This is a genomic window from Pantanalinema rosaneae CENA516, assembly GCF_050753385.1.
In the GTDB taxonomy this organism is placed as follows: domain Bacteria; phylum Cyanobacteriota; class Cyanobacteriia; order Leptolyngbyales; family Leptolyngbyaceae; genus Pantanalinema; species Pantanalinema rosaneae.
In genome coordinates, this window is sequence record NZ_JBLZFZ010000038.1 from 1 (window position 1) to 57,671 (window position 57,671).

Annotated in this window: 52 protein-coding genes and 1 tRNA gene (1 of these 53 running past the window's edge); 31 read left to right on the forward strand and 22 right to left on the reverse strand. The window is 48.7% G+C overall.

Annotation, left to right across the window (positions count from 1 at the left end; translation table 11 throughout):
- Positions 1-183: 183 nt before the first annotated feature.
- Positions 184-5,013: a translocation/assembly module TamB domain-containing protein gene (locus ACN4EK_RS20340; RefSeq protein ID WP_431660023.1), complete on the forward strand. Its 4,830-nt coding sequence runs from the start codon at positions 184-186 to the stop codon at positions 5,011-5,013.
- On the opposite strand, the gene ACN4EK_RS20345 is transcribed toward ACN4EK_RS20340, so the two are convergent.
- Positions 5,010-6,062 (reverse strand): Gfo/Idh/MocA family protein, encoded by a 1,053-nt coding sequence (locus tag ACN4EK_RS20345; RefSeq protein ID WP_431660024.1) that lies wholly within the window; start codon positions 6,060-6,062, stop codon positions 5,010-5,012. The genes ACN4EK_RS20340 and ACN4EK_RS20345 overlap by 4 nt on opposite strands.
- A gap of 735 nt (positions 6,063-6,797) precedes the next feature.
- Between ACN4EK_RS20345 and ACN4EK_RS20350 the strand changes: the two genes are divergently transcribed.
- The 8 genes from ACN4EK_RS20350 to ACN4EK_RS20385 all read left to right on the forward strand — a co-directional run bounded on the left by ACN4EK_RS20350 (position 6,798) and on the right by ACN4EK_RS20385 (position 12,777).
- Complete coding sequence (locus tag ACN4EK_RS20350) at positions 6,798-7,076, forward strand: Npun_R1517 family heterocyst differentiation transcriptional regulator (protein WP_431660025.1); 279 nt, start codon at positions 6,798-6,800, stop codon at positions 7,074-7,076.
- 135 nt (positions 7,077-7,211) lie between these two features.
- Positions 7,212-7,284: transfer RNA gene (locus ACN4EK_RS20355), tRNA-Glu, on the forward strand.
- Between the two features lie 263 nt (positions 7,285-7,547).
- Complete coding sequence (locus ACN4EK_RS20360) at positions 7,548-7,673, forward strand: DUF4351 domain-containing protein (protein WP_431660076.1); 126 nt, start codon at positions 7,548-7,550, stop codon at positions 7,671-7,673.
- A 384-nt stretch (positions 7,674-8,057) separates the two neighbouring features.
- Entirely contained in the window at positions 8,058-8,195 is a 138-nt protein-coding gene (locus tag ACN4EK_RS20365; protein WP_431660026.1) for a hypothetical protein, read from the forward strand.
- Positions 8,196-8,605: 410 nt separating this feature from the next.
- Complete coding sequence (locus ACN4EK_RS20370) at positions 8,606-10,333, forward strand: ABC transporter permease (protein ID WP_431660027.1); 1,728 nt, start codon at positions 8,606-8,608, stop codon at positions 10,331-10,333.
- 13 nt (positions 10,334-10,346) lie between these two features.
- The gene (locus tag ACN4EK_RS20375) at positions 10,347-11,708 is read left to right on the forward strand and encodes an ABC transporter ATP-binding protein (RefSeq protein WP_431660028.1); all 1,362 of its coding nucleotides are present in this window, start codon (positions 10,347-10,349) and stop codon (positions 11,706-11,708) included.
- Positions 11,709-11,801: 93 nt separating this feature from the next.
- Positions 11,802-12,284, forward strand: a complete 483-nt coding sequence (locus tag ACN4EK_RS20380; protein WP_431660029.1) for a GNAT family N-acetyltransferase — start codon at positions 11,802-11,804, stop codon at positions 12,282-12,284.
- Between the two features lie 106 nt (positions 12,285-12,390).
- The gene (locus tag ACN4EK_RS20385) at positions 12,391-12,777 is read left to right on the forward strand and encodes a YybH family protein (RefSeq protein WP_431660030.1); all 387 of its coding nucleotides are present in this window, start codon (positions 12,391-12,393) and stop codon (positions 12,775-12,777) included.
- Between the two features lie 70 nt (positions 12,778-12,847).
- Here the strand turns inward: ACN4EK_RS20385 and gorA are convergent, their stop codons facing one another.
- The 4 genes from gorA to ACN4EK_RS20405 form a co-directional block, all read right to left on the reverse strand.
- Entirely contained in the window at positions 12,848-14,188 is a 1,341-nt protein-coding gene (gorA, locus tag ACN4EK_RS20390) for a glutathione-disulfide reductase (protein WP_431660031.1), read from the reverse strand.
- 445 nt (positions 14,189-14,633) lie between these two features.
- On the reverse strand, positions 14,634-15,311 hold the full coding sequence (locus tag ACN4EK_RS20395; protein WP_431660032.1) for a rhodanese-like domain-containing protein: 678 nt from the start codon (positions 15,309-15,311) through the stop codon (positions 14,634-14,636).
- A 123-nt stretch (positions 15,312-15,434) separates the two neighbouring features.
- Entirely contained in the window at positions 15,435-15,860 is a 426-nt protein-coding gene (locus ACN4EK_RS20400) for a TIGR02588 family protein (RefSeq protein WP_431660033.1), read from the reverse strand.
- Entirely contained in the window at positions 15,857-16,735 is an 879-nt protein-coding gene (locus tag ACN4EK_RS20405) for a TIGR02587 family membrane protein (protein ID WP_431660034.1), read from the reverse strand. Before ACN4EK_RS20405 ends, ACN4EK_RS20400 begins: the two co-directional genes overlap by 4 nt.
- Positions 16,736-17,283: 548 nt before the next feature.
- Here ACN4EK_RS20405 and ACN4EK_RS20410 point away from each other — a divergent pair.
- Positions 17,284-19,518, forward strand: a complete 2,235-nt coding sequence (locus ACN4EK_RS20410) for a hybrid sensor histidine kinase/response regulator (protein ID WP_431660035.1) — start codon at positions 17,284-17,286, stop codon at positions 19,516-19,518.
- Here the strand turns inward: ACN4EK_RS20410 and ACN4EK_RS20415 are convergent.
- The gene (locus tag ACN4EK_RS20415) at positions 19,515-20,177 is read right to left on the reverse strand and encodes a phosphoribosyltransferase (RefSeq protein WP_431660036.1); all 663 of its coding nucleotides are present in this window, start codon (positions 20,175-20,177) and stop codon (positions 19,515-19,517) included. The genes ACN4EK_RS20410 and ACN4EK_RS20415 overlap by 4 nt on opposite strands.
- 180 nt (positions 20,178-20,357) lie before the next feature.
- Here ACN4EK_RS20415 and leuD point away from each other — a divergent pair, with 180 nt between their 5' ends.
- Positions 20,358-20,957, forward strand: a complete 600-nt coding sequence (gene leuD, locus ACN4EK_RS20420; RefSeq protein ID WP_431660037.1) for a 3-isopropylmalate dehydratase small subunit — start codon at positions 20,358-20,360, stop codon at positions 20,955-20,957.
- 256 nt (positions 20,958-21,213) lie between these two features.
- Here the strand turns inward: leuD and ACN4EK_RS20425 are convergent, their stop codons facing one another.
- The 3 genes from ACN4EK_RS20425 to ACN4EK_RS20435 form a co-directional block, all read right to left on the reverse strand.
- The gene (locus ACN4EK_RS20425) at positions 21,214-22,359 is read right to left on the reverse strand and encodes a sulfate ABC transporter substrate-binding protein (RefSeq protein WP_431660038.1); all 1,146 of its coding nucleotides are present in this window, start codon (positions 22,357-22,359) and stop codon (positions 21,214-21,216) included.
- A 137-nt stretch (positions 22,360-22,496) separates the two neighbouring features.
- Positions 22,497-23,597: a sulfate ABC transporter substrate-binding protein gene (locus ACN4EK_RS20430; RefSeq protein ID WP_431660039.1), complete on the reverse strand. Its 1,101-nt coding sequence runs from the start codon at positions 23,595-23,597 to the stop codon at positions 22,497-22,499.
- Positions 23,598-23,706: 109 nt separating this feature from the next.
- Positions 23,707-25,305, reverse strand: a complete 1,599-nt coding sequence (locus tag ACN4EK_RS20435; RefSeq protein WP_431660040.1) for an isocitrate lyase/phosphoenolpyruvate mutase family protein — start codon at positions 25,303-25,305, stop codon at positions 23,707-23,709.
- Positions 25,306-25,478: 173 nt separating this feature from the next.
- On the opposite strand from ACN4EK_RS20435, the gene ACN4EK_RS20440 reads away from it, so the two are divergent.
- Positions 25,479-25,799, forward strand: coding sequence for a hypothetical protein (locus tag ACN4EK_RS20440; protein ID WP_431660041.1), 321 nt, complete (start codon positions 25,479-25,481; stop codon positions 25,797-25,799).
- Positions 25,800-25,864: 65 nt separating this feature from the next.
- Here the strand turns inward: ACN4EK_RS20440 and ACN4EK_RS20445 are convergent, their stop codons facing one another.
- The 3 genes from ACN4EK_RS20445 to ACN4EK_RS20455 all read right to left on the reverse strand — a co-directional run bounded on the left by ACN4EK_RS20445 (position 25,865) and on the right by ACN4EK_RS20455 (position 29,117).
- Positions 25,865-26,485: a hypothetical protein gene (locus ACN4EK_RS20445; protein ID WP_431660042.1), complete on the reverse strand. Its 621-nt coding sequence runs from the start codon at positions 26,483-26,485 to the stop codon at positions 25,865-25,867.
- A 428-nt stretch (positions 26,486-26,913) separates the two neighbouring features.
- Positions 26,914-27,417 (reverse strand): sterol desaturase, encoded by a 504-nt coding sequence (locus ACN4EK_RS20450; protein ID WP_431660043.1) that lies wholly within the window; start codon positions 27,415-27,417, stop codon positions 26,914-26,916.
- Between the two features lie 638 nt (positions 27,418-28,055).
- Positions 28,056-29,117 (reverse strand): acyl-CoA dehydrogenase family protein, encoded by a 1,062-nt coding sequence (locus tag ACN4EK_RS20455; protein WP_431660044.1) that lies wholly within the window; start codon positions 29,115-29,117, stop codon positions 28,056-28,058.
- 2 nt (positions 29,118-29,119) lie between these two features.
- On the opposite strand from ACN4EK_RS20455, the gene ACN4EK_RS20460 reads away from it, so the two are divergent.
- A complete protein-coding gene (locus ACN4EK_RS20460; protein ID WP_431660045.1) occupies positions 29,120-29,275 on the forward strand; it encodes a hypothetical protein in 156 nt (51 codons plus the stop codon).
- Between the two features lie 196 nt (positions 29,276-29,471).
- On the opposite strand, the gene ACN4EK_RS20465 is transcribed toward ACN4EK_RS20460, so the two are convergent.
- Together ACN4EK_RS20465 and ACN4EK_RS20470 are read right to left on the reverse strand one after the other, a co-directional pair.
- Positions 29,472-30,221 (reverse strand): TerC family protein, encoded by a 750-nt coding sequence (locus ACN4EK_RS20465; protein WP_431660046.1) that lies wholly within the window; start codon positions 30,219-30,221, stop codon positions 29,472-29,474.
- A gap of 71 nt (positions 30,222-30,292) precedes the next feature.
- Entirely contained in the window at positions 30,293-30,907 is a 615-nt protein-coding gene (locus tag ACN4EK_RS20470; RefSeq protein WP_431660047.1) for a hypothetical protein, read from the reverse strand.
- A 371-nt stretch (positions 30,908-31,278) separates the two neighbouring features.
- Between ACN4EK_RS20470 and ACN4EK_RS20475 the strand changes: the two genes are divergently transcribed.
- From ACN4EK_RS20475 to ACN4EK_RS20485, 3 genes are all read left to right on the forward strand, one after another.
- Positions 31,279-31,962: a DUF1003 domain-containing protein gene (locus tag ACN4EK_RS20475; RefSeq protein ID WP_431660048.1), complete on the forward strand. Its 684-nt coding sequence runs from the start codon at positions 31,279-31,281 to the stop codon at positions 31,960-31,962.
- A gap of 64 nt (positions 31,963-32,026) precedes the next feature.
- A complete protein-coding gene (locus ACN4EK_RS20480; protein WP_431660049.1) occupies positions 32,027-32,770 on the forward strand; it encodes a cadmium resistance transporter in 744 nt (247 codons plus the stop codon).
- 77 nt (positions 32,771-32,847) lie between these two features.
- Positions 32,848-33,762: a prohibitin family protein gene (locus ACN4EK_RS20485; RefSeq protein ID WP_431660050.1), complete on the forward strand. Its 915-nt coding sequence runs from the start codon at positions 32,848-32,850 to the stop codon at positions 33,760-33,762.
- Here the strand turns inward: ACN4EK_RS20485 and ACN4EK_RS20490 are convergent.
- Positions 33,740-34,705 carry a LysR family transcriptional regulator gene (locus ACN4EK_RS20490; protein ID WP_431660051.1) on the reverse strand — a complete coding sequence of 322 codons (966 nt, stop codon included), beginning with the start codon at positions 34,703-34,705 and terminating at the stop codon, positions 33,740-33,742. The genes ACN4EK_RS20485 and ACN4EK_RS20490 overlap by 23 nt on opposite strands.
- A gap of 313 nt (positions 34,706-35,018) precedes the next feature.
- Between ACN4EK_RS20490 and ACN4EK_RS20495 the strand changes: the two genes are divergently transcribed.
- The 4 genes from ACN4EK_RS20495 to ACN4EK_RS20510 all read left to right on the forward strand — a co-directional run bounded on the left by ACN4EK_RS20495 (position 35,019) and on the right by ACN4EK_RS20510 (position 37,619).
- Positions 35,019-35,738, forward strand: a complete 720-nt coding sequence (locus ACN4EK_RS20495; protein WP_431660052.1) for a cadmium resistance transporter — start codon at positions 35,019-35,021, stop codon at positions 35,736-35,738.
- Between the two features lie 14 nt (positions 35,739-35,752).
- A complete protein-coding gene (locus ACN4EK_RS20500; RefSeq protein ID WP_431660053.1) occupies positions 35,753-36,412 on the forward strand; it encodes a cadmium resistance transporter in 660 nt (219 codons plus the stop codon).
- Positions 36,413-36,446: 34 nt separating this feature from the next.
- Positions 36,447-37,076: a hypothetical protein gene (locus ACN4EK_RS20505; RefSeq protein ID WP_431660054.1), complete on the forward strand. Its 630-nt coding sequence runs from the start codon at positions 36,447-36,449 to the stop codon at positions 37,074-37,076.
- 102 nt (positions 37,077-37,178) lie between these two features.
- On the forward strand, positions 37,179-37,619 hold the full coding sequence (locus ACN4EK_RS20510; RefSeq protein WP_431660055.1) for a YidH family protein: 441 nt from the start codon (positions 37,179-37,181) through the stop codon (positions 37,617-37,619).
- Positions 37,620-37,687: 68 nt separating this feature from the next.
- Here ACN4EK_RS20510 and ACN4EK_RS20515 read toward each other — a convergent pair whose 3' ends face one another.
- The 4 genes from ACN4EK_RS20515 to ACN4EK_RS20530 all read right to left on the reverse strand — a co-directional run bounded on the left by ACN4EK_RS20515 (position 37,688) and on the right by ACN4EK_RS20530 (position 41,022).
- Entirely contained in the window at positions 37,688-38,440 is a 753-nt protein-coding gene (locus ACN4EK_RS20515) for a phosphatase PAP2 family protein (protein WP_431660056.1), read from the reverse strand.
- 12 nt (positions 38,441-38,452) lie between these two features.
- Positions 38,453-39,244 (reverse strand): sulfite exporter TauE/SafE family protein, encoded by a 792-nt coding sequence (locus tag ACN4EK_RS20520; RefSeq protein ID WP_431660057.1) that lies wholly within the window; start codon positions 39,242-39,244, stop codon positions 38,453-38,455.
- Between the two features lie 9 nt (positions 39,245-39,253).
- On the reverse strand, positions 39,254-39,724 hold the full coding sequence (locus tag ACN4EK_RS20525) for a hypothetical protein (RefSeq protein WP_431660058.1): 471 nt from the start codon (positions 39,722-39,724) through the stop codon (positions 39,254-39,256).
- A 239-nt stretch (positions 39,725-39,963) separates the two neighbouring features.
- Complete coding sequence (locus ACN4EK_RS20530) at positions 39,964-41,022, reverse strand: sulfate/molybdate ABC transporter ATP-binding protein (protein WP_431660059.1); 1,059 nt, start codon at positions 41,020-41,022, stop codon at positions 39,964-39,966.
- A 227-nt stretch (positions 41,023-41,249) separates the two neighbouring features.
- Between ACN4EK_RS20530 and ACN4EK_RS20535 the strand changes: the two genes are divergently transcribed.
- From ACN4EK_RS20535 to ACN4EK_RS20545, 3 genes are all read left to right on the forward strand, one after another.
- Positions 41,250-41,513 (forward strand): hypothetical protein, encoded by a 264-nt coding sequence (locus ACN4EK_RS20535; RefSeq protein WP_431660060.1) that lies wholly within the window; start codon positions 41,250-41,252, stop codon positions 41,511-41,513.
- A 542-nt stretch (positions 41,514-42,055) separates the two neighbouring features.
- Positions 42,056-42,538, forward strand: coding sequence for an RrF2 family transcriptional regulator (locus tag ACN4EK_RS20540; protein ID WP_431660061.1), 483 nt, complete (start codon positions 42,056-42,058; stop codon positions 42,536-42,538).
- A gap of 175 nt (positions 42,539-42,713) precedes the next feature.
- Positions 42,714-43,520, forward strand: a complete 807-nt coding sequence (locus ACN4EK_RS20545; protein ID WP_431660062.1) for a PhnD/SsuA/transferrin family substrate-binding protein — start codon at positions 42,714-42,716, stop codon at positions 43,518-43,520.
- 13 nt (positions 43,521-43,533) lie between these two features.
- On the opposite strand, the gene ACN4EK_RS20550 is transcribed toward ACN4EK_RS20545, so the two are convergent.
- Complete coding sequence (locus ACN4EK_RS20550) at positions 43,534-44,856, reverse strand: tetratricopeptide repeat protein (protein ID WP_431660063.1); 1,323 nt, start codon at positions 44,854-44,856, stop codon at positions 43,534-43,536.
- A 38-nt stretch (positions 44,857-44,894) separates the two neighbouring features.
- On the reverse strand, positions 44,895-45,437 hold the full coding sequence (locus ACN4EK_RS20555) for a cupin domain-containing protein (RefSeq protein ID WP_431660064.1): 543 nt from the start codon (positions 45,435-45,437) through the stop codon (positions 44,895-44,897).
- Positions 45,438-46,266: 829 nt separating this feature from the next.
- Between ACN4EK_RS20555 and ACN4EK_RS20560 the strand changes: the two genes are divergently transcribed.
- On the forward strand, positions 46,267-46,788 hold the full coding sequence (locus ACN4EK_RS20560; protein WP_431660065.1) for a phycocyanin subunit beta: 522 nt from the start codon (positions 46,267-46,269) through the stop codon (positions 46,786-46,788).
- Positions 46,789-47,091: 303 nt separating this feature from the next.
- Positions 47,092-47,583 carry a phycocyanin subunit alpha gene (cpcA, locus tag ACN4EK_RS20565; protein ID WP_431660066.1) on the forward strand — a complete coding sequence of 164 codons (492 nt, stop codon included), beginning with the start codon at positions 47,092-47,094 and terminating at the stop codon, positions 47,581-47,583.
- 198 nt (positions 47,584-47,781) lie between these two features.
- Here cpcA and ACN4EK_RS20570 read toward each other — a convergent pair whose 3' ends face one another.
- Positions 47,782-48,336, reverse strand: a complete 555-nt coding sequence (locus ACN4EK_RS20570) for an MgtC/SapB family protein (protein ID WP_431660067.1) — start codon at positions 48,334-48,336, stop codon at positions 47,782-47,784.
- Between the two features lie 450 nt (positions 48,337-48,786).
- On the opposite strand from ACN4EK_RS20570, the gene ACN4EK_RS20575 reads away from it, so the two are divergent.
- The 6 genes from ACN4EK_RS20575 to ACN4EK_RS20600 form a co-directional block, all read left to right on the forward strand.
- Positions 48,787-49,272, forward strand: a complete 486-nt coding sequence (locus tag ACN4EK_RS20575; RefSeq protein ID WP_431660068.1) for a GPW/gp25 family protein — start codon at positions 48,787-48,789, stop codon at positions 49,270-49,272.
- A gap of 96 nt (positions 49,273-49,368) precedes the next feature.
- Positions 49,369-51,564 carry a putative baseplate assembly protein gene (locus ACN4EK_RS20580; RefSeq protein WP_431660069.1) on the forward strand — a complete coding sequence of 732 codons (2,196 nt, stop codon included), beginning with the start codon at positions 49,369-49,371 and terminating at the stop codon, positions 51,562-51,564.
- A 49-nt stretch (positions 51,565-51,613) separates the two neighbouring features.
- Positions 51,614-52,645, forward strand: coding sequence for a phage tail protein (locus ACN4EK_RS20585; RefSeq protein WP_431660070.1), 1,032 nt, complete (start codon positions 51,614-51,616; stop codon positions 52,643-52,645).
- Positions 52,646-52,669: 24 nt separating this feature from the next.
- The gene (locus ACN4EK_RS20590) at positions 52,670-54,052 is read left to right on the forward strand and encodes a hypothetical protein (RefSeq protein WP_431660071.1); all 1,383 of its coding nucleotides are present in this window, start codon (positions 52,670-52,672) and stop codon (positions 54,050-54,052) included.
- Positions 54,053-54,088: 36 nt separating this feature from the next.
- Positions 54,089-56,020, forward strand: a complete 1,932-nt coding sequence (locus tag ACN4EK_RS20595) for a cyclic nucleotide-binding domain-containing protein (protein ID WP_431660072.1) — start codon at positions 54,089-54,091, stop codon at positions 56,018-56,020.
- 103 nt (positions 56,021-56,123) lie between these two features.
- Positions 56,124-57,671: the 5' portion of a cyclic nucleotide-binding domain-containing protein gene (locus tag ACN4EK_RS20600; RefSeq protein WP_431660073.1), read on the forward strand. 360 nt of this gene lie beyond the right edge of the window; the window shows 1,548 of its 1,908 coding nt (coding positions 1-1,548); it begins with the start codon at positions 56,124-56,126; the stop codon falls past the right edge of the window.

Genomic DNA, 57,671 nt, shown 5'->3' on the forward strand with positions numbered 1-57,671 from the left:
AGATGTGTATAAGAGACAGCCCCCACTCCCCACCTGCTTCATCGCGCCGATCCCATTGCCAAATCTGTGCCAATTCCCAATCTGGAATCCCCCAAAAACCGTTGCACGAAAGTTAAAAGTAGGCTTTTGGAACTGCGATCGAGGCGGTATAGTTACACAGGTAATTGTCGCTAGCTTCCGACAATGACAAACGAGCCCAATCCCGGTAATGAACCGAATCCAGAGTTAACTCCTCCAGAACCTCGCGATCGTCCCCCTCGGCGACGACGGCGCTGGCGACGGATCGTGCTGCCGATTAGCATTGGTCTACTCGGTGGTTTAGGGGCAGGGGCTTGGTGGGGCTGGGTCTTTATTAATGAACGGTTAGCCCCTTTAGTCGCCACTAACTTAACGACTTTATTTGATCGCCCGGTTGACTTTGGGGCAGTGGAGCGGGTCACGCTGACCAGTATCAGATTTGGCACAACTCGCATTCCCCAGACCCCTACAGACCCAGACTATGCCTCGGTCAAAGCGATCGAGGTGAATTTCAATCCCATTCAAGCGATCGTGCAGGTCGCTACAACCCGGCGCTTGACGCTGGACATTACCCTGATCGACCCCCAGTTGTTCTTGGATCAGTCCCCGGATGGGGTTTGGCTGAAAACTCAGATTAAGCAGCAAGAAGCGGGTGCCATCACGATCGAGCCACTGATTCGGATTCAAAATGCTAACGCGGTGTTATTACCCACTCCGCAACTGCCGAAAGAATCGGTGCCCATTCCCGGTCGGCGGATTCCGGTGGCGTTAGCTCCAGTGAATGGAGTAGTGACCATGCTGGATGATAACCAACGTATTACCTATGAAGCGGATATTCAGTCCCGATCGGGGGGCAACTTAAAGCTTCAGGGTGAGACACTTGTCCCTGCCCAACGCACCAATCTTCAGATTCAGGCACAGAACTTTGCGATCGCGGAAGTTGGTCGCTTAATTAATTTGCCTGTCAATTTAGCGGCAGGACGGGGCGGCGGCAACCTGTCAGTGCAGTTTCGTCCCAATGAGGATCTGCCCTATATCGTGGGCTCACTGCAATTCCAGGGGGCTACCATGATCATTCCCCAGGTGCCCCAGCCGTTTACGCAAGCCACGGGACAATTACAACTGAAAGGCAAAACCCTACGCCTGGAAAATGTCAAGGCAGCCTATGGCAAGGTTCCTTTTGTTGCCAATGGCTCGTTAGTGCTGGATCAGGGCTATAACATTACGGCTCAAGTGCCATCGGTGCGGCTACCAACCGTGATCGAAACGCTGCAAGTGCCATTACCCTTTGTAGTGGATGGTGCCGTTGCCGCCGACTTACGCTTGACCGGAGCCCCAGAACGTCCGGTTCTCTCTGGGACGGTACGCAGTACGGCACCGGGACGAGTAGATCAGGTTGCCCTCGATCGCTTCAATGGGCAATTTCGTCTGGATACATCGGCATTAACGTTAACCGTGGCTGATATTCAGGCAACGCCGACAGCCGGGGGACAGGTGCGAGGGTCTGGAGTAATCAGGCTCGGAGAACCTGGTGCGGCGACTCCTGCCCAACCCACCTCCCCGGAATTAGCCTTTACCTTTCAGGCGGTGAATGTCCCGGGTGATCCGATCGCCCGTACCTATAACAATGGCAATCCGCTGCCGATTACGTTAGGACGGGTAAATGCCCAGGCGCAAATTGCCGGAGCGGCGAATAATTTGCAAACCGTAGTGCGTTGGCAACTGCCAGAGGCGACCTATCCTGGTTCCGGTACGATCGCCATTGCCGATGGAGCGATCGCCCTACAGAATACGGTATTAACGGTGAATGGTGGTACGGTAACGGCGGCGGGTCGGGCTGCCAATGGTCGCTGGCAAGGCAATGTGCAGGTAACGCGGGTGACTCTGCAACCCTTCTCTCCGGATTTGCAAGGAGAACTTGATGGTCGCTTTACCCTGGCAGGTTCTCTATCCTCCTTTAGTCCGGCGGATATTCGGGCACAGGGACAGGTACGGCTATCCCAGGGGATTGCGATTATCGATCGCCCCTTGACGGCTCAGGTGCAATGGACGGGACAGCAGATTGTGGTGCAGCAAGCGACCGCGACCGATTTTAGTGCCAATGGCACGATCGGGGTGCAACTTGAAGGCACACCAGCGATCACGGCATTGAATTTGAATGTGCGTCTGGATAACTATAATCTGCAAGATTTTCCGATCACAGTTCCCGAGACGATTCAATATGCTGGCGTGGTAGATTTTGCTGGACGCGTGACTGGCACTCCGGCGGCACTCAATGTCAACGGTGATGTTGTCCTGCGACAGTTTGTTGTCAATAACGTTGCCTTTGAACCACGATTGCAAGGAACCGTCCGGGTGGGGCAAGGGGTGAATCTGGATTTGCGAGGACAACAGGATCGGATTGCTGCTACGTTGGATGCTAACTACCAACCGATCGCCTTTGATATTCGTCGGGATCAAGCCGTGGCAACGGGGCGAACGCAAGGTGGACTGCTGATTACAGAATTACAGAATTTCCCGCTCACCCTGGTACAGTTTCCGGGCACGACCGCCTGGTTATCGCCTACTGGGACACTAACGGGGACTGTGGCGATTAATTTAGCCAACCAGAGTGCATCTGGGCAGGTGGCGATCGATCAGTTGGCGTTTGGGCCCTACCGGGCGGATCAATTTGGCGGACGAGTCAGTTTTGCCAATGGGGTAGCTACCTTACGGGAAGCGGAACTACGGCGCGGGAGTACAATCTTCCAAATTGACTTGTCTGCGAATGTTTTGAGTCCTGATCCTCAGGTGCAGGGATCGGTAAAAGTGGCTCAAGGAAATATTCAGGAAGTGCTCGAACTCCTGCAAATCTTTGATCTGGCTGACTTTGGGCAGGCCTTCAGTCCCCCGAGCTTTGGGACGGCGGCTGATTTACAGACTGTCCCGATCGAGCAAGCCAATGCCTCCTTATTAAATCGGTTACGGCGGCTTGCCGAAATTGCGGCGCTTCAGGCACAGGAACAGGCGCAGGAGGATGAATCGCCGTTACCCCCATTGGAGGAACTCACAGGACGCTTTCAGGGTGAGATCAGTTTTCGAGGGTCAGCACGATCGGGGGTAAATGCCGAATTTAGTCTGCAAGGTGAACAATGGCAGTGGGGGCGGTTCTCGGCGGAGCGGCTGGTGGCCGTGGGGTCGTTAGAAAATACCACTGTGACGCTATTACCGTTGCGAATTGAGTCGGGTGACGCGGTGATTGCCTACTCTGGACAAATTGGTCTGGAGCAACAGTCCGGACAACTGCGAATTGAAAATTACCCGATCGAGCAATTAACAGCTTTAGTTGATCTGCCAGTCGATATTGAAGGTCGGATTAATGCCACAGCCACCCTCTCCGGCAGTTTACGCAATCCCCAGGCGGTTGGGTTTCTCAGCTTAGTCAATGGGGTGTTAAATGGAACCCCACTGCAAGAGGCGCGGGCAGGCTTCAACTATGCCAATGCTCGGTTAGGGTTTGGGAGTACGTTTTTGCTGACTGGCAAAGAACCCCTACGGGTGGAAGGCAACCTGCCCTATCAGTTTCCCTTTGCAACTGTCCAACCAGCCAGCAATGCCATCAGTCTAGATATCAATGTTCGGGATGAAGGACTGGCATTATTAAATGTTCTGACGAATAACCAAGTTGTCTGGCAGGATGGTCGAGGGGCGGTCAACTTGCAAGTGCAGGGAACGCTCAATCAGCCGATCGCCAGTGGGTTAATTACCGTCCAAAACACGACCTTACAAGTTAGAGCGTTACCGGAACCCTTAACTAATGTGAATGGGACGATCCGCTTCGTTCAGGATCGGCTGCGGGTAGAAACGTTGACTGGACAGTTTAGCCGGGGTCAGGTGAGTGCCCAAGGGGTGTTACCGATTTTTGCGGCTCTGCGGTCTGATGATCCCGATCGTGCCCGTCCCTTGAGTGTCTCGCTGGATCAAATTGCCCTGAATCTGAAAGGGTTATATCAAGGTGGGGTGAATGGCGATATTCAGGTAACGGGGACGGCATTTAATCCCGTTCTGGGTGGAGATATTCAACTGGCGAACGGACAGGTTCTGTTGTCTGACCCTCCCGAGGTGACGGCTCAAACGGTGGCAACGACTGGCCAATCGCCCCAACCTGTAGTTGAATTTGACAATTTGCGGTTGACTTTAGGCAATGCGATTCGGATTACCCGTCAACCGATTTTGAATTTCCTGGCATCCGGTGAACTGACGATTAACGGTTCCCTGAATGAACTGCGTCCCAGTGGTGTGATTAATCTGCGATCGGGACAGGTCAACATTTTCACGACTCAGTTCAACCTGGCGCGGGGGTATCCACAAACGGCGACCTTCCAACCCGAACTGGGCTTAGACCCGATTCTGGATGTCCGGTTGATTGCCTTGGTGCCTGAAGCGACGGGTTACCGCCAACCCACTTCCCCGATCTCATCGGAAATTTTGGATAATCCGATCGCCACCAGTAACTTTGGTTCGCTGCAAACGGTGCGGATTCAAGCCCAAATTCAGGGCCCCGCCAGTGAACTGGATGAAAACCTGGAACTCACCAGTAGCCCTGCCCGTACCCAGTCGGAAATTGTAGCATTACTCGGGGGTGGTTTTGTGCAAACGTTGGGACGCGGGGATAGTGTGCTGGGGATTGCTAACTTAGCCGGTTCCGCCCTGTTAACCAATGTACAGAACTTTATTGGCAATGCCTTGGGGTTAAGTGATTTCCGTTTGTTTACGACATTGGTTCCCGACGATCGTCGCCGCAATACCCGCAGTCGGAATACCCTCGGGATTGCGGCTGAAGCTGGGATTGATATTACTCCCTCGATATCGGTGAGTGTGCTGAAGATTCTCACCTCTAACCAACCGGCACAGTTTGGTCTGCGCTATCGGATTAACGACAATTTGTTACTGCGGGGGTCAACGGACTTTTCGGGAGATAACCGAGCCGTGATTGAATATGAAGCCCGATTCTAACTGTCCTCTACTGGGATGGTTTGCCCAGTTGCTGCCGATCGCCGAGCCGCATCTGCCACCTTCAAGGTATAAAGGCTGGCTTCCGGGGTGACATACCGTGGCGTGTGGTGTCGTAAGTGATCAATCACGATCGCCGTATCTTTGGCAAACAGACCGCGCCGACTGCCGACCTCGATCAACTGCCGACCCTGTGCCTGAATCAACTCGCCTTGCTCACCTTGTAAGACGATCGCGCCCTGTTCCCCCTGGACTTCAAACCGCCGCTCGGCTTGCCACAGCGTTTCGCCCTTACCGTATGTCACTTCTGCCAGTAATCCACTCTGGAAGCGCAGTTGTGCCGTACAGAGGCAGGCTCGATACGATCGGGAGTCGTCTGTCGGGGGGGAACCTGCCCCAGGCTCGAATTTGGCTTGACAGTTGACGGTGGCGACTTGCCCAAATAGGTCGGTCAGGCGATGAAGTCGTGATAGGGCTCCTACCAACGGAAACCCAAATAAATCGGGTGAATAGGTCCATTTCTGGGGGGCGGGTCGTTCTGGTTTAATCGTGCTGTATCGGGCATAGAACGGTGTGCCGATGTGCGGCAGGGTTGCCTTCAGGGCTTGATGCACTCCTCCCAGCAGTTCAATATGCTCCACATGCAGGAGTTTGTGCTGTGCTTTGGCTAAAGCGATCAGTTCAGTTGCCTCTAGTGGATCGAGCGCTAAGGGATATTCCACGATCGCATGTTTGCCAGTTTGTAGCACTGCCCGCACCATCGCCCCATGATCACGATTCACACCCGCAATCATAATTAGATCCAAATCGGACTGCTGGACGAGATCAAGCCAGTGATCGACGGCGATCGTGTGGTGAATCTGGCTAAATTCCTGGGTTTTCTCGGGAGTATGCCCTGCTACCGCCACTAATTTGGCATGGGGCTGCGATCGCAGCGCTTCTGCCCGTAGTTTTGCGGCATATCCCGTACCAATTAAGCCAATTCGGAGAAAATCGGTCATTCCGCCTGCCTCTACACGGTGAGCCTGTTCTAAGGAATCACTTCTGACCATTCTTCCTGGTCAATGTATTTTCAGTCAACAAAGATTTCCGTATATTCCTCAGTATATTCCTGAGATTACATTTATTTAAGCTAAACCAAGAAATTTATAAGTAGATTTCAGTATCGATTTAACTGACTAAATAATTTTTATTAGCGCTAGACTGACTTTCCTAAAAATTCACTAAAGCAACTAATTTCGCCAGTACCTATCTGATACGGGTGACATTATTTACTTAATTTCAAGTAGTTTTCTCAGTATTCAGGTATCAATTGGTAGCAACGATCGCTAGCTTGGCTGTTATTGTATCTGGATTTAACCAGGATCAGAAGGGGGTAAGCTAACATCGGCTGTATTGATCAATACTTTGGTGTAAGTAAGTCCTAGAGGCTAGTTCGGCAGATTCTCCTCATAAAAACTTTATAAAAAATGGGTTCTAAATACTGAGCTTGGCTCCTAAAAAAGCACTAAACTTTACCGATCGCTAACCTAAATACTGATCATTGGGAAATTAGTAGATTAAGTTTTAAACTCTTGTAAAATCAGTTGTTTTCCCCATCATAAACTTCCGCTATTTAGCGGATCGTGATCGTTTTATGGGAATGCTACTTTTAAAGTGTTATGTGAGGTTCTTGCGGCAATTGGTGGATAAGTCCTCAGCCAAGAAATTAACGCTAGCTGCTTGAATCTAGCCAGTTGAATCCAGACAAAACTCTCATTCGTAGCAGAATAGGGCTAGTTTTACAAATGAAGTACGATTCTCTCGAGTTTGAACCCGCCCCATCCGAGGTGAGCGTCTATGAATGCGAAGTTCATCTCAAGTTTCGGTTGATTGAGGAAAAAGGTGTCCTCAGCAACCGCGATCAGCTCCTCGAAATGCTGCTCGAAGCTTTTGCCTACGGTACTGATGAGTATATGGAGCCTGTACAGGTTGAAGTCGCTGCTCAGGAGATTCCGGAGGTTAACGCGTCTCCCCAGATGCGGCGACGGCTGATTCGACTGCGGAACTCCAAAGATATGGTTTGACCCAACCAGGTGCAGTATGCCTTTGCATGATCGATTTGCCGCCTCACCCAAAAAAAAATTTTGGATTAGGGTTGACAGACTAGGGGGACTTTGGTTAATTTTATAAAGGCGCAGACAACAAGGCGCGGAACACACGCCCCCATCGTCTAGAGGCCTAGGACACCTCCCTTTCACGGAGGCGACGGGGATTCGAATTCCCCTGGGGGTATTAATCTAAGACGCTGAAAGCCCTTTGCTGGCAGGATAAGAATCCAAACAGCAGAGGGCTTTTAGCTTAACTGGAAATCTAGGTGCTCAGTACGGCTCGGTGATCCTGGTTAGCTATTGCATTTACCCAAGCCATTAAAGTTTGGTATATCCGACGGATTTCAGGTCTGGTTGTAATCTGTCGTTTGATCATCTTTGCAAACTGCTATCTGAAGATATCCCCAATGTTTTGCCGAGTGGATTTTAGGCGAACCACAAGCATCCATTGCGGAATATCCAGAAGAAGTGCGATCGCGCATTAACACTCTTTCCCTAGATCAATTAGAAAACTTGGGTGAAGCATGGTTAGATTTTGAGACGATCGCAGATTTACTGATTTGGTTAGGTTAGGTGTAGAAATTTCTGAGCAAAATAATAGATAAAAACTAAAGCAATGGGGCTTTAAGAGGATGTTTTAAAACTATCAAAGTGATTGCACTTGTCCCCTTTTCTGGTATGCCCGTAGGGCTTTAAGTCCCCTTTCTACGATGCCGCAGGCTATATTCTGGGGGACTTTGAATCTGGTTCCTCCCATAATTGGGGGCTAGGGGGGCGGTTCAGGTAACGATTTTGACTTTTCAAACACCCTCTAATACCAAAATTCTTTGGAGCAAATCGATTGACACAAAAAGTTTATCAACGATATAGTGATCAATGGCAGTCAAAGCATTGCCAGATCACTAATTGCTCATAGTTTTTTCATTTTCTTTTTTTGCTCTTTAAGGAGAACAATCAATGGAGGCTTCTGGTAGTAGTTGCCTGTTTGCAACGCTTCAAGAAACCACTATGTCTAACGAAAACCCTGACCCTGATCCTGCGCGTGGTCTGGGGGCGATTGCTCCGATGAATCTGCCCGGTGTGACTCTGGCTTAGAGTCCTAAGTTCATCTCCGATCGCCACTAACCACGGCGATTGCACCGATAGGAGATGAACCATGAAAACGTTTCAGTCAACTGCATAGTCATGCAATATCTACGCTTCATCAGTTCCAGATAACTGAGTTGAAGTGAATTTTTTTGTCATTTGAATCATTACTTTCTATTGTGATTGCATAGAGCGATCGCGCTGGTTTCCCCTGCAATTTTTCTGGGAATTAGCGATCGCACAAATTCAGCGATCGCAGCTTGAGGTAATTAATTCTTTGCATCAAAAACGACTCAATTGCAACGATGTTCTTTTAGAACAAATCGTTAGCCGTTTAAGCCTGAAACCGGGGGGCGTTACGCTCCACTGGCATATTATTGAACCGAAATTTGGTTAAAGTATCAGAAATGTAAGTCGCCATGAAAACCTTTCCATCTCCCGAAGCGTTACGGCGCTTTCCTTTTGGGCTAGCAGATATTGCGGTTATTCTTGGTACGCTGGTTTTACTGGCATTAGTGGCTCGCATCGGGGCTGGGGCACTGGTTAGCTTTGAACCTCCTGACATTGTGCCTGCCATTGATCTCGATCCGCGTAACTTGCCGTACTATGCAGGGCGATCGACGCTTCGGATGTTTATTGCGCTGATCTTTTCGACGCTGTTTACCCTGATTTACGGCTATGTTGCCGCCAATAGCCGACGAGCAGAACGGGTGATGATCCCACTGCTCGATATTTTGCAATCGGTTCCTGTATTGGGGTTTCTCTCGATTACTGTAACCGGATTCATCGCGTTATTTCCGGGTAGTTTGCTGGGGCTGGAGGCTGCCTCTATTTTTGCCATTTTTACCAGCCAAGTCTGGAATATGACCTTTTCGTTTTATCAGTCCTTGCGAACCGTTCCCAAGGAACTGGATGAGGCGGCAACGCTTTATCAACTGTCGCGCTGGCAGCGATTTACCAAACTGGAGGTTCCCTCTGCCACGATCGGATTATTGTGGAACGCCATGATGAGCTTTGGTGGTGGCTGGTTTTTTGTGGCAGCGAGTGAAGCGATTAGTGTATTGAATCAGGAATATACGTTACCGGGAATTGGGTCTTATGTTGCTGCTGCGATCGTCGCTGAAAATCTGGCTGCATTAGGCTGGGCATTACTCACCATTGCGATCGTGATTGCGTTGGTAGACCAGCTTTTTTGGCGACCCTTAATTGCCTGGTCAGACAAGTTTCGTATGGAACAAAGCGCCTCGGCGGAAGCCCCTGAATCCTGGGTTTATGATCTGCTGCAAACAGCACGAATTCCACGGATGTTAGGCAAGCTATTTATGCCGACTGGGGAAGCCATTAACCGATGGTTATCTCGGCTCACTCGCCCCCTCTCCACCGTCAAGACGGATGCAAACCAGGAACAGCAGGGCGATCGCTTTTACAACATGATCTTGCTCGTCATCATCGGTTTGTTAGTTGCCTGGGCATTGCACTTTATCGTGACCACTGTAGGCATTGGTGAAGTGGTCAAAACCTTTGGCTTAGGTATTCTTACCCTACTGCGAGTTACCCTACTCTTGCTGTTTGCCACGGTGGTTTGGACACCCATTGGCGTGGCGATCGGGTTTAATCCTCAATTAGCACGCACCCTGCAACCGGTTGTGCAGTTTCTTGCCTCGTTTCCGGCAAACTTCATTTTCCCGTTTGCCACCCTGTTTTTCATTTGGAGCAACATTAGCATCGAGTGGGGCAGCATTCTGTTGATGGCGCTGGGGGCACAGTGGTACATCCTATTTAACTCGATCGCAGGGGCTCAGAGCATTCCTACCGACCTGCGGGAAATGGCAGATGATATTAGCTTGCAGGGCTGGCATCGCTGGAAAAAGCTGATTATTCCGGGCATTTTCTCTGCCTGGGTAACGGGAGGCGTGACGGCCAGTGGCGGTGCCTGGAACGCCAGTATCGTCTCAGAAATTGTCGCCTGGGGAACCACGACCCTGACCGCCACCGGGTTGGGCACCTATATTGCTGAAGCTACCTTTGCCGGAGACTGGCCGCGCATTACTCTCGGCATCGGTATGATGAGTTTATTTGTGGTTGGACTGAATCGATTGTTGTGGCGACGACTCTACCAGCTAGCCGAAGCAAAATATCATCTCTAGGGGAGGTAACACCATGACAGTCGCAATGTCTACTCAGTTAATTGCCGTCGAACAGGTCTCCAAGCGGTTTCCCCTACCGGATGGTAAAGGGGAGTTTACGGTTCTCAATGACGTAAGTTTAACGGTCAAATCTGGTGAAGTGGTTGCCCTGCTGGGGCGTAGTGGTAGTGGCAAAAGTACCCTCCTACGGATTATGGCGGGGTTGATTCCGCCCAGTGAGGGCAAAGTCTTCAGCAACGGGAAGCCCCTGCGCGGAGCCAATAACGATGTGGCGATGGTATTTCAAAGTTTCGCCCTACTGCCCTGGCTAACGGTTCAGGAAAATGTGGAATTGGGATTGGAAGCACGGGGAGTCCAGCGAGACGAACGCCGCCAACGTGCCTTGAAAGCCATTGACATCGTAGGATTAGACGGGTTTGAAAGTGCCTATCCTAAAGAGCTTTCGGGCGGTATGAAGCAGCGAGTTGGCTTCGCGCGAGCGTTTGTGTTAGAGCCTCAGGTTCTCTTTATGGACGAACCCTTCAGTGCCCTTGATGTGCTCACCTCTGAAAACCTGCGGGGTGAAATCGATGACCTTTGGAATGCCAAAACCTTTCCATCGAAAAGTATTTTGATTGTTACCCACAACATTGAGGAAGCTGTCTTTCTCGCCGATCGTGTAGTGATTTTAGGCTCCAATCCCGGTCGCATTCGGGGTGAAGTGGTAATTGATCTGCCCCGTCCCCACGATCGCACATCTCCCCGCTTTGCCTCGTTAGTCGATTACATCTATACCGTGATGACTAACCCGGAAATCGAAGTAACTGGAGAAGCGATCGCTAAGCCAGCAACAGAACCAGCGCCAGCAATCACCTCCCCCTATGCCAAGGCATTACCTCACGTCCGCGTAGGGGGAATCAGTGGTTTGTTAGAATTGATTGTGGATCAACCAGAGGGAACGGATGATATTCCTCGACTCGCAGAACGGCTTCAACTTGCCGTAGATGATCTGTTACCCATTCTGGATGCGGCTGTTCTTCTAGGGTTTGCGGAAGTCTCTCAAGGCGATGTGCGATTGACCAAAATCGGACAGGACTTTGCCACAACCACTATTCTCCGCAGTAAAGATCTGTTTCGACAGCAAACCCTGACCCACGTTCCGGTCTTAAACAGTATTATCCAAACCCTACGAGAAAAGCGTAGCGGTTCTATGCGGGCAGATTTCTTTTTAGACCTCTGGGATGAGCATTTCCCCCATGAAGAAGCCGAGCGCCAATTTGCAACGACCGTAGACTGGGGGCGTTATGCTGAGCTGTTCGAGTACGATGCCAGTGAAGAGCGGCTTTACCTGCCTGAAGTCAGCCCAGATCTAGAGACAACGATTCCCTCTGAATAGTAGTAACTGAAGTTTAGCCCAACTCAAAAACTACCCCATATTTAGGAGGGGCGAACGACCATTCGCCCTTACACATGCGGAAAATTGTTACCTATGATTAGTGAACCTCAATTTCGCGAGATTCGTTCTGATGATATGCAGGCAATCTTTGATGTACGTATAGCCACATGGGACAACGATCGAGGTGATGAAGAGTTAGCCCAGTTAGGGATTACTCATGCTTCGGTACGGGAAATGTTGCAAAACTCCCATCGTGGTTGGCTATGCGAAGTAGATGCCCAGGTGGTTGGGTTTGCGATTGGGAATCGAGTTACTGGAGAAATGTGGGTAATTTCGGTTCTCAAAGAATATGAGGGTAAGGGGATTGGTAAGCAGCTAATTCACTTAGTTGAGGAATGGTTGTTTCAGCAAGGATGGCAAGAGATTTGGTTGACGACCTATCCCGATGAAACGGTGCGAGCGGTTGGCTTCTATCGGCATCTGGGTTGGCGTGATTGGAAACTTGAACCCGGTGGCGATCGGTTCATGAAGAAACATTGGGCAGATTGTGTTGGGGATTATCGCGTCAGACAATAGAGAAATGCTTTTGCGATAGTTCGGTGTAGAACGTGGCTTCGGTTATATCTAATTTGCCCACCCGCTTTGTAGAGGGAATGAGTGAGTTAACAAAGGAGCAAAACCGATGATTGATGCGAACGAAATTCTTAGGACAGTATGTGAGAAGTATGCAGCAGCCGTGAGTGCTAATGATTCTGTTGCTTATGGTCAGTTATTTGCTGCTGATGCGATTCGAGTGCCGCCGGGATTAGAGCCAGAACATGGACCGGATGAAATTGCTAGAAGTGAGCAAAAAGACTATGACGTTGCAAAATGGACGGTGCAATCGACTCCCTTGGATGCCCTAATCATTAACGATCGCTGGATTTCTGGCATGGCACAAGCTCAGGTGAATACAGTTGCCTATGCAGATGGGGCAACAAAGTCATTTCAAGTGACAAAGATGTGGTTGTTGCATCAAGAAGATTCAGGGGAATGGCTAATTAAGCGGCAGATGTGGAATCTCAAGTAGTAACCGTTGTATCGATGATTTACTTGATGAATACGAGTTTTCCTGGCTATTGGTGTACTAGACGACAAAGCTAGTGAAAAAACTCTTCCGCCAGGGTGGGATGGATGCCAATCATTTCATCAAAATCTGGTTTGGTAATTCCCCGTTTAATCGCGATCGCAATTCCCTGAATCATTTCTGCGGCATCCTGGCTGACCACATGAACGCCTAATATTTGACTAGAGGTACGATGTACCACCAGCTTCAACATGGCTTTGCCGGGATAGTGATCTAAGCGGCTAAACAACGGTTCAAATTCGATCCGATGGCATTGAATCGCCTGATCACCATGTTTGTGACGGGCAGCGACTTCTGTCATGCCTACCGTAGCAGCTTCAGGACGGCAGAACACGGCTGAGGGCACATAGGTATAGTCAATATGGCAGGGCTGATTGCCAAATTCAGTTTCCGCAAAGGCATGTCCTTCTGCCCGCGCCACCGGAGTTAATGGCAGACGATCGGTACAGTCGCCGATCGCGAAAATGTTGGCTTGGCTGGTGCGACTATAGGCATCTACGGCGATCGCGCCATCCTGAGGTTTCACACCTGCTGCTTCTAAGCCTAAACCGCTTAAATTGGGAGTTCGCCCGATCGCACAGAGGACGGTATCAACAGTCAGGGATTGAGTTTGATCCCCCACTAAGGTTAATTGCAGTCCCTCTGAGTCAGGTTGAATCGCTTTTACAGTGGTATGACAAAAGCTCTGAATGCCTTGCTGGAGTAATCCCGATCGCACCGCAACTTGCAGATCGTGATCAAACCCTTGCAGAATATTGTCTGAGCGATCCAATAGGGTGACTTCGGTGCCAAAGGCTCGCAGAATGCTGGCAAACTCCACACCAATATAACCACTGCCCACAATAGCAATACTCTGGGGTAATGCCTCCAAGGCAAACATCTCCCGTGAGGTGATGGCATGTTCAATCCCAGGGATCTCGGGTTTGACAGGGTGACCACCGACAGCGAGCAAAACTTTTTCGGCTGTAATGCGGCGATCGTCTACGGCGATCGTATGGGAGTCAATTAATCTAGCCTGGACGGGAATGATCTCAACACCTGCTTGTTCTAAAGCGGTTTGATGGATATGTCTGAGTCTGGCAATCTCCTGATCCCGAACGGCTTTAAAGTGTTGCCAATTAAATGCTTGATGCTCAGTTTGCCATCCCCAGTTCCCTGCGACCTCTAGAACGCGAGCGAAGTCAGAGGCATACACCATAAACTTTTTACCAATGCAGCCCTGATTGACGCATACGCCACCAATATAGTTTTGCTCAGCGATCGCTACTTTAGCACCATACTTAGCGGCTCGTTTTGCGGCAGCTAGCCCTCCAGGTCCTGCTCCAATGACAAACAAATTATAATCGTATCGCATCAGTAATTTAATCAGTCAGTAATAAAGTTGAGTAAAATTTTGTCACTCTCAAGCGACTTACCGAGGTGATCGGATTAATAAACTACAGGAGACAGAAATGGAGAGTAGTATGGTTTAATCCAGGGCACATCGCTGTAATCACGAATGGAAATTGTATCCAAATTGCTCAGTTAAAGATCCCCCAATCTCCTAAAGTGATAAGAGGATGTTTTAAAGATCCTTTTGTAAGCAGCAACAGACACGATCCCCCTAAATCCCCGCGCTCTGCGCCGCTAACGCTAGAAAAAAGGGGGACTATGAGACTGATTCCCCCCTGTTTAAGGGGGGCTAGGGGGGATCTCTGAGAGTGCTTAACATCACAGCTAACACCTTTTCAAACACCCTCTAACTGGGCGAAGAGTGAAGGATCGTTGTGACATCAGTGGGGTTAACGGGCTAGTGGAATTTAGCGCTTAGCAAACCGTTCCATTTGCTTTTCTTTTGCCCGCTCTTCCGCAAACTCTTGCAAACGAGACATGAGATTGTATGCGCCAGCACTGGGAGATTCATCGGTGGCAGGGCCTTCCATCGCTCCCCGAATTTCAGTCCAGGCATCAATCCCGCCTTTCAGCTCAGCCACTCGACGGAAACCGGCTTGACGCAGGGTATTAGCCGCGTTGGTGGTTTCTTCATCGTTGCTACCGTAAATATAGATGTCGCGGGTCGGCATCAGCCCAATCCGAGCCGAATCTAACAACCGTTCCATTGGCATGGTGATTGCCCCCATGATGTGAGCCTGGTTAAAAGCTTCCCGATCGCGGACATCCACGATCGTCAGACCGGGTTCACCCCACATTAACCGGGCTTTGAGTTCATGCGCCGTTGCTTGTTGGTGGAATGCGGGAGGAGTGGGAGTAACCTCAGGCATTCTGTCTTTCAGGGTTTCAATCACTTTCCGTTCGTTGTTTTCGCCCCGATCGACTGCCTCTTGAATATTCTTGGCACCACGATAGGTATCTGCAGAGATGCCTGCTGCACCTTCAGGGTTCTGTTGAGTATTTGGGTCAAAATTTTTAATCGTCCCCTGGGCGTTTTCTTGAGCCGTCTGTTGAATGTTGTTATCTGCGTTATCGATGTTATTCATAGGTCAAAATTAGTTAGTCACATCTTCTAAACTTTAGCGAAAGCACTTTACCTGACCCTCTCCCCGTAGAGGGAGGAATTTAATGATCTATCAATTGGCTGAAAGCAGTTTGCTTAATAGGAATTAGGGTAATTTATAACTAGATACCCGCAGGACTAATTTGCCCTGACGGGGATCATTACTAAAAATAAAGCTGCCCGATTCCTTTTCCCCCTGTGATAGAAAATCAACCTGTAAATCTCCCGATTCAATCACTTCTCCGTCTCTTTGTAATTCGGCAATTACCTGAACTGATTCCACCGTTTCACCCCCAGAATTAGCAATCTCAAACGGGATGTAAAACTGACCATTGGTTATCCGAATCGGTTCAGTTCGTTCGATGTTTAAAGCCGCCGGTCGATCGCGATCGGTTGCCCAAACATATACTACTAATGAGGCAATCACACTAACAATTAACAGGGAAATATAAAAACTCACCCATTCAGCGCGGCTACGGGGAGGACGCTTAACAGAATGGCTGGAATAACTATCTTGCTGGAGGTGTGTCATATCGCTAACCGTCCTGCTGCCCCTCCGATCGTGGCTGGCAACCCCAAAATTAAGGTGTAGCTTAACCACATTTGCCACGGATCCGTTAAATGTAATTGACTGAAAAATACCAACATAATTGCAGCCGCAAATAAAGAGATTAAATAAGACATAACAGTTTCACTAATTGGTCGTTGAAAGATCCCCTGTTGTTGTTGACGTTTAGCTTGATTGGCAAAGCCAGCCTGGAACACGATCGCATAGGAAATTAATAGGGACACTATCATCACGGCTAATAGCCAGAGTCCAGAAACGGCGGCTACCAGCATAGGAACTTCATCGGTTGGAGCAATGTTAAAAGCGATCACCATTGCCCCGATCAATGTTGCTCCAATATCAGCTAAGGTGGCATTTAATCTTCCTTGTTCAGAGGGTTTTCGATGATTACTATTGCGATGATTATCCTGATCCTCACCCCCTAAAAATTGATTGGCTAAGGCAACACCCAATGTGAATGGCATACTTTCATAAATCAGTTTTCCTAAGGCTTCATGTAGAGCAGTTTGCAAGGTGATTTCTTGTAAAATAATCAGAATTAAACCGCAACAAATGATTCCGATCGCCATAGCTTCAATGCTGTCAAATAAGGCATCAATGGCTTGTGTATCACTACTTTTACGGAATCCATCGGTACGATTCAGCATGAATACGATCGTAAACGTTAGGATGATGGCGATAAGTAACCGTAGGGGATGGGCGAAGGAGCCAATCCACCAAACTTCCATGGTGTATAGCAACGGAATACCAAACAAAAAACCGCCCGATGCCCCACGAATGATGTCATCAATTTCATTCATCCAGGCATGAAAGTGACGGTGTCTGCGACCTTGTAGCATGTTTTGTTTACTTCTATACAAAATCCTGGCGATGTAGTTCACGGTAGCAGGAATCACTCTGAAGTTCGTCAACCGCCTGGGGGATTCGTAAATCTTTCTTCAGTCCCATTGCGATCGATGACTGCTGCATAACAAAAGTTATAACTTAGACGCTATCTATCTATGTTCAACTACGCTAGAGTCGCCTGTTTAACAAAGGGTTGAATCGTGGCATGGCGTGAATCAGGCACTAAAAAATTAAAAGCCTGGAGATAAAATAGAGCCAAGATTAACTACTACCGTAGGAATAAAGCGATGCCAAAATCAGTGATGCTCAACTTCCTTCAGGATGCCTATTAGTATGGTGATCATATAGATAATAGGGAAGGAGCAAGATTGATTTTTTTAAGCAGCAAATATATAGCTCGATGCCTGCTATACGCTCCAGCACAGCCTATATAAACTAGATGGTGGAAGAAAATTTCAACAGTTCTAGATCGTTTAGTGCCCTTGTTCAGCGAATTGCTGCAACAAAAGAATTTTTCTGTGCACAATTTTCCGATCGCCAGATGCTGTCGCTCCGATGGTACCTGATTCTGTTGGTTGCAGGGACGTTACTACCGGTCGTCTTATTTGCCCTGGCTGTCGTTTATCGACTCTCGGGTCAGGAGCAGGCGGCATCAGAGCGACGGATGCTTCTAGCTGCCCGCAATGTCGCAGAAATCGTTGATCAGGAGCTAACAGGGACGACACGTACACTTCAGGCACTCGCCTCGTCAAGGTCACTCAATCCAGTTGAGCTTAAAACCTTCTATGACGAGGCAAAACGGGTTGTAGACACTCAAGCTACCTGGGTATCGGTTATCCTCCTATCGCCTCAGGGGCAGCAGCTTGTGAATACGAGACAACCGTTTGGCAAGCAACTCCCATCTGTTATCGAACAAGAGAGCTTACAGCGGGTTATTAAGCAGCGTCAGCCAGTGGTTGGCAATCTTGCTCGGGGGAAGTTGGAACCCGATGTTGTGGCGATTCCCGTTCGCGTTCCGGTGATCCAAAACGGTACTCTGCAATATGTTTTAACCGCTATCCTACCCCAGAGAAACCTGGCTCGGGTGGTGAATGAACAGACCGCTGTCGATGGCGAATGGACGCGCACAGTGGTGGATGGTCAAGGAATCGTCGTGGCACGAACCCGCCAGCCGGAACGCTTTGTTGGGCAACGGGGAACGGCATCCTTCCTGACCCAAATTGATAGGAAAACTGAGGGAATTTATCGGGATACTACCTTAGATGGCATGCCGGTCTATGTAGCGTTTAGTCGAGTGGGGCACTCAGCGTGGACTGCTGCTGTTACAGTACCAGTGGATGCAATTCAGGGGCCGAGCCGACAGGCGATCGGCATCGTTGTTGCCTTTGGTCTTTCCTTGCTCTTGATCAGTGGTGTGGCTGCCTTCATGCTGTCGCGGCAGATTTCTCGGAGCATTACGGCGGCGGCTTTAGCGGCGGAAGCGTTGGCGCGGGGTGAGTATCCTAAAGTCAATCTACTTTCAATTAAAGAGGTGGTTCTATTAGGGCAATCTCTGGAATTTGCGGCGGATCTCTTACTTCAACGGGAGCAGGAACGGACTGAAAACCTGATGCGGGCAGAAGCCGCTAGAGCGGAAGCGGAGGCAACGAATCGGATTAAAGATGAGTTCTTAGCGGTGTTATCCCATGAGTTACGCACACCATTGAATCCCATTCTGGGTTGGTCAAAATTGCTGCGGACGGGACGGCTAGATGCGGCAAAAACTGCCTTTGCGTTGGAAACGATCGAGCGGAATGCCAAATTGCAAACTCAATTAATCGAGGATCTTTTAGATGTTTCCCGAATTATGCGAGGTAAGCTCACGCTCAATATGGTTGCCGTTAATCCGGTACCTGTGATTGAGTCGGCGATCGAAACGGTACGATTAGCCGCCGAAGCTAAGTCAATCCAGATTCAAACCCAACTCGATCCAAACCCTGGTCAAGTTTTGGGCGATTCGGCGCGGCTTCAGCAGGTGGTTTGGAATTTACTGTCGAATGCCGTTAAGTTTACGGCAGGGGGTGGACAGGTTCACCTTCAGTTGGAACGTATTGGTTCTCAGGCTCAAATTCAAGTGAAGGATACCGGGAAGGGCATTCATCCCGATTTTCTGCCGTATGTGTTTGAGTATTTTCGGCAAGAGGACGGCAAGACCACCCGTAAGTTTGGTGGTTTGGGGTTAGGCTTGGCGATCGTGCGCCATCTGGTTGAACTGCATGGGGGGACGGTGCAAGCGGATAGTGCTGGCGAAGGCAAAGGTGCGACGTTTACGGTCAGACTGCCATTGTTAAAAGACGCAGATCTGGGTCGAGATGAATCAACGGGGGACGGCTCTCTAACTGATCAGGCTTCAGTTCTTACCAATCTGCGAGTGTTGCTGGTGGATGATGACAGGGATACCCGAGAATTCATGACATTTCTGTTGCAACAAAACCAGGCGATCGTTACGGCGGTAGCCTCGGCTCAGGAAGCGTTACGCATATTTGAACCAACTCGGTTTGATTTGCTGATTAGTGACATTGGCATGGCTGAAATGGATGGTTATATGCTGATGCAGCAGATCAGGAGCCGTATGGCTCAAGCGGGTGGACATATCCCGGCGATCGCGCTAACGGCCTATGCGGGAGAAGCCGATCAACAACAAGCGTTCCAGGCGGGATTTCAACGTCACATTACGAAACCCGTAGAACCAGACACGTTGGTCAGCGCGATCGTCGATCTGGTGACTGCCCACTAAGAAAATAGAACAGATGGGCGAAATTCATGGGCGGCGGTGAGTAACAGGCGGACTTCTTCATCCGTGGTTTGGGAAAAATCTTCGTACCAACTGCCAACGCTGGAAAATCGTCGAGGCGTTTCCATACAGATCAGGCGATCGACTTCTGCGGCTAACATCTCGCTGGTTTCGGGGGCAGCAACGGGAACCGCAACTACAACCTGGGCGGGGTGTTCCTGCCGCACTGCCTGGACAGCGACTCGCATCGTGGCTCCCGTGGCTAACCCATCATCCACCAAAATCACTGTGCGATCGCGCAAATTTGTCGCCGGACGATCGCCTCGGTAAAGCTGCTCCCGTCGCGTTAATTCCTGTTGTTCCTGGGCGATGACTGTTGCGATCGCGGTATCCTCCACCTGGCAGGATTGGATAATTTGGTGATTCAGAATCTGCACACCACCCGGAGCGATCGCGCCCATCGCTAACTCTTCATGACCGGGAACGCCGAGTTTCCGCACAATCAGCACATCAAGCGGGACATGCAGAGCTTGAGCGACTTCAAAGCCGATCGGTACGCCACCTCTAGGTAAGGCGAGAACCATTACCTCATCCCGGTTGGCGTAGGTAGATAACTGAGTGGCTAATAGTTGCCCTGCGGCAGTCCGATGTTGGAATCGCATAACCCCTCTGCGCCAGCAGGCTACTGTATATTGACGATCCGCCGATGGTGGGTGATCGCCAACCGAAAAGGTGGTTTCAATCTAACCAATTGCTGCCACGATCGCCTCTGTCCTCCGAGGGGCATCACCGCCCGGGGTGGCTTCAGCCTATACTAAATAGTCTGGGCTTGGAGTTTAGCTATGGTTAGTGAAGTAAAAGTGATTGCAGGTCGGGCGGTGCCGTTGACGGGTAATGATATTGATACCGATCGGATTATTCCGGCACGATTTTTACGCTGTGTCACCTTTGATGGCTTGGGAGCGCAGGTGTTTGCCGACGATCGCGCCCACAGTCAGGGACAACATCCGTTTGATCAGCCGTCCTATCAGGGGGCGGAAATTCTGGTGGTGAATACGAATTTTGGCTGTGGTTCCTCGCGGGAACATGCGCCGCAGGCGATCGCCAAGTGGGGCATTCGGGCGATCGTGGGTGAAAGTTTTGCTGAAATTTTCTTTGGCAACTGTGTGGCGATCGGGATTCCCTGTGTGACTGCTAAGCCAACCTCCGTCAGACAACTCCAGGAACGGATTGCCCAAAATCCTCAAGTGACGGTTACGGTGGATCTGGAGGCGATGCAAGTCACCTGTGAGGATCTGACCTTTGAGATCGAGATGGTGGCAGGAGCGCGACAAATGATGGTGTCTGGCACCTGGGATGCCTGTGGACAACTGGTGGCTCATGCAACAGAGATTCGGGCAACCGCCGCGCAATTGCCTTATATCCAATGGGCGAAGGCATAGCTAATAGCATAAAAACAGGGGAGTACGTTGTCATGCTCCCCTTAGTAAGTAGCCCGGTGAAATTAATTGTGAGATGCCAGCCTTTTGCCCTCACCCCCAGCCCCTCGCCCAGTGTTGGGAGAGGGGAGCCAATCTTAGCCTCCTTCTCCCAAATTTGGGAGAAGGGGGTTGGGGGATGAGGGCAGTTTCAGTGTGGTCAGTTTAATTACGCCTACTTACTTAACATCAAAGTTGTTGTTTTGCTAATGACAACTCCTTATCGCTTTAAACTTGCCTGCATTTGATCAAAGAACGCCCCATCTTCAAAGAATTTCTTCTGCACCGCACTCCAGCCACCGTAATCTTCGACGGTGCCTAACTCTTTCACCGACTGGAACTTGCCCGATAGGTCTTTGTTTTTAGCCACCGATTCATCCACCGGACGGAAGCCAACCTTGGCAAATTCTGCCTGGGCTTCGGGGGTAAACAAGAATTCGACAAACGCCTGAGCCACTTCGCGGGTGCCGTGCTTATCCACATTCTTATCCACTACCGCGATCGGATTGTCGATCGAAATATTCACATCAGGCACGACATACGGGGATTTCTCACCCTTTTGTTGCGCCAAGATAATTTCGTTTTCGTAGTTAATCAGGGCATCTCCCTGCCCCTGTTTGGCAAAAATATCTGTGGCTTCCCGAGCATCTCTCGTCAGGATGGGCACATTCTGATACGCCTTGGTGATGAAGGCTTCAGTTGCTTTCTCGTCCTTGCTGGTGATCATTTTATAGTTCCAGAGTGCCAGGAAGTTCCAGCGAGCAATGCCGGAGGTTTTGGGGTCAGCCGTAATCCACTTGACATCATCCCGGGTCAGATCTTCAAAGGATTTAATGTTTTTGGGGTTGCCCTCCCGTGTTACCAGAACGGCGACCGATTTCGAGACGGTGCCATTGTTTGGGACTTCCTTTTCCCAACCTGGCTCAATCAGTCCGGCTTTCGCGAGTTTATTGGTATCCAGGGCTAAGGCGAGATGTACTATATCGGCTTCGAGGCCATCAATCACCGCGCGGGTTTGCGAACCTGAACCCCCATAGCTGCGGTTAAAGCTAACCGTCTGACCATGTTCTTTCTGCCATTTCTCGACAAACTGGGGAATGATGGCATCATGGGCTTCCTTCGTGACCGCAAAGGACACCAGCGTTAGCTCAACGTTTTGCTTCTGGCTAGACACTGGACTGGCACCAGGAGCCGTCGCCGTGTCGGTGTTATTGCTGCCCGGTGAGCAAGCCGCGATCGCAACAGTCAAACTGGTGCCGACTAGAAATAATGAGACAAACTGCCGAAAGGATTTGAATCTCCAGCGATCGCCAAATGTCCCAACGAGGCTCCCCACGGCTCTGGGGAGAGATTGCCAATCAACCATACCAGGTGCTCCTAATCAGAGAATTAATCTACGGTTATTTGGTAGGAATACCGTGTTTTATCTACAAACAAAATCCTACAGAGAAGCTGTAGGATTAGCAATAGGGAAACCCTAGTTTTTTGATCGGAATTGCGGATTTACTGAGATAACCGATTCCGGATCATGTCGAACATGGCACCATCGGCAAAAAACTTTTTCTGGATCACTGACCATCCACCGTAGTCCGCGACCTGGCCCAGGGTGGGAACTGGGGGATATTTGGCTGAGAACTCCTTGGTTTTGGCGATTGTAGTATCTACAGGTCGAAAGCCCGCTTTGGCAAACTCTGCCTGGGCTTCGGGGGTGAACAGGTATTGCACAAAGGCTTCAACGACTTCCCGGTTGCGGTGAGCTTTGACATTTTGATCGACAATGGCGATCGGGTTATCGATCGAAATATTCACATCGGGAATCGTGTAGGGTAGAGTTTCGCCATGAATGGATGCCAACAAAATCTCATTCTCATAGTTAATCAACGCATCGCCCTGACCTTGCTTGAAAAACGCATCGGTTGCCTCTCGCGCATCCCGCGTTAATACTGGGGCATTATGGTAAACCTGGGTGACAAACTGTTCCGCTTCGGCTTCGCTCTGTCCGGTTTTAATCGCGGCATTCCATAAAGCTAAAAAGTTCCAGCGAGCCACTCCCGAGGTTTTAGGATCTGCCGTGACTAACCTGACTCCGGTTTTTGCCAGATCAGCCCAGTTGTGAATGTCCTTCGGATTATTTGGGCGAGTCACCAAGGCGGCGACGGATTTGCTGACAATGCCCTGGTTAGGAGTTTCTTGCTCCCATCCTGGGTCGATCAGTCCGGCTTTGGCAATGCGATCGACATCTAACGCTAGAGCTAAATGCACCACGTCAGCATCCAAGCCATCAATCACTGCCCGAGCCTGCGCTCCAGAACCGCCATAACTCTGACTGATATTCACCGTTTGCCCATGTGCTTGCTGCCACTGCTCGGCAAACTTGGGAATGATGGTTTTATACGCCGATCGCGTGACGGCAAAGGACACCAGCGTCAGTTCAACATGGGTGGAATTAGCGGCTCCCGGAATGCAGGAGACGAGCGATACACTGAGCCCTAGGCTAACTAGAAATAAGGCGACGAACCGCCGGATTGTCTGGTACTGTAGCCAGCCTGCGATCGTGGATACCCATTTCTGCCACTGGCTAGCCATGCGTCCCCAAATTACCATGCCTCCAACTCCTGAATTAATCCACTAAGCCGATCGGAATATTGTGCTTATCCGATAGTAACTTGAATTCCTGACGGAACTGGGACTGGGACTGAGAGTTTACGGTGGCTTAAAAATGGGTGGCTTTGAGCATATCAGCGATCGTGTCTACTTCTAACCAATGGTCTGTGATGTAGAGAATGTGGACAGGGTACTTCAGAGCAATCAGGTGGTTGAGCAATGCCGGGAGGCGACCAAACTGTTGCAGGGTGTTACTCTGAAGCAGCGATCGCAGGGCTTTAGAAAAGGGTTTTTGTCCCTTTGCCGATACTTTAAGTAAGCCTGTCCACAATCCACAGATATTGGCTGCTGGTAAATCGCCGCCAATCTGTTGCAAGTACACCGGCTGGCGAAAACGGCTGTCTGAGTAAGGTTGTGAGGCGGTGACAAAATCCGGTTTGGCTTGATAGGTTTGCGGTCGAGCCGTGGCATCTACCACCACCACAAAGTCTTTTTTCACTTCTAGCAGTTGTTGCAGAATATAGTCTTTAAATAACACATCGCCTTGACTGATCAGCCAATCGCGTCCATCCTGGGGCAGTTCATGCACACCCAGATAGAGCGACACTAATTCTCCGGTGCGATCGTAGGCATCGTTGTCAATATAACGAATTTGGGGCAAGTCGATCGCGGCTTTGCCATAACCCCGCACGACGGTAATCTCCGTCAATCCCAATTGCTGATAGGTTTGCACAATTCGACCGAGCAAGGGACGATCGGGCGCACCAATCATCCATTTCGGGCGATCGACTGTTAATTCGCCCCAATCCCCATCCTGGGTGGCGGCTAATAGAATTACGCGACTAGAACTTTTAGTTTGTGGATCTGGTGTTGCTGATAAGGGCTGGTTCAGTGGTAATGCTGTTGTCGAATCTAGCGGCAGATTAGTTGCTAAATTGAGTAAATGGCGATCGCGCCGTAGAATTTCTGCTGTTCGCTGCATGGTAGTAGCAGCATGATGCAGGAGTTGATGCTCCCAGACCACCAGCGCAAATCGATAGCGGTATAGAACTTCTGGCGGCATCCCATGAACCCGCGTTGGGATAATCACTACGGGACTGCGATCGCCCCAGGTCTGCTTAAATGCCAGCAACAAATCGGGGCTGGGATGGCTGCTGTGAATCACAATGCCATCAATCCCGGCTTTGTCATAGGCTCTGGCTCGTTTCAATGCTTCAGTCACCGAGGTTTTAGTCAGTCCCAGTTCTACCCGCACCAGGATGACAAACTCCGGATCGGCAGAGACTTTGCTGGCTTGCAACTGGGTACAAAATTCTGCGATCGCGGTAGAGGTGGTTGATGGGGGCGTTGGGCGATCGCCAGGTGGCAGGAAAGCTTCTTTAAAGCAAACTCCAGCGATGCCCCGTTGTGCTAGTTTCTGGACTAACCACGGCATCTGGTGAGGGTCACATTCGGTGCGAGCGGCATCAAACACTATCGGGATCGTGGTGGCATCTGCCATTAACTCCAGGATTTGCAGGACTAACTGCCAACTGAATGGTTGTTGATCGGGCAACCCTAACTGTGCCGCGATCGCCCAACCACTTGCCCAAATGCCCTCAAACCCAGCCGTTTCGGCAATTTTAGCGGCGATTGCATCGTTGGCTCCCAACAAAAACTCTGGGCGATCGTGGGTTAAAAGCTGGTGCAGTTGGCTAGATTTTTTCATCACTGGGAGATGACGCTAGTTGATAATGATGGTAGTTTAAGAGTGGCGAGTTGGCAACCAAAAGCGGATTTTAATGCCAATATAGCCACCAAAACCCGTTTTTAGCTATGATTGGTAGACTTTCCTACTGATTCACCCTGAACTGCCCACCACAATAACCGGAATTTTGTTATATGGCTGAACCTTCCGAACGAAAGCGCATCTACATCAATGCCTTGCCGGAATATGAAATGAAGCTGCTCAGCGCTCTTTCATTCTTCCTGGGGCGAAAAGTCTCGACTCAGGCGGCGGCAGCCCTGGCAATGTATATTCGGCAATCCCACGATCGCATTTTGTCCCAGGTGGAGTTTTACGCCCACAAAGCTGGGATGAATAAATGGGATTTGCTGAATCTGATTTCCGACAATCCCCAGAGAGCGGAAGAATTGCTCAAGGAAACGGGGGAGAAAATTCACACAAACGAACCAGACATCTTTAGCGAAGAAGATGCCTGATCAGAACTGGTGGGTGATGGCTGGGCTTGAACGGACTACACGCGATCGCTTAATTGCATGGCTTGTTAGTCGATAATCTGTGGACTGGGTATCTGAGCGTCAATCTCGGTTTGAGATAGTGTGGGAACTGCCCAGGTGGTTTCACCCGCTTTGAAAACCTTAGCCGGAACTATATTCAGTTCCAATGCACCTGCTGGGTTCATGCTCACAAAGGATTGGGTGCCATCGACAAATTTGATGGCTAAAGGCTCAGTCAATGTCTGTGCTTCGGTGTTTGGGCTAAGTACAACCTGGCTGCCAGCCGGGAGATAATAGCCATCACAATCCCAATCATCATCGGTTTCTTGACCGGCAGCAAGATAATAGAGTTGAGTCGGTAGCTTCTTCGGTTTATTGACATAGACCGCCAGATTGCCAACCGTTTGATTGTGGCACTGTGCTCGTGTTGTGGTCGATTCCATCACCGCTTTCTGTGCCTGCAATTTTGCCAACTGTTGCTGATACTGCTCAGGTGTGTAACCTGCCTGTTCTAGAGCATTTTGCACTTGTAAGAGTTGATTGATCGCTTGTGTCACTTCTGCATAATCTGCACCTTTGCGATGATCCTGCCCAGCCCAGGAGGGAGGAGCAATCACCAAGTTGACTAAAAGCACGATCGCCACGATCGCCAGTTTGAGAAAAGTCATAAATTACTCCTTAATTTGAACAACTCCTAAATCATTATGGTTTCACTTTATATAGCTCAATTAATAAGAGCAAATACTCTTTTTTGTTAAATAAATCACTTCAATTTATTGGTTTATATTCAATAGGGGTAAGTTTTGCTCAAAAACCCTCGAATTGTTCAACTTCCAAAGATGGTTAGGAATGAGAATGAAATAACTTGAACAACTTTAACCTTTTACCTGTACGGGCGCGGCATACCCTCCGGGAAGCAAGCTATGGCAAAGGCTTCTGAGGCGATCGCAAAGACTTTTTACCGAATGCCACGCCCCTACGCCAAGAATTACACTTTAATAAATCCCCGCTCCTTAGGGTTTACTCTCGCCCCTACCGATAGCAATCTATCGTGCTGGTCGTGTCATCTACGCCTGGTATACTTGTCCTGCCTGAATTAGCTAAATTGGATCGATCGCGATCGCCACCGTAGCCAGCGCAGTAATCGCAACCAACTTTTAGCCGGAATTTCAAAACAACTGAAAATATCACCAAACGCCATATTGGTTCTTTGGTGATGGAGCCAGTGCTTTTCTGGAGTTGTAATCCAGAGAATATGGCATATTAGCTGAATTAATTCTGGAGTTTGCCATCCTAATGCGGTTGTGTGTCGCCACCATACATGAATTTGTCCTAAAGCTAATCCCAAAATAATTCCTTGAGAAGAATACTTCCATAGCAATGTCGCGACCACAAGGTATGGTAACGCCCCTAAAATGCCGTCTAATAGGACATTGATGTTGAGAGATAGAACAGCGTAGTGGCGAAACGTTTTCCGAGCGCTGTGATGGGTTTGCAAGTGTAGTCGCCCAAAGACATGTTCTGGAACGTGATAGCAGAAGGTTGATAAAAAGTCACCCATAAATAACAACAACCAGGCAATCGCTAGAGCCTTCAACATTGAGTTCCTTCCATGACTGAATCAGTATCAACTAGAACAATCAATTTGACTGTTGAGATGATGAATATCACAGGAAGATTAAAACCTGGTAAACGAGCAGATTAGTCAGATATATAGTTAAAGGCTTACGGTTACTGGTTCAAGCTGCTCATAGCGCTCTGTAGAACGAAAATTTAGATGCCGTTATGCAACCCTCCAATCTCACAGAGACCTGTCGCGATCGCGCGATCGGATTCGGAGGGTGGTTTACTGCATCTGATATCAGGGTAGGTCTTGCCGATCGGTTACCGAATTACTGATCACCGATCTGCTCAACCTACCCCTACACAAATTCCAAATGACAGAGAGATTATTTTGAGAATGAAGTTCTTGTTGATGATCAGGAAGCCTTTAGCCTCAATAGTTTAAGGAACTGTAATTGGCATGTTTGAATTAACTGGCTGAGGATACCGTTTAGGAGTAACCAAATCAGACTAAGTACCACTAATGCCATCACACTAAAAATAGTGCTATAGGCTTTTGTGTGCCACCAGAACCGTATCCATAATTTGAATCCATAATGGAGTGGTGAAATTCGCTGTAACCAACTAGACTTTGAACGTCTATGAACGCTTAAGGATAGTGTCATTGTCATGCTCTCAGTTATTCTGTAATTCCGTTTCTAATTGCACCAGGCTGGGAGTTAACACGGGTAGAAAAGCGACTTCCCGCAAGCGCCGAGCTGTACCACTAGGTTTAAGATATGCGGCTCCACCTTTGGCTTCTAGTTCCAGGGTGACTAATTCCATCGCTAATCGCGTCAAGGCAATTCGGAGTTCAATTAACTGTCGGGTCTGGGGCAAATCACGCTGGTGCGAGGTTGCCAACTGCCAAACTTGTGGTTCTAATTTAGCCAGGGTCATTGCCGCCGATCGTAGCCGAGTAATTAAGGCTTGCTCATTATTGCCATCCATACTTTGTAAGGTTTCTTGCAGCGATCGTCGCGCTATCCCTAAGGCTAATCCGGCTTGCATCAGTAAAAATGCCGGACGAATTTTAGCTAGGAAGGTCGGGGCATCTTCACTAATGACCCAGTTCTTAGATAATTGCACTTGTTCCAAACGTAAGGTGCTTGTCCAGGAGGCTTGTAGACCAAATAGTTGTAGGTCTTCTCCCCGTTGTAGCCCAGCCGCTTTGGAGGGCACAGCAACTACCAGCGATCGACCAGTGCGGGTTTGAGCGGTCATGGCGACAACAAATTGTTGGGGACGCAAATTAGATGCCCAGGGTAAAAAGCCATGGAGAGTGATGTGATCCGCTTCCAAGTGAGCCGCCAATCGTAATGGTTCTATGCCTGCCAAATGCTTCATACCATTGGATAATGCGGTGGCTCCAGATAACTCTGCTTGCAATACCTGAGGCAGAATTTCTGATTGCAACCACTGATTCTCACTGGTAACAAGATACTCAATTAAGGCGCGTTGGCACCAAAACACAAAACCACTCGTGAGGCATTCTCCTGAGACAGTCGCGATCGCCTCAATGACATCTAACAAACTGCCGCCTGCGCCTCCATACGACTGGGGAATTCCCAACCCTAACCAACCCGCTTGGGCAATTTGAGTTAGAGAGTCATTCACCGAACTGCCAGTCACTCCATCATTCAACCATCCGGCTCGTTCCGCAAACTGAAGTTGTAATTTCGCATCCTGGCTAATCATGAATGGTGTCCTCGATGCAGATGGGGAATTGGGAGCGATCGATCGATGTCGCCAATCAATTTACTGTGGTTCATAGTTACATCACTAATACTGGAAGGCAGGAAAGCCTGAACTGGATTAAGTCTGGAGTGCGGTACGTTGGCTTGAAGCAAGCGTGATTCAGTGCCCAAGCAATCTACTGTTATCCGATAGACTTACCGTATTTAATCGTTTCCTTATACTACTGAGAACTTGCCCACAACGCAAGTCAGTAGAGCCGAATGATTGGTCATAGCCAAAAAAATTGGGCAACCCGGCTCAGGCTGCCCTCCAGAAACTCGCTATATTGTGGTGACAACGATGCTGATGCCATCACTAATCAAACTGATTGAGTGGCCCTTGTTTTAGCCCGATCGTTGATTCTACAGAAACTTCGGTTTGTTCTCGTTTGGAAAACCCCCAGGTAAATAACACAGCCATCATGGCGAATACAATCCAGTCGGGAGGCGCAATCCCAGGTTGCATCACTTTACAGAGCAAGCGTAAGCCCACAGCAAATACAGTCAGATAAGCTGCATCTTGCAGATAGGTAAACTCGGTTAACCAACGGACAAATAACGCCGCGAGAAATCGGAGAGTGACGATCCCAATGATGCAGCCAATTAACACTAACCAGAAGCGATCGGACAAGGCTACAGCCGTCGTCACACTGTCTAAGGAAAATGCCAGATCAGTCAAGGCAATTAACGGCACAATTTGCCAGAGTGAAGGAGCTATCGGCTGAGGAGAATCTAATGCGATCGCGGTTTCTGCCTGAAATTGTTGCCAGAAATGCTTGCCGGATAACCACAATAGATACAACGCTCCTACGAATTCAAATTGCCAGAATTGCATCACCCAGGTTGCCGTGAGGAGTAGAACGACTCGTAATCCCAAAGCCGTAGCTAGACCCCAATTTAAGGCTCGTTGCTGCTGGTTGAGATCTGGCAGAGGCTGAACTAAAGCCGCTAACGCCACAGCATTGTCAGCCGATAAGACTGTTTCCAGGATGATTAATGCTAATAAAATCAATGCCGTATCGACTACCGTTTGGATGCCTGCATCTGCCACAAGCTGTTCTAACATGACGATCGCTCCTTCCTGCTATTCGTGCGTTGCTCTATGGATTGGGTGCATTGCGGTGACGACTGAATTACTTAATCATCTACTTCGCCTGCTGTTAAGGTACTGGGAATCCGAGAGTCAATGAAGGCTTGAGAAACATTGGGGATCGTTTGTTCTGAGTCGGCTTGGGTCAATTTGGTGGCAGGGACATTAAATTCGATCGCGCCGGTATCGGCATTAAGGTGAGTGACTAAGCGAGTGCCATCCAAAATTTTGAAAATGGCAGGAGTTGATTCAATTCCGGCAACTTTCACGCCACTGGGGAGGTAAACTCCCTGACAATCCCAACCTTCGGGAGTGGTTTCACCGTCTGCCAGAAAGTAAAGTTCGTCATGCCCCGATTTAGAATTAGCGCTGGCTGGTCCCAAGATCCCGATCGTGCTGCCTGTGGCATTGCGGCATTGTCCCCAGGTGACTCCAGACTCGATCGTGGCTTTCTGTAAGGTCAATTCATCAATTTGTTGTTGTAATTCTGGAGTGAGTTCCTGGGTTTCCTGGAGTGCGAGGAGTCCATTCAAAGTTTTAGTAACTTGCACGTAATCGGGATTTTTGGATACTTTCGGACGATCTGCCCAGGAGGGAGGCGCGATCGCCAGGTTGATTACCAATAACAAGACAGCTAAAACAACTTTTAGCAAGACGTTCATATTGCTCTCCTTCAGAACTATAGTCAGATACAGGTTAGCCGTTATGGCAGACTGAAAGCTTGAGTTTATGCTATTCAGTTTGACCAATAAAAGCAAACATTCCTTTTTCTTAAAAGGATAAATTAAAGTAATTGATTAAATTAATTCGTATAGTTCTCAATTCACTAAAAGTGAATCACGAAAATATCTACTACGTGTTCAAGTTGCTCTATAAACTTAAGTGATTAATTCAACAAAAAAGACTATTTGCTGTTATTGGTTAACCTCCGTAAAGTGAAACCATGTCAACTACCAGAGGCAATTAACACCCCATAATAGCCATTCGTTGTCTCTTGCCAATGGATTGAACTCACAAAACAGGCAGGTTAAGCATGAATTCAACTGAGTCAAATCAAACTCCTATCCAGACCGAAGCAGAAGCAACGACTGAAGTAAAACGGACAGAAGATTGCAAAATTAACCCGCCACACAAGCAACCGTTAACGTTTGGACAACGGTTGGCAGATAGTATGGCTTCCAAAGTTGGTTCCTGGGCATTTCTGATCGGTCAAACAACAGTATTAGCAGGGTGGGTAGGGGCGAATTTGATGCCAGGAGTACCACACTGGGACGAATCACCGTTCATTATGCTCAATCTGGTGTTTTCCTTTGCATCTGCGTACACGGCTCCGGTGGTACTAATGAGCCAGAACCGTCAGTCGGAAGAAGATCGGGAGAATGCTCAGCAAAACTATCAAGTGACGTTACAGGCGGCTCAGAATATCGAGCTACTGCATAAAAAATTGGATGCTGAATATACCAAAAAGCTAGATGAATTGACGGCACTAATTCAGCAACAGCAGCAAATAACATCTGAAGCTAAAGTTGTGTTTGTGCCAGTTCAAGCTAACCATGAGCATAGCTTTGAGCATTTCCTGACAACTGATATTACCAATGCTGCCAAGCATTCCGTTACCGATCCCCAGATGAAGGGCATGGTGTTTGTGAATGTGCCGAGTGATCGCTATCCCACCCACCTGAATCTGGATGATGCCAAAGTGACGATTGGTGAATAGCCAATTGATCGCTAGTTAAATCAGCCGGACTTGATAAACCCTAGAATTAGGAGATTGAGATTCGATGAATGGACTTGTGACGGCGATGACAACGGGATTTACGGCTTTTACCGCCACCAATTTGGATGATGTCTTGATCTTGATGCTATTTTTCTCACAGGTCAATTCGGTTTTCCGTCGTCAACATATTGTGGCAGGTCAGTATTTTGGCTTTGCCGCCTTAGTATTAGCCAGCCTACCGGGATTTTTTGGTAGTTTGGTGTTTCCCCGTCCCTGGATTGGCTTGCTAGGATTACTGCCGATCGCGATCGGGATTAGCCGTTTAGTCGATCGCAATTCTGAAGACAATGAGGCTGAGGTCGAGGTTCAGAGCAATCATTCTCTGTTGACTAATTTCGTATCCCCGCAAACCTACAGTGTAGCGGCGGTCACCTTTGCCAATGGTGGCGATAATGTGAGTATTTATGTGCCGCTCTTTGCCAACTGCACCTGGGATAGTTTAATTGTGATCCTGAGTGTGTTCTTTTCCCTGGTAGGGGCTTGGTGTTACACCGCCTATCAATTGACGCGTTTACCCGCGATCGCGGATAACTTGACCCGCTACGGTAATCTCCTTGTCCCCTTTGTGCTGATTGGATTAGGCACATTAATTCTGGTTGATAGCCATACCTTAGAACATCCTGGCTTAGCGGTATTAACGCTGGTCATCAGTGGCTTGTATCTCTTAAAACTGGTGCATAACATTAGTCAGACGCTGCAAAATCAGTCAGCAAAATTAGATGTAGTGCCGGAAGTGGAGCAGCTTTAATCTGGAGTCGTATGGTAAAATACACTAATTCAGTCGGAATACCGGATTAATTAGTTTTTACTTAGGCTCCTATCTGCATGGCTGTGAAGTTAGACAAGCCAATTGTGAAGTCGTCGGCAGCATCTCGATCGCTGAAGAAACCGAACCGGGATGTTTACGCCTTTGTCACCATTAGCTTAGTTTTGCTAGTGCTAACGATCGTGGCAAGTTTCTTTGTGGTGATTGGCGCAGGGCAACGGGGTGTATTACTAGAGTTTGGCAAGGTTCAGGATCAGGTGTTAGACGAAGGACTGCATATAATCATTCCCCTGGTCAACACCGTCGAAAAAATCAGCGTTCGGGTGCAAAATCAAGAGATTTCCGCCGAAGCATCATCGAAAGATTTGCAAGATGTCTTCACGGATGTAGCGTTGAATTGGCATATTCTGCCCGATCAAGCGAATCTAATTTTTCAACAAATTGGTAATGCACCAGCCATTATTACCCGTATCATTAATCCCGCCGTAGAAGAAGTGTTGAAAGCGGTGATGGCGCAATATACCGCAGAAGAAATTATTACTCGGCGGGGAGATGTGAAAGCAGGAGTCGATTTAGCACTGACAGAGCGGTTAGCCACTTATCATATTGCAGTCGATGATTTGTCGTTAGTGCATGTGCATTTTTCCCAACGATTTAGTGAAGCCGTAGAAGCAAAACAAATTGCTGAACAAGAAGCAAAACGGGCTGAGTTTGTTGCCTTGAAAGCGGCTAAAGAAGCGGAAGCCAAAGTGAATTTAGCGAAAGGTGAAGCGGAAGCCCAACGGTTAGTGCAGCAAACCCTGACCCCAGATTTATTACAGAAGCAAGCGATCGAACGCTGGAATGGCAATCTCCCTTTAATGATTGGGCGAGACAGTACAACCGCCTTATTTGACTTAAGCCAGTTTGTTCAGCATCACCCCGTGACGGCTAGACCTTTACCGTCTGCCACTACACCTCAACCAACTCGTTAGTTGGCTGGGAAGCTTTTGCCGGTTGTGATGGAGCGTTAGGCATCAGTAGGAGTTGTTCAAAGACGATCGCCAACTTAGTTTGAAACCGTTGTCGATGTTTGAGTTTTAAGACAGGTTGCACAATTTCTAGGCACTGAGCCGCATCGGTAACTTGAACGGCGTGTAATGTGCCTAACTGAAGTTCTTTTTGCACCATTAGTTCCGGTAATGCGGCGGCTCCAGAACCACTCTCAACTACAGATTTCACCATTTCACTACTACTTAATATCAGGGTGGTATTGAATTGCATGGGATTAATCCCCCAACTCTGAAGCGCTTGCTCAAACACCCGTTGGGCACCAGAACCTGGTTCTCGCATAATCCAGTCTGTATTCACTAATTCTGTCACTGAGATCTGCGATCGCCCAAACCAGGGATGCGATCGACTGACGACAATTTGTAAGCGATCGTGACCAACAGTTTCCTGTTCCAAAAGTGACTGTAATTCTGGCTTGACACCGCCTGTGACTAAGCCAAAATCAAACAAGCCCGTTGCTGTGCCCTCACAAATTTCATCGGCATTGCCTAAGATGCAATTAACCGTAATTTTGGGGTATTGCTGCTTAAACTGATTAATCTTATCGGGTAGCCAGTAATTGCCGATCGTCAGGCTAGACCCTAATTTTAATTCGCCCCGTTGCAGATTGTTGAGTTCCCGTAAGCCTCGCTCTGCCAGGACGACTTGATCCAAAATTTTCTGAGCTTCTATTTTCAGCAATCGTCCTGCTTCGGCAATTTCTACACGCCGCCCAATGCGATGAAATAATTTCACCCCATACTCTTCTTCCAAGCTCTGAATGGCGGCACTCACAGCAGGCTGGGTGACAAACAGGGACTCGGCGGCGCGGGTAAAATGCAGGTATTCAGCAACAGCCAGGAAGATGCGGAGTTGTTCAAGGGTCATACATTCAACCTGAGTAACTTAATGGCTCATTTCCGAGTAGGAAATTGTAGTTTCAATTGATCAATTCCTACTTGCAAACTAGGATATAAAAAATGTAATAGTTTTAGGTACTGACGTATTCATGACTACATTTTTGAGTTGTAGACAAGTGATGATAAGGGGGATTGTAACTTGAATAATTAATTGTAATTATGATTTTGAGAAAAAAGACTGCTTGATGCTATAAATTTAGCTTTATAAAGTAAAGGCAGATCGGTTTCAATGATCGAGATTCACCCAGCGATCGCCCGCACCAGCCTGAACAACTATCCCCATGATGCAATTCTTGACCGCCCTTTCGACTGGATTAACGGTGTTTGTAGCCACCAATATGGATGACATCATCATCCTGTTACTGTTGTTCTCGCAGGTGAATGGGGGGTTGCGGCGGCGGCAGATTGTGACTGGGCAATATTTGGGCTTTGGGGCGTTGGTACTGGCTAGTCTGCCGGGATTTTTCGGTAGTTTGGTGTTTCCCCGTCCCTGGCTTGGCATGTTAGGCATGATTCCGATCGCGATCGGCATTAGTCGGTTGTTAACTCAGGAACCAGAAGAGGCTGTGGATGATGTGGTGCTGGAAACTTCCCAGGGCGCATTTCTGGCTAGTGTGCTGTCGCCACAAACCTATAGTGTTGCTGCCATTACGTTTGCGAATGGCGGCGATAATATCGGCATTTACGTCCCTGTGTTTGCCAGTCATCGTCTGCCAGGTCTACTGGTGATTTTGGCTACTTTCTTCTTGCTGGTAGGAGTCTGGTGTTATGCCGCCGATCGGCTCACTCGTCTCCCGCTGATTGCTCACACCCTGGCTCACTACGGTCATCAGCTTGTCCCCTTTGGGTTAATTGGCTTAGGCGGTTTGATCTTAGTCAACAGTCACACGCTGGCCGATCGAGGGTTGACGGTGTTGACGCTGGTTCTATGCGGCTTTTGTTTACTGGCTTTTAACCGGAATCAGTCACCTGCGGCTACAACTGAGAGTGAAGAAAATTAACTGATTCACGGCTCATGGAATGGTTCGTTAGTGCGCTGATCACGGGGATAACGTCGTTTGTTGCCACCAACATTGATGACATTGTAATTCTCATGGTGTTTTTTGCTCAGGTCAACGATCGTTTACGTCCTCAGCATATTATTGTTGGAAAATATTTGGGTTTTATTCTACTGTTGCTGGCTTGTTTGCCAGGGTTTCTAGGTGGGTTGTTTCTGCCCAAAGCCTGGATTGGGCTGTTAGGATTTCTACCGATCGTAATTGGCATCAAACACTGGTGGGAGTGGCAACAGGAAGCCCCTGGTGTCCAAACTGTTTCTGAAGAGTTAATGGCTAACTCAGAAGCGACGATGGTTGGGCTGGCGGCGCTCCTGCATCCTAAGATCTATCATGTGGCAGCGGTCACGTTTGCCAACGGCGGCGATAATATTGGCATCTATGTCCCCTTATTTGCCAGTAGCGATTTACCGAGTCTAATTGTCATTGTGGCAGTCTTTCTCTGCCTGGTAGCGGTATGGTGTGGGATCGCTCACTACCTGGCAAGTCATCCCACGATCGCCCCCTTCCTCAGCCGTTATGCCCATCGTATTGTTCCGTTGATCTTAATCGGTTTAGGGGTTTACATCCTGATTGAAAATGACTCCTACCGATTGTTCCCGACCTTCTCAGCCGGATAATAAGGCTGAAGTTGACCTTTAAGAGGATAGGACTATGAAGTTGTTGCAAGTCGCGATTGTGGCGCTGGTATTGCTTCTAAATCTGATTGTGGCTCCCTCTGCCTTTGCCGATCGCGGTCGGTTTAAGACCAGCCCGGATTATGCCGAAGTCACTCAAGCGATCGAGGCATTAGTTCAACGTCAGAATAATCCTGATACTGCCGTTAATGCTACCGAAGCTTCGCAACAATTGGCTGAGTTGCAATTACAAAAGTACATTCTAGAAATTTCAGAGTCACGCGCCCGTTGCACAAATGAAACAGGTAAAACGTTAGCCGTTTATCTCAAACCGAAAAAAGCCCCGGCGAATCAATCAGGAACACTCTATTACTTAGGGAATCGGGAAACTACCGACGATGATTATACCTGTGCTGGAGTGTATCTCCCGGCGGCGACTCAGGTGGCGTTCTCACCCCTCACTGCGGTAGAGACGTTGACTGATCCATTGGCACTTAAGTTTGTAGAAGGCACTCAACTGGTCGTGGCAACCAATCCCACTACAGGCGCGATCGAGTTGAATGTACCTCCGGCTCAAACCTTGAAATCAGGTGAGTCAGGCTGGGCAATTCCAGTGTTGACTCAAGCGGATATTGACGCTCAACCACCGAATGCTCCCAAAGATTAATCGTTGGCAGAGGGGTTATTCCTGTTGGTGATCACGTTCTTGAACACAATTAATTACGCTCGCAATTCGTTCCCTGTTTTGTTCCCATTGAGGCGAATGTTGATGTTATTACCCTTTCTGTCTAAGCCGGAAAAAGTTGTGCAGTTATCGATCGACCAGCCCAAACATCTCAATCCCAACCGCATTCGCGATCACCTGGCGAATGAACGCACCTATTTATCCTGGATGCGGAGTGGTATTGCCTTAATGGGATTTGGGGTACTGATTGTCCGGATGCGAATTCTCCACCCCCCAATGGCTCCCCAAGCCCCCGGTAATGGTTGGAAACTCGGACTCGCTTTTTCGATCGTCGGTCTACTGTCTGTCCTGCTCTCCACTCAACACTATTTCACGGTACGAGATGATATTGAAGAAGATACTTACGAACCGCCCGATCGCTGGGTGATTATCTCTAGTCTGGCTGTGTTGTTGTTGGGAATGGGGGTGGTTTATTACATCTTTTCATTCCCGACTGAAGTGGCTGGTGCCGCGATTCTGGAGTGAAAAGTTTTGAGATGGGAAAAAGGGACAGTTGGAAAACTTCCCTTTTGGATCAAAATCTGATTGTGGATTTAGTTCGATTCTGCGGCGATCGTCTGGGTTTCTTCAGTGGTGAGTTGAACTTCTTCGCTCATCGTTGATGCTGCCAGATGCGGACGAATGACTAAACTGATGCCGATCGCCCAGGCAATGGATACGAACCAACCCGCTAAAATATCACTGGGAAAATGGACTCCCAGGTACAGGCGTGTCCAGGCGATCGTCACCACAAAACTACTGCCGCCTAAGCATACCAACCAACTCCAGCGAGTGCCCCAGGTGAGAATGATCAGTGCTGCTACTAACGTCATGCTGGCAGTAGCATGACCACTGGGAAAAGCAAAATCCGGTTCGGGTGATAGAGATTCCCATAAGCTAGGGCGGACTCGATGTAATAATACTTTGGCAATCCGGTTGATGACACCACTGCCGATCGTAGTCGTCAACAGATAAATCAGCGATCGCCATCGTTGTTGCCATAATAACCACAGCGATAATAGCGTCGTCATCAGCGTCACACCCTTAAAGCCACCCAATTTTGTCAGCATCGGAGCCAGACGATCTAGTGACTGAGTGGTGGAGCCATGAATCGTCAGCAAGATCGGTTCATCCCAGAGAAAACCACCCTGATGTTGCCAGATCGCGACAGCGAGTTGCTCAAATAAAAACAGTGGTAATCCAACGCCAACGCCAAGTAACAATAGCGATCGCCAGTGAGCCTGTAATACCTGTTTGACAAACCCCAAAAACGCTGGGGATTGTTGCTGTAATTCAAAATTTGCCATGACCTGGATTCACTAAACAACTAACTTCCAACTCGCCATCATCAGCAGGGAATAGACGATCGCGCGGAGGGGGCGTTGGGGGGCAAACTGACATAACTTTGCTCCCAGCAAAACACCGGGGACGGAGCCCAGCCATATTGCACCTACCACTGCCCAATCCACTGTCCCCAGTCCAATATGTCCTAATGAAGTAAAACCCAGTAGAATTGCTGCCTGCGAAATATCGGTTCCCACCAGTTTGCGGGCATCGAGTTGGAAGAATGCCATTAATGCCAGGGCGAACATGGAACCGGAGGAAACGCTGGTTAATCCCACCATGAAGCCAAGTGTTGCTCCGATCGCTAACGTTGCCGATCGCCCCTGCCAGGTCGCCAGATCAAATTGGGGTAATGTGGGCAACTGGAATTGTGGCAACCAGGTGGAAATAATTAACTGCACCAGCCCGAGTAATGTCACCAGCAGAATCATACTGCCTAGCACTCTCAGTAACAAAGCATTCCAATCCTCACTCCAGTTCCCTCGCATCAGATGAAATACGCCTACTCCTGTTAAAGCACCAGGAACACTGCCAAGAGCTAGCCATTTGACAATTTGGGGATCAAGCGTTTGCTGCCGCCAATGTTTAATACCACCCACTACTTTCATTAAAGTAGCTGCAACGACATCAGAACTGACCGCGATCGCGGCGGGAACTTTAAACACCATGATCAACATGGGAGTAATTAAGGCAGCGCCACCAATTCCGGTTAAACCGACTACAATTCCAACCCCAAAACTCAGGCAAGATAATAACCAGTAATTCATTGTTCGTTACTAAGGCAACCAGGAAGTTAAACTACTAAGCTGCTCGCTGGCAAACAGCAAGGGGGTTTCTAGCACATGGAAATGAACTAGCCCAACAATTAAAAGGGTGTAGATCGTGGAAGAAACTACACCCGTTAACAGTTCTTTTTTGAAGTTGCGCTGAGTTGGCTGCCTCTGTGCCAGATCTAAGGCTCCTGCCTGCATCAATAGGATGCCTAAAATATTAGAGATCCAATACCCGACGATCGTGCCGGGGATTAACCAATCGCTGACGACTCGACTGCATAGGTAGCCAAACCCATAGGCAACAGGCAAATTAAAAATTAAATCATTCCACCAACTCAGGGGCGATAACAGAAAGCCGATTGTCAGCAGAGCGCCTCCCCGGAGTTTGTTCCACAATGATGAGCCTGAGTTGGATGGCTTAGACGGTTGTTCCAGCGGCATTGTCGTAGCTGTTTGCTGGTCTAAATGGCTCATGGGTATATTTCTCTGTATAAACTACGGTATTTCGAGCGACTAACCGTAGTATATCACCTAGTAAATCCCTGTATGGCGATCGTTGTCCGCTGCTTTACACTTTTTTCAAGTTTATCGAGTCATTACAAAGAAGTAGGATGCCATAGAGAAACACCGGATTACTCCCCTTGCATCAAGGAGCGACCCGGTGAGCGGAACTATGCCGAACGCTTGAGGTCAATTGGCATCGTAGGAGCAAGTTAGCGATGATCGCGACTCAGTTGTTTGGCTTCATGCAGCCAGCCATCAACTGCATCAAAGGCAAAGACTCGTTCTTCCTTCGCTTGCACATACACCTGTTGGCGAAATTCTAGATTTAATTGATCGAACTGTTCTCGCTCCAGATAGACCATTAATGGTTGCCCATCTTCTAACAACAATTCTGCCTGCACTTCCCAGCCTAAATGGATAATCCGTTCTACCCGCGCGGCTAAGGTGCGATCGCGGGGCACTGTATCTACCACAACATCATGCGGTCGCAAAAACACATGAGGTTGATCAGCAGGTAAGCCAGCACTTTGAAGCAAGCCCGTATGGTTAAACAAAACGTTGACCGGCCCAATAAAGCCCATGACAAAGGAGGTAGCTGGTCGATCGTAAATTTCGGCGGGGCTGCCCACTTGCTCGACCCGACCCCGATTCATTACCACGAGTTCGTCTGCTACTTCCATAGCTTCTTCCTGATCATGGGTGACAAATACCGTCGTGACATGCACTTCATCATGCAGACGGCGTAACCAGTTCCGTAGTTCCTTCCGTACTTTGGCATCTAGCGCTCCAAAGGGTTCATCTAATAACAACACTTTTGGTTCTGTGGCTAATGCTCGGGCTAAAGCAACTCGTTGCCGTTGCCCACCGGAGAGTTGCGAGGGGTAACGCCCACCTAATTCCCGCAGTTGAATTAATTTGAGTAATTCCTCAACGCGGTGTTTAATCCGATCGGGGGGCCATTTAGCAATCTCTAGCCCAAAGGCGATATTTTGGCGAACTGTCAGGTGCTTAAACAGGGCGTAATGTTGAAACACGAAACCAATCTGTCGCTCTTGCACACTGGCATGGGTGGCATCCCGTCCAGTCAGAAAAATCCTGCCGTGGTCTGGTGATTCTAGCCCCGCAATAATCCGCAGTAGGGTTGATTTACCAGAACCGGAAGGACCTAATAAAGCGACCAGTGAACCGGTTTTAACTTCCAGGCTCACTTGATCAATAGCCGCAAAACTTCCAAAGTGCTTACTGACAGATTCAATCTCAATACCCACAACATTACTCCGTCAACGAATAGTGGCTATATATTAACACCTGTTAATCGATCAGTTTAGCGTAGATTAATAGACCTTGTCAGGTTAGTGATTGGATCAGGTATCAAATGTTTCTTTAATAAACTGAATTGATTGATTTAACAAAAAAGAGTGTTTGTTGTTATGAATTGACGTAGTTTAGGGTATAAGCATGAAGGTATTAACAAAAGTTATCAATAGAGGAAAATATGACTAAGCCCCTAATTGTCGGTAGCATTGACTGGCAACCTGTTTTATCCCAACTGGTGAGAAACCACCGTAGTCTGATCTATCCCGGTGATTTAAAGGCTGCATTACTACAACATGCTGGACTGAGTAACCATCCTCAAGCCGAAGCGACATACCAACTGGCGATCGAGATTTCTCGGCTCACGACTTGCTGTGATCCAGAGGTAATCTACTGGTTTTCTCGATTAGTTTCGTTGCTTGATTCCCAGCAGAAAAGTAGTTAATTATTTCACAATAGATTAGTTGCTTAATCAAGCAGAGCGATGATGTGATTCCAACCAATTTTATCTTGGTCTGGAAACGCTGATCTGCTAAAAATAATAGATTAAGTGACGGCTAGGAACCTGATTTAGGTTTTAAGAATAATATTGGTTTGTTTTTCTAAAAAATGTATTTATCGTCACTTGTTTTACCTAATCAACTGTGGCATAGTCCTATTTATCCTTAAAGTACGTTAATCCTATCGGGTTAGGGTGCTTTCGTCAAGACACCTCACATATATGGGTACATAGATGGGGTAGTAAGGTAGCAACGCTGGTCAGGCTTTAACCGGGGTAAGTTACTAAACTAACTCTTCACTAGACCTGGCAGATAGATGACATTGTCTATCTGCTACTTCCTTTTAAAGGGCTTCTATCGCCTTCAGAGACAATATTACAGCCCGATCGTAAATATTCCCTAGTAAATCGATCGAAATTTAGTACTTATTTGATCCAAACAGGGTATTATCAGATAAAATCCGATAATCCTACTGATAAACCGGTATATGTTAAGTGAATCTCCTTTAGCCACTCATGATCTATCTGCCAAGGTGGAGTATGCCATCCTGGCATTGATTGAGCTAGCAGGTGTTTGGAATCAAAGAAAGCCGATTACGGTTAGTGAAATTGCTACTCGCCAACCGATCCCCGATCGCTATCTAGAACATATCTTTACCATGCTACGACGCGGGGGATTAGTGCAAAGTCAGCGGGGAGCTAAGGGTGGATATATCTTAATTCGAGAGCCTTGGAAAATTACGGTATCGGATGTAATTAATTTGGTCGATGGCGAATCCCATAACGGCAGTTCTAATCGCCAAAAAAGTAAAGAAATAGTTGCTTCGATTAGTTGTGAACGGGAAATTGTCCGAGATATTTGGCAAGAAGCTGCCCTAGCCTCGCAGGAAGTGTTAAGCCGCTATACGATTCAAAACTTATGTGAGCAACGGGATAGACACAAACAAAAATATCCCATGTACTATATTTAATGATTACTTGAGTTGGAGTTCTGGCTTACATTCCTGCCGTAATAATCCGAAGTGAATTAGAACTAAATGCGATCGCAAGTAACAGCAAAAAGCTAATGATGCAGGATAAGGTCAGAATTAGCAGGGGATGATTTCTTAACATAGAGATTCAGATATAACTTATTTTTTAGATTTAATGTCCCATTCCAGCGTTCTAGTGGCGGTTTCCTACCTGGCTCCCAATTGGTTTCCCTTTTATCAGGCTGTGATCAATTATTTAGCCCCAGCCTTACAGACGAAAATCGAATTAGTTCAGGGAGTCTGTGATCCGCTAGTAGACCCGTTACTATTGCAAGATCAACTTGATTTAGCCTTTATCTGCGGATTGCCCTTGATGCGGCATCAACAGATTACACCAGGACAATTACAACCGATCGTCGCTCCAGTCATGCAAGCCGATCGTTATCAAAATCGTCCAATTTATTGCGCCGATGTCATTGTTCATGCCAATAGTCGCTTTAACACATTTGCTGAGTTAATGAATGCGATCGTGTGTTATAACGATCCAGGTTCCAACAGTGGTTATTACCTCCTATGTCACTATCTCTGGCAACACCATTGTCCGCCTCACTTTTTTAATCAGGCATTACCATCCGGTTCTCATCAAAATTCTATTCGTTGGGTGGTGGAAGGAAAGGCAGATTGCGCCGCGATCGATAGTACAGTGTTGGAACAGGAGTTCCGGTTATCTCCACAGCTTGCCGATCAATTACGAATCATTACCGCGCTAGATTTCTGTCCAATGCCACCGATCGTTGCCGCGCAACATCTCGGCGTAAATTGTATTCAGCGCCTACGATCCGCTTTGCTCCAACCTGACCCAGCATTACAGCAAGCGATGTTCGCGATGCAGGTTCAACGCTATGCCCCAGTAAATCTGGATGACTACCAGGCGATCGCTAGAATTTACACTGAAATTGTTGCAGCGGGATATGCACTGTAATCAATATTGCAATTTAGCTCACCTGTACTGCTAACTTTGGTGATAGAGTTCTCATCGGTGACATAGGTGAGAATTTTAGATGCTTTGAACGATCGAGTTTGGAGTGCTTATAGGATTGTTCATTCTGCTGAATGGCATCTTGATAAAGCTGTTGAAATAATTGACGTTGAGTGTGGCTTCCACCCAGTTGAGATAACTGTGGTAATACAGTTTGCAATTCTGTAATCGTTGTAGACCAATCACAATTGGCATGAGCAACCATACCTCGGGCGGCTGGAAGAGCGACATTGAGCCAGATCGCTTGTTGCGTGGGCGGTAGTGTAGCAATATGAGTTGTGAGGCTTTGCAACATCTCTTTGACTAAGGTGGGGCAACCAATTCGTGCCAAGGCATAAATATAGTGCAAATCTTGAAATGCCAGAGCATGTTCATGCAGCCGAAGTTGCAATGAGGGCAGAAGTTTCTGCCAACGATCGCCGACCTCTGTACCCTGCAATTCTAAGCGGAGTAGGGTGGCGATCGCTCCTACCAAATCCTTAGAGGCGGTGTGATCTGCTCGCCCCCAAATATGGTGGTCATACAGTTGTAATATCGTTTGCCAATCTTCCAGCACTAAATAATACAACGCAATATGCCACCAATTATGGGTATACAACATCGAGTTGCAACCATCCCAAGTATCAGCCAAACCTTCCATCCAGGTAATCCCGGCCTCAACCCGTCCTTGCTGCTCCAATACATGAGCAACCGCATGGTGTGCCCAGGGATCATGTCGGTTCATTGCCACTGCTTGCCGTCCGATCGCTTCAGCCCGATCGAGTTCACCACATTGCTCCAAGCCAAACGCTAACATGCCATATAAATAATGGCGGTCTTGATTCATGGGAAACACTATTTCCGCAATTTGCCGCAGTTGCGTAGCATTGCCCTGGTAGAAGTAATGATATTGTCCCTGTTGAACCGAAATTAAGTCGCGTGGATATTGTTGAGCGAGTTGGCGATGATAGGTCAGTGCTTGGTTAATGTCGCCCTTTGCCCAGGCAACAATGGCCTGGATATACCACTGTTCCCGTTCTGTAGCCTCAGAATCATGATAACGTGCGGCTTTCACATGGGGTTGAGCTTGCTGCCATCCGATCGCCGTTTCTTGAGATAAAAAGTAGGCGGCTGCATAGGCATGGGCGATCGCGCAACTTCGATCGGCTGTTAATGCCTGTAGAATGGCTGGTTCTGCCGCGTTTCCATAGAGCAGTGACTGGTCAATAAAGTGATTGATAGACTGAATGGCGGCTGGGGAATCGGTGGTTACCGCCAAACCTTGAGCATCATATAACATAAGAATGTCAGTGAAATTGTCAATCTGATTGATTCAAGCTAATTTGATTCATCCATAACGGTGTTGGTGTAGTGAGCCATCCAACTATTGGTGTTGACAAAATAGCGAGCTGCTTTGAATTGCAATAATGCGGTCAGGCTAAACCAATGCTCTACATGACTGGGAATATGCAGAAAATCTCCTGCTTCCAACCGGAGTTGAAGCTGGCTACCCTGATCAGGGTGAGTAAATCCAAAAATGGCGGAGCCTGCCAGAACATATAACACTTCTGGATCGGCGTGAGTATGATAGCGACCGTAATTATGTTCGATCGTTTGTAAATTCGGTGAACCTGGATGCAGAACCAGCAGATCGCACCAAGCATACTCACCATCGGGAACGATCGCCGCGAGATGATCCTGGTAAAGCTCTAATAGATTCTGTCGATGCTCCAGTTCTAAAACATCGCGTTCTAATAAGTCTTTAGCGGCGGGTAGAAGCTGTATAGGATGATATTCCAGACGAATATTGATTGCTTCTAGGACAGGTGAGATCGAGGTTAAGCCGTGAACTTGTTGGTCAGCAAGTTGCAGAATTGCCATATCGGATGAGGACGGGATTGAGGGATAGGAACTGAAATAGACAGGGGATGGAGGGGAGGTAGAGGCAATAGGATCTGGTTAAAATACGGTAAGACGATAGGAATACAGTATTTTACTTGCTTCATCTTGACATAGCCCTTAATAAAAAGCAAGTTCAGGGATTTAATCAGAAGCTAATTTACTGTCCAGCCCAGCAGAAAAGCTTCAGGCAAGAAGTGGCAGTAGGTTGATTTTGTAATTGGAAGCACAATCATTAACGTTGCTTAAAGTAGTGGAAATAGATTGAATGACTAGAACCCATTTCTTTGTAACTGTAAGCACAATTAAATTAAGTTTTAGAGCGGGCTATTGGATAGATTTAATTTGCTGCCAATGACTTGATTAATCCTAAAACCCTTTTTTTGCAATGCTTTATGGCATAAAAAAGTTAAACAGTAGGATAGAAATCCTACTTGCTTGTGAGGATTTAAGCTAACAAGAAAAACTGCCCTTAACAAACTTTAATAAAAACGAATGAGTTAGCATTGTATAACTAGAATTCGTAAGGGTTAAACAACAATCACAGCTTAAAACTCTACAGTTTAGGCTTGAATAACTCTCAAGAATTGGGGTTTCCCAGAGCTTTGAAATATTTCCTGATCCTGCCTGGATCAAGCTTTTCCTCAAAGGATCAGGACTAAAGCAACTTTGATATAGAGTTTTTAGCTCTATGTTGACTTTGTGCTTTCAAAGCTATTTCTGAAGGGTTCATTGGTCATTCAACCCTTAAACCTCTGGTTTAAAACCACATGATGATCTTCAACTAATCCAAATTTAGGAGATTGAAACGATGGTACTAGATGCTTTTGCCAAAGTGGTTGCTCAGGCAGACGCGCGGGGAGAATATTTGACGAACGCTCAAATTGATGGACTACTCGCGATCGTGCAAGATGGCAATAAACGGATTGATGTTGTCAATCGCATTAGCAGTAACGCCTCAGCCATTGTGGCTAATGCCGCGCGGGAATTATTCGCTGAACAACCGCAATTGATTGCTCCAGGCGGCAATGCGTATACCAACCGTCGGGCTGCTGCTTGCATCCGTGATCTAGAAATTATTCTGCGCTATGTCACCTATGCCATTTTTACGGGAGATTCCAGTGTCTTGGACGATCGAGCGTTAAATGGGTTGCGGGAAACCTATGTGGCGCTGGGCACTCCTGGGGCATCCGTCGCGGCGGGGATTCAAAAGCTGAAGGAAGCGTCGATCGCGCTTGCCAATGATCCAAATAATATTACGCGGGGTGATTGCAGCGCCTTAATTGCCGAAGTCGCGGGTTATTTCGATCGAGCAGCGGCGGCGGTTGGCTAATTTTTGTGATGTTCACTCCGTATGAGGCATCGCTGATCTAATGACGACTCATTAGTCGTGACAACCTCGATCGCAATTTACAGCAGTTTTCGCCCCCCTAGCCCCCCCAATTCTGGGGGGAACAGGAGCCAAAGTCCCCCAGAATATCGCCTGACGGCATCCTAGAAAGGGGGCTTAAAGCCCTACGGGCATCCTAGAAAAGGGGGCTGACCGAATTGACAAGTGTGATGCATTCATTTGAGAACGGCTGTAGATTGCACTCAATTGTTACACCTACTATTTCTATTTAGGAGAGTTTTGTCCATGTCTAAAACCCCTCTAACCGAAGCTGTGACTGCCGCCGACTCCCAAGGGCGCTTTTTGAGTAGTGGTGAATTTCAAGTAGCCTTTGGTCGCTTTCGGCAAGCGGCGGCGACCCTGGAAGCAGTGAAATCGCTCTCCGGCAAAGCTCAAAGTTTAGCCGAGGGAGCCGCGAATGCGGTTTATCAAAAGTTTCCCTACACCACGCAATTGCAAGGTCCTAATTATGCTTCGGATGCCCGTGGCAAAGCAAAATGCAGCCGTGACATTGGTTACTATCTACGCATCATCACTTATGCCCTGGTGGTGGGTGGCACAGGACCGATCGATGATTATCTTGTCGCTGGTTTAGCTGAAATTAACAGCACGTTCGAGTTATCACCCAGTTGGTATGTGGAAGCGTTGAAATACATTAAAGCAAATCATGGTTTAACAGGTGATCCGGCGGTTGAAGCAAACTCTTACATTGATTATGTCATCAATGCTTTGAGTTAACCTGTGTCTAATTGAACGTTGAGTTGGCAAACGCGTCTAGCCGTTTGCGTAGTTAGTTGTTGTCTGGCTCTTGAGTTAGCATTGGATTCCAGTCATAAATTGAGAGTGGTAGCCGCATTGTTACTTCAGCAGATCAGCAATTTACTAACTACGCAAATGGTTTTTCTAGTCCAGTCAGGGCTGAGCGATCGCCTGTCCCTACTGACTAACATCGGTCGAATTGCGCTTCAGATTACTTGCCGAAGCGGAAGGTGTTTGGTGTGGATTTAGAGTGGCTTGAGAGGACTGAAATAAAGGAATTTGCCTCACCCGCTTCATGCCACTTAAGGTCAGTAAGGTTAATCCTGCTCCCAATAACCCCATTTGCCATAATCCGCAGCCGATCGCGGCTCCTAATGCCGCTGAAATCCAGATCGTCGCAGCGGTGGTTAAACCTCGGACTTTAGGCACTCGCGATTTTTTAGAAGACTGCTGCAAAATTAAACCGGCTCCCAAAAAGCCGACTCCTGTTGTTACCCCTTGCAGAGTCCGACTGAGCGCATTGGTGGTGGCAAAGGACGTGTCTCCTTCAGCTTGCAAGGGAATCATCACAAATAAGGCGGCTCCCATACTGACCAGCATAAACGTCCGCATTCCGGCGGGTCTACCACCGCGTTGACGGTTATAGCCAATCAGACACCCGACAATCATCGCGAGCAAGAGCCGAAACCCAATATGCAGCCAATCACTGGCTTCTAGCATCATTACTACCATGCTGGTGCTCCTTTCCGGGGTCATTGAAATTGCTGGTCGCGTGCTCTGCATCCATTAAATACGCAAAACTCGACCGATTTACAGTAGATTAATTCTAAGTTAAATTAAAGTTAAGTCAAGTTAAAATATTAGTTGGCACTGTTTAAGGAACAGGTGCATCCCTGCATCACCTAATCCTGATCAATCCTGGTGCTGTTTTTGTTGGGTTTGCTGGTCTTGCGAACTGAGGCGGATTAACTATTAAGTTCTGAAGCATTAACTGTTAAGTTTTAAGTGACGAATTTACAAAATATTGCGATCATTGCGATCGTTTTCACCTCCTGCAACCCCAGGTAATCCGCTGGTTTGCCCTGGTTGAGCCAATCACCTTCAGACTCGACTTTTGGCGAATGGTGATGGATAGAGATCTTTCGCTAAGGTATCTGCGCAGTCAGGTATCAGCGCCCTTGTATGCCCGATCTTTATCCTCTGTCTGATCCACAAGCTTACCTCGGTACAGGTTGGAGTTTTCCCCTGCGGGTGAATGTGCAGGGTAGCCTACAGCTCAGTGCCGCCGATCAAAATATTCAAGAATCGATTTGGATTATCCTCCGCACCTCGATCGGGGAACGCGCCAGTCGCCCCGATTTTGGGTCTGCCCTCGCCGACCTGGCATTTGCGCCAATGAGTTCCGATACGCTGGTGCGGTTATGTATTGCGGTTGAAGAAGCGCTCAACCGTTGGGAACCCCGGATTGAATTAGACAATGTTCGGGCTGACCCTGACCCCCTGCGGGGACGAGTGGACTTATTGATCGACTATCGCATTGTGGAAACCTATGAGACTCGCAGTTTGGTCTATCCCTTCTATCTGCAATCTGCAACGGAGGATCTGGATGAGGCGTTGACGGCGGAGCGGCGAGGGGCTGTCAGCGACTTTAGCCTGGAGGATTGGTAATTCTGCCTTCCCGTTGACTGCTCGATTCGATCGCCTATCTCTGTCCCTTTGCCTCTGTCAGTCATAGCCCACTTACCCCCCGGACTAGCCGCTGCTATGGATCTCGATTTTCTGCCGAAGCTACCGAAATCAAACCTGGACGATCGCACCTACCAGGATTTGAAGGATGAGTCGTTGTTGCGGATTCCCCGCTACTGTCCCGAGTGGACGAATTACAACGCCAGTGATCCCGGCATTACCATGATTGAACTATTTGCTTGGATGACCGAGCAAATGTTGCAACGCTTCAATCAAGTGCCCCGCCGCAACTATGTCACCTTCTTAGAGCTACTGGGGATTCGCTTACAGGCTCCGGCTCCGGCGCAAACGAACCTGACCTTTTACTTAAACAGCACCCTGGCTGAACCCTATACGATTCCGACGGGAATTGAGGTGGCGACGCTGCGAACCGAGGGAGAAGAGGCGGTGGTCTTTAGTACCGATCGCGACTTGACGATCGGTAGTCCCGGCTTACGGCATTTTCTAACGGCAGAAATTGTGGAGGACACCCCACAGACTCTCCGCGATCGGTTTACGGATTTGTGGACACAGGATCATGATGGGCGCTGGTCAGGCCCCGAGCAAGCGTTATTTGCCGAACGACCGGAGACAGGGAACTGCTTTTATCTGGTACTGGAGCCTGCTTCGGTGGTGGATGGCAATGTGCTAGCGGTGAATGTGCAGGGGGAAGCGGCAACCTCTACGGGGATTAATCCCAACCTGCCGCCCCGGCGCTGGGAAGCCTGGGATGGTGAAACCTGGCAACCTGTTTTGCGAGACGAAATCGATGACAGTACCCAGGGCTTCAGCTTTAGTGAACTGAGTCAACAAGGGTTGAATGCGGTGCAGGGAGCCGATGTGGTGCTGCACTTACCGATGCAATTCCCAGTCACCAACTTTTTGTCCTATCAGGGACGCTGGTTGCGCTGTGTCTGTACGCCACCCAATGCCGATCAACCGGCGTACAGTCGATCGCCCCAGATTATGGGGTTATCGGTTCGCACGATCGGCGGTAGTGTGGCTGCCAGTCAATGCACGTTAATGCGGGATGAAGTGTTAGGGCTGAGTGAAGGCACTCCCGGACAAAGTTTTCAACTGTTTGGGGTGCCAGTGTTACCCCGACGGCAGGGCGAGTATATTCAGGTGATTCCGCCCGGTGGCTTACCCCAGAACTGGCAGGAAGTGCCCGACTTCTCCCAATCGCAGCCGGACGACCACCATTACGTGATTGATTCGCTGACTGGCGTGGTGCAGTTTGGGCCGCTGGTACGGGAACCCCATCAACTCAAGCAAGAAACTGAGGTGCGTAGCCAGATCCAAACCAGTCCCCGGCAACAAAGTACCGTCAATCGGGTGTTATCTGCCCCGATGTTAGAGCGGCAGTATGGAGCAGTGCCACCTCGGGGGGCGATGGTTCGCATGGTTGCCTACCGCACTGGGGGAGGGCAGCGGGGTAACGTGCAACCCGGAAGCCTGACCGTGATGAAAACGGCAGTGCCCTATGTTGCCTCGGTAATTAACCATGATCCGGCGCAGAATGGCACAGATGCAGAATCCTTGGAGCAGGCGGCAATTCGGGTGCCGGGGTTGCTGCGGAGCCGCGATCGCGCCGTGACTCCCGAAGATTTTGAAACATTAACGTTGCAAGGAGCACAGGGAGGCGTTGCCCAATGCCGTTGTTTACCTGCTACGAAGAGTCATGAAGCGGGAATTGTCCGGTTATTAGTGGTGCCGAAGGTGAACCTGGAACCGATTTATCGAGCCGAGGGCATTCATCCCGATCAGTTCAGTCTGTCACCGACCTTACAGCAACGGATTCTCAGCTTTTTAGCCGATCGTAAGTTGTTGGGAGTAGAGGTGAAACTGGAGCAGCCCGAGTATGTCGGCGTGTCGGTACGGGCAGAAGTGGGGCTCAGTCCGGAGTACAACAATCCCCAATCCCGCGATGAAATTCTGCGGACATTACGGGTGTTACTGTACCGTTTCCTCAATCCCTTAACCGGCGGGCTGGATGGCAATGGCTGGCAATTTGGTCGTCCGGTCTATCAGTCCGATATCGTGGCGCTATTCCAGCAAGTGCCCGGAGTTCGGTATCTCGGGGTTGTCCAACTGTTTGAACTTCGTAAACAGAATGGTAGCTGGATTCGCAATCCTTCCCCCGATCCCGTGATTGATCCCGGCAGCTTTGGTCTGATTTGTTCCTGGAGTGAACGCCGCATCCGTGCCCATCACACCATTAACCTGATCAGCTAACCCCTCCCCATCCTCCCTATCTCCCTCACCCCTCTACCTCCTAACGCCCATGCCCCCGACTCACTCCAACCAGGTCTTACGAATGCGTCTGCTCTCGATGCAGATTCCCGAGGAAACGCCCTCGATCGAGAGCGATACGGCGGCGTTTAACTTGGTATTGTTACCCGGAGAGGCGATCGAATTAGTCGTCCAACTGGAAAACCTCAGCGATCGATCGCTGGAGATTGATTTGCGACTAGACGGTGAGTGTCCGCTCTCCTGGTATCGACTGGGACTGGAAGGTCGGGAACTGCGACCAGGGCAACGGATGGATGCGGTGATTGTGTTTCAGGTTCCGGCTAATTTCTTTGAAGATACTCAGGCACTACGAGCCAACGAAAGTTTGGGGTTGAACTATCGGTGTCAGGTAGTGGCGGCGTTCCGGGACAGTGCAGCCAGACAACAGCGCCAGGAATATGCGCCGGTTAATCTCTGTGTGCGCTCCCGTAGTCGCTATTTGCAATTTCTGCCCCTGATCTACCGGGAAGTGGACTTTATTGGTCGCTTCCTGAAGATTTTTGAGCAGGCATTTGACCCGGTGGTGCAGTCGCTGGCGGTGATGTGGGCAAATCTAGATCCCCTGACGGCACCGGAATCGATGCTGCCATTCTTAGCCCATTGGGTCGCCTGGGATCTGGATTCCCGGTGGAGTCCACTCCAGCAACGGCGACTGATTCGCAATGCGATGGAAATCTACCGTTGGCGGGGGACGCGGCGGGGCTTACGGCTGTTTTTACACCTTTATACGGATCTGCCCTTAGATGATCACCTGTCCCAGGAAACCGACAAACATATTTGTATTGAAGAAGCCACCTATAAACCCTTTATGTTAGGTAGCGGTTTGATGGGACAGGATACGGCTCTAGGGCATGGTCGTCCCTTCCACTTCACCGTCCGGTTGCGACTTCAGCCCAATATGGACATTGATGAACAACTGGTTCACTACATTATTCAAAAAGAGAAGCCTGCCTTCTGTACCTACGAACTGTTTGTCCAGGATCCCTCTGCGACCGAGCGATCGGACTTAGCGATCGCCAGCTAACCTTACCCATCCCTTCTGCCGCTTATGCACATCCTTCCCTCTCCTCCGATCAAACCATTTGAACGTCTACACGTTTCAGATGGCTTGCTGATCAATGCGGAACGCTGGCGACGGGCACATGAGTATCACCGCGATCGCCAGAATGTTCACTATCAATCACTCAATCAACCTGGGATCGTCTGGGGGTTAGGGGTCTGTGTGATTCCAGCCCCTCAAGATGTGCCCGCCCAATATCGTGATGGTCGCTGGGTGCAGGTGCAACCGGGCATTGCGATCGATGCGATGGGCAATCCGATTGTGGTGCCGCAACCGATCGAGTTCCATGTGGCATCTAATCCCTTAGAAGGGGAACCCCTGATTACCTATCTTGTGGTTAGTTATGTAGACCCCGATCAACTGCAACGCCAGGCTACCTCCGAGATGGTGCAGGAAACCTTCCGGATTGATGAACGCAATACGCCACCGGATGCGATGGAAGTGGAACTGTGCCGGATTGTGTTGCAGCCTGGATTTGAGCGGATTCAAGCAGCAACCAATGTGTTTGAACCGGAATATCAGGCGCTAGATTTGCGGTATCGGGTGCAGGCGCAGGCCCGATCGCAGGCCATGGTGCGGGTGGCAACCCTGGCGGCAACGGAGGCAATTCCTGCTAATCCCCAAACTGCTCAGTTAAACGAGAATGCGATCGATTTGCTGCGATCGCTGAAGGCGTTATATCCGGCTTTACAGGGCGCGGAACCGATGAGCCAGGTGAACCTCCAGGCGATCGTGGATCTCACTGCCTGCGATCTCTTGCTGTTAACCGGGCAGCAGTCCCATGCGTTGTCTGATGCGATGGTGGATACCGTCCGGCAGTTTCTGGAAGGAGGAGGAGTTGTGCTGGTGGAGGTTTCGACTCAGGGATCTAAATTAGAGGAGTTAGGAACCATTCAACAACAATTAGCGGCGGCGATCGCTCGGCTCAACATTGGAGCCAGTAATCCCGCCGAAAGTAATGTCAGCCTCAGCGAACTCACAGAATTACGGAGTTCACTAGAAACAGAACTGGAAGCGATCAATCTTGCTCTACAACAACAAATTAATCAACAAGTGCAAAACTTTGAGCAAGTGGCTCAACAACTGGGAACTCCGTTGGTTACCTGGGAAAATTTGCCGCGTCACCACCCGTTACGCAGTCAACCCTTTCTGTTTGGAGCCGCCCCCAGTGTGAATGAACAACCAATCAAATTCCTGGTGGGGGGAGGATTAATTGTTGTCTTGGGGCAATTATCTGCCGCCTGGGGATTAGGAGATTTAACCATGACCAGAGACACAATTCGAGCGGCACAGGAAATGGGCATTAATCTTCTCCACTACGCTCAACGCCGCAAACAAATGACGCAACTCCAACAAGTGAATAGTCAGTAATCTATGTTTCCCTATTCTTTCACCCTTGGCTGAACTATGCCTGCGATTTCAATACGTCGAGCCCTACCAATTCTGTTGATTACTCCCCTGATAGCCACTGTTGGGCTAACAGGTTGGTTGGCCTATCGCGGGGGACAGCAATCGGTAGAAGCATTGGCAATCCGGTTAAGCAGTGAGGTGAGCTATCGGATTAAGCAGCATGTTAATAACTATATCGATAAGCCACAACTTGCCAATCGACTGATTGCCGCTTCCATTCGCAGTGGTAATTTGGATCCCAATAATCTACCGGAAATGGAACGGTTTTTGTGGCATCAAATTCAGTCGTCCCTGGGGTTGACCTACATTTACTACGGCAATCCCAAGGGTCATTTTGTTGGGGTGCAAGTGCAAGAGGATGGCTCGATCCTGTCTCGCATTCGGGATGATTCTACCTTTCCTGGTCGCACCACCTACAAACTGGATCAGCAGGGCAACCGAGCGAGTGTGGAGCAAACTGGAGAAAAATTTGATCCGTTAACTCGACCCTGGTACAAGATTGCGATCGAGACGGGGAAACCTACCTGGAGTCCGGTGTTCAAATTCTCCTATGCCGATGTCTTAGGCATTACCGCCACGATTCCGGTTTACACCGAAGGCGGAAATCTGCAAGGAGTGTTGGCGAATAATGTGCCATTGGAACAACTGAGTAAGTTTCTTCAGCAACTCAATATCAGTCCGGCTGGGGAAGCCTTCATTATGGAGCGATCGGGGGAATTAATTGCCAGTTCAACGGGAGAATCGCCGGTCGTCAAAGCTTTAAAGGGGACAGAGCGGATTTCGGCAATTAAGAGTACCCAGCCTTTGATTCAGGCAACGGCAAAACAGTTATATGACAAGCATGGTGATTTTAGTCAGCTTGAAAACGACGAAACGTTAACGTTTCCGTTAAAGGGGGAGAATCAGTTTGTCCACGTTGCCCGTTTAATTGATGAGCAAGGTCTGGACTGGTTGGTGGTAGTGGTGGTGCCAGAAGCCGACTTCATGGAAAAAATTAATGTCAACACTCGCCACAACCTGCTGGTTGGCTTGGGAATTGCCGGAATCGCCGTACTTTTAGGGTTGTTTGCTGCCCAGCGAATTATTCAACCATTGGAACGCTTGAGTTTAGCGGCGAAGGAGATTGAGTCGGGGTACTTTAGTCCGGATAGTTTGCACGATATTGTCGAGCGATCGGATGAAGTGGGACAACTGGCGCGGGTGATTAATGAAATGGCAACGGTGGTGTATCAACGAGAACGCCAATTGCAAAGTCAATTACAACGGATGCAGAGTGAGACCGATCGCGTGAAACGAGCGGCGATCGCTGTGAATTTGACTGAGCGCAATCATGTACAACAGTTGTTGCGGGTATCTCGGCAGGCGCGGGGTAAGGGTGAGGAACTAGAAAAGTTCAAATTGCCCGATATGCTGCGTCACGTCACGTACTTTCAGAATTTGACTGATCCAGAATTAAAGTATTTGTTTGATGTCGGGTATAAACGGGTCTTCCGGCAGGACGAATATATTTGTCAGGAAGGGGAAGATGGTGATGCGTTTTACATCATTCTGGTTGGTTCCGTTGAAGTGTTCATTGAGAATCCCAAGCGACATTTGCGAAATATGGCAGAGGGCACGTTTTTAGGTGAATTAGCCCTGCTGTTAGGCATTCCCAGGACGGCTACTGTCCGGGCATTAGAGGATAGTATTTTGTTTGTTATCGATCGCTCCGGGTTCCAGGATTTCCTCAATCGTTACCCCCAAATGGCTAATGATATTGCCCTCAAGATTAATGAGTACCAATCGGAGTTGGAACAACGTAAGGAACTATTGAAAGATGCGGGGTTAATTGAAGATGAAACCAGTTTTTCCCAAAGTCCATTAAGTTGGATTCGCCGCCGGATGAAATCGTTGTTTAATGTGCAATTCGATCAAGTGAGTAGTCCATAGATCATGATTTGCGATCGAGTCCGTTCGGTTCATTCATCTTGCATGTCATCTACTATGCCATTGTTCAAACCTCTATTCTCCTAACCTTTGATTTGGATTTCCTATGCCATCGATTTCGATTCAACGAGCCTTGCCCACTTTAATCATTGCACCAATTATGGTTACAGTTGGGCTAACCAGTTGGATCACGTACCGAGGTGGACAGCAAGCGGTGGATGCCCTGGCATTTCGCCTCAGTGATGAAGTCAGTGCCCGGATTACCCAACATTTGAATGGGTATCTGACCAATCCCCATGAGATTAACCGCATGAATCTGGATGCCAGTCAGGCGGGCTTGCTGAATCTGCAAGAGTATCGCAGCGTTGAGAGATACTTTTGGGAACAGATTCGCTCGGTTAATGTGGGTTATATTTCCTTTGGCACTCCGAAAGGCGAATTTATTGGACTGGAGCGGTTAGACAACGGCGAATTATTGATTAACGAAGTGGCAGAGACTACGGGATTAGGCAAACTGCATGTTTATCAACCTGACTCCCGGGGGCAACGTGGTCGCTTGTTAGAAACGAAACCCTACGATCCCCGCCAGGAGGTCTGGTACTCCGAAACGGTCGCGGCGGGCAAGCCGATCTGGAGTTCGATTTACCAGTGGGAAGATAAGCCAGACGTGGTATCGATTACAGCAAATCAGCCTGTGTTCGATCGCCAACGGCAATTGCTGGGGATTCTCAGCGTGGATGTGATTCTGTCGCAGTTGAATCAATACCTGAATCAAACGGAATTTAGCCCTTCCGGCAGAATCTTTATTGTGGAACCGGATGGCATGTTAGTCGCGAGTTCTGCCGCCGCCCTACCGTTTAAAGCAGCCGATAATACCATTCAGCGATTAAAAGCCTCGCAGTTTAGCGATCGCCAAATTCAGTTAGCGGCAGAGTATGTCACCAAGCGATTTCAGGACTGGGATCAGATTCAGGCTCCGCAGCAACTGGTGGTGATGATGGAGCGCACTCGCTACTTTCTGACCATTACGCCCCTGCGAGATCAATATGGGCTGAGCTGGTTTATTGTCACGGTGGCACCCACCTCAGATTTTATGGGTAAAGTTCATGCCAATCTCCGCCAGACGCTGTTGATCGGTTTAGCGGTGGCAAGTGGTGCGATCGTCCTCGGCTTAACGGCGGCTCAGTGGATTACTCGTCCCCTATTGCGCTTGTCAAAATCGGCGGCGGCGATCGAATCCGGAAACTTTGATCCAAGCCAATTGCAGGATGTGATGCAGCGACAGGATGAAATTGGGCAACTGGCTCGCGTGGTTGATGAAATGGCAACGGTGGTCTATCGTCGGCAATCACTGATGCACTCTCAATTACAACAACTGCAAAATGCCAATGAACGCGCTAAATATATGGTGGCGGCTGTAGATCAGGCAGAGCCTCTCTATGTCAAGCAACTATTGCAACAAGCCTGGCAAGCTCGGAGAAAAGATCATGAATTTCAGCAATTGAATCTAGTTGAGCTATTACGACAGGTAACTTATTTTGCCTCGTTTAGTCCTACCCAATTGCAAGCCTTAGTGAATGCTGGCTATCGCAAAATTGTGCAGGAGGGAGCTCATATTTGCTGGGAAGGGGAGCCTGGAGATGCCTTTTACATT

Coding starts and splice junctions, on each gene's coding strand:
- ACN4EK_RS20580 (WP_431660069.1), top strand. CDS start 49,369: ATGGATCTCGATTTTCTGCCGAAGCTACCGAAATCAAACCTGGACGAT.
- ACN4EK_RS20385 (WP_431660030.1), top strand. CDS start 12,391: ATGATTGATGCGAACGAAATTCTTAGGACAGTATGTGAGAAGTATGCA.
- ACN4EK_RS20510 (WP_431660055.1), top strand. CDS start 37,179: ATGTTATTACCCTTTCTGTCTAAGCCGGAAAAAGTTGTGCAGTTATCG.
- ACN4EK_RS20415 (WP_431660036.1), bottom strand. CDS start 20,177: ATGCGATTCCAACATCGGACTGCCGCAGGGCAACTATTAGCCACTCAG.
- ACN4EK_RS20570 (WP_431660067.1), bottom strand. CDS start 48,336: ATGGTAGTAATGATGCTAGAAGCCAGTGATTGGCTGCATATTGGGTTT.
- ACN4EK_RS20590 (WP_431660071.1), top strand. CDS start 52,670: ATGCACATCCTTCCCTCTCCTCCGATCAAACCATTTGAACGTCTACAC.
- ACN4EK_RS20440 (WP_431660041.1), top strand. CDS start 25,479: ATGGCTGAACCTTCCGAACGAAAGCGCATCTACATCAATGCCTTGCCG.
- ACN4EK_RS20460 (WP_431660045.1), top strand. CDS start 29,120: ATGGTGTCCTCGATGCAGATGGGGAATTGGGAGCGATCGATCGATGTC.
- ACN4EK_RS20435 (WP_431660040.1), bottom strand. CDS start 25,305: ATGAAAAAATCTAGCCAACTGCACCAGCTTTTAACCCACGATCGCCCA.
- ACN4EK_RS20470 (WP_431660047.1), bottom strand. CDS start 30,907: ATGAACGTCTTGCTAAAAGTTGTTTTAGCTGTCTTGTTATTGGTAATC.
- ACN4EK_RS20560 (WP_431660065.1), top strand. CDS start 46,267: ATGGTACTAGATGCTTTTGCCAAAGTGGTTGCTCAGGCAGACGCGCGG.
- ACN4EK_RS20375 (WP_431660028.1), top strand. CDS start 10,347: ATGACAGTCGCAATGTCTACTCAGTTAATTGCCGTCGAACAGGTCTCC.
- ACN4EK_RS20405 (WP_431660034.1), bottom strand. CDS start 16,735: ATGCTACAAGGTCGCAGACACCGTCACTTTCATGCCTGGATGAATGAA.
- ACN4EK_RS20410 (WP_431660035.1), top strand. CDS start 17,284: ATGCTGTCGCTCCGATGGTACCTGATTCTGTTGGTTGCAGGGACGTTA.
- ACN4EK_RS20380 (WP_431660029.1), top strand. CDS start 11,802: ATGATTAGTGAACCTCAATTTCGCGAGATTCGTTCTGATGATATGCAG.
- ACN4EK_RS20450 (WP_431660043.1), bottom strand. CDS start 27,417: ATGTTGAAGGCTCTAGCGATTGCCTGGTTGTTGTTATTTATGGGTGAC.
- ACN4EK_RS20520 (WP_431660057.1), bottom strand. CDS start 39,244: ATGAATTACTGGTTATTATCTTGCCTGAGTTTTGGGGTTGGAATTGTA.
- ACN4EK_RS20585 (WP_431660070.1), top strand. CDS start 51,614: ATGCCCCCGACTCACTCCAACCAGGTCTTACGAATGCGTCTGCTCTCG.
- ACN4EK_RS20480 (WP_431660049.1), top strand. CDS start 32,027: ATGAATGGACTTGTGACGGCGATGACAACGGGATTTACGGCTTTTACC.
- ACN4EK_RS20545 (WP_431660062.1), top strand. CDS start 42,714: ATGTCCCATTCCAGCGTTCTAGTGGCGGTTTCCTACCTGGCTCCCAAT.
- cpcA (WP_431660066.1), top strand. CDS start 47,092: ATGTCTAAAACCCCTCTAACCGAAGCTGTGACTGCCGCCGACTCCCAA.
- ACN4EK_RS20505 (WP_431660054.1), top strand. CDS start 36,447: ATGAAGTTGTTGCAAGTCGCGATTGTGGCGCTGGTATTGCTTCTAAAT.
- ACN4EK_RS20430 (WP_431660039.1), bottom strand. CDS start 23,597: ATGGTAATTTGGGGACGCATGGCTAGCCAGTGGCAGAAATGGGTATCC.
- ACN4EK_RS20515 (WP_431660056.1), bottom strand. CDS start 38,440: ATGGCAAATTTTGAATTACAGCAACAATCCCCAGCGTTTTTGGGGTTT.
- ACN4EK_RS20455 (WP_431660044.1), bottom strand. CDS start 29,117: ATGATTAGCCAGGATGCGAAATTACAACTTCAGTTTGCGGAACGAGCC.
- ACN4EK_RS20490 (WP_431660051.1), bottom strand. CDS start 34,705: ATGACCCTTGAACAACTCCGCATCTTCCTGGCTGTTGCTGAATACCTG.
- ACN4EK_RS20550 (WP_431660063.1), bottom strand. CDS start 44,856: ATGTTATATGATGCTCAAGGTTTGGCGGTAACCACCGATTCCCCAGCC.
- ACN4EK_RS20345 (WP_431660024.1), bottom strand. CDS start 6,062: ATGGTCAGAAGTGATTCCTTAGAACAGGCTCACCGTGTAGAGGCAGGC.
- ACN4EK_RS20425 (WP_431660038.1), bottom strand. CDS start 22,359: ATGGTTGATTGGCAATCTCTCCCCAGAGCCGTGGGGAGCCTCGTTGGG.
- ACN4EK_RS20445 (WP_431660042.1), bottom strand. CDS start 26,485: ATGACTTTTCTCAAACTGGCGATCGTGGCGATCGTGCTTTTAGTCAAC.
- ACN4EK_RS20500 (WP_431660053.1), top strand. CDS start 35,753: ATGGAATGGTTCGTTAGTGCGCTGATCACGGGGATAACGTCGTTTGTT.
- ACN4EK_RS20465 (WP_431660046.1), bottom strand. CDS start 30,221: ATGTTAGAACAGCTTGTGGCAGATGCAGGCATCCAAACGGTAGTCGAT.
- ACN4EK_RS20495 (WP_431660052.1), top strand. CDS start 35,019: ATGATGCAATTCTTGACCGCCCTTTCGACTGGATTAACGGTGTTTGTA.
- ACN4EK_RS20365 (WP_431660026.1), top strand. CDS start 8,058: ATGGAGGCTTCTGGTAGTAGTTGCCTGTTTGCAACGCTTCAAGAAACC.
- ACN4EK_RS20395 (WP_431660032.1), bottom strand. CDS start 15,311: ATGAATAACATCGATAACGCAGATAACAACATTCAACAGACGGCTCAA.
- ACN4EK_RS20575 (WP_431660068.1), top strand. CDS start 48,787: ATGCCCGATCTTTATCCTCTGTCTGATCCACAAGCTTACCTCGGTACA.
- ACN4EK_RS20525 (WP_431660058.1), bottom strand. CDS start 39,724: ATGAGCCATTTAGACCAGCAAACAGCTACGACAATGCCGCTGGAACAA.
- gorA (WP_431660031.1), bottom strand. CDS start 14,188: ATGCGATACGATTATAATTTGTTTGTCATTGGAGCAGGACCTGGAGGG.
- ACN4EK_RS20540 (WP_431660061.1), top strand. CDS start 42,056: ATGTTAAGTGAATCTCCTTTAGCCACTCATGATCTATCTGCCAAGGTG.
- ACN4EK_RS20535 (WP_431660060.1), top strand. CDS start 41,250: ATGACTAAGCCCCTAATTGTCGGTAGCATTGACTGGCAACCTGTTTTA.
- ACN4EK_RS20400 (WP_431660033.1), bottom strand. CDS start 15,860: ATGACACACCTCCAGCAAGATAGTTATTCCAGCCATTCTGTTAAGCGT.
- ACN4EK_RS20555 (WP_431660064.1), bottom strand. CDS start 45,437: ATGGCAATTCTGCAACTTGCTGACCAACAAGTTCACGGCTTAACCTCG.
- ACN4EK_RS20350 (WP_431660025.1), top strand. CDS start 6,798: ATGAAGTACGATTCTCTCGAGTTTGAACCCGCCCCATCCGAGGTGAGC.
- ACN4EK_RS20340 (WP_431660023.1), top strand. CDS start 184: ATGACAAACGAGCCCAATCCCGGTAATGAACCGAATCCAGAGTTAACT.
- ACN4EK_RS20595 (WP_431660072.1), top strand. CDS start 54,089: ATGCCTGCGATTTCAATACGTCGAGCCCTACCAATTCTGTTGATTACT.
- leuD (WP_431660037.1), top strand. CDS start 20,358: ATGGTTAGTGAAGTAAAAGTGATTGCAGGTCGGGCGGTGCCGTTGACG.
- ACN4EK_RS20370 (WP_431660027.1), top strand. CDS start 8,606: ATGAAAACCTTTCCATCTCCCGAAGCGTTACGGCGCTTTCCTTTTGGG.
- ACN4EK_RS20485 (WP_431660050.1), top strand. CDS start 32,848: ATGGCTGTGAAGTTAGACAAGCCAATTGTGAAGTCGTCGGCAGCATCT.
- ACN4EK_RS20475 (WP_431660048.1), top strand. CDS start 31,279: ATGAATTCAACTGAGTCAAATCAAACTCCTATCCAGACCGAAGCAGAA.